Origin of the sequence: Sphingobium sp. SJ10-10, assembly GCF_036038995.2 — a bacterium.
Lineage (GTDB): Bacteria > Pseudomonadota > Alphaproteobacteria > Sphingomonadales > Sphingomonadaceae > Sphingobium.
Genome location: NZ_CP158135.1, coordinates 172235 through 228819 on the forward strand (window position 1 = coordinate 172235; position 56585 = coordinate 228819).

A 56585-nucleotide genomic window follows, 5' to 3' on the forward strand; every position below is an offset into this window, starting at 1 on the left:
CGGCAAAAGCTGGACATATATGCGCCGCGTCACGCTGCAGCGGAAGCGAGGCTGCCGATCATCCTGTTCTTCTATGGTGGCTCCTGGGCCAGTGGCACGCGAAATGGCTACGCCTTTGTCGGCCGAGCATTGGCTGCACAGGGGTTTCTGGTCATCATCCCCGACTATCGGGTCGGTCCCGCCAATCTCTATCCCGACTTTGTAAAGGATGGTGCCAGCGTCATTCGATGGATTGTTGCTCATGGAAGGGAACATGGCGGCGAACCGACCAATATTGTGGTCAGCGGTCATTCGGCGGGCGCCTACATTGCTGCAATGCTAGCGGTCGACGACCGCTGGCTTGGCAAGGATAGAATCGCGATCAAGGGGCTAGTCGGGATCGCCGGCCCTTATGATTTTGCGCCATTCGACGTTCCTGCAAGCAAGGCAGCCTTCGGCGCATGGCCCAAACCTGCCGACACGCAGCCTGTACGCTGGGCAGGCGCAGGTGATCCTCCTACACTGCTTCTGATCGGCGGTTCAGATGTAACCGTGCGCGCGCGCAACAGCGAGGCCCTCGCCGCAAAGCTGCGAGCTGGCGGCGTCGCGGTCCAGGTCAAGCGCTATCCCGGCATCGGTCATATCGGCATGGTGACAGCAATGGCCCGTCCGTTTCGTTACCGCGCCAGCATTATCACTGACACGGTAAAGTTTGCGCAGCGGGTCACTGGCGTTAACTGATCTCGGCTCCAGCCCGTCGCAAAACGCGAAGGGACCAGTCATCCGTTATCGGATCGCGAGTTTAAAACCATCGAGGATGTCAACGAAACCTCTCGCCTTCATCAGCGGGGCGTCCCCATGCTGGCAAGGGCGGTTATGGCTCGATCCGTTGCGGAGCTCGCGTTCTGGCGTGATCGCCGCAACGGATCGAGCCATGAGTTCGGCTTCATCGAGCGGAAGCTCGTCGACCAAACCATCTCGTCGGTCGCGCAGCACGGCTTCGAGAAAGCAAACCTTCAACGATGAGCCCAGATACCGAACGCCAAACCGGTTCGCTTCAGCCCTGCGAGCAAGTGCCGGTCTGATTAGCAAGCGCGTCGGCAATCATAGCGGCCAGGGTTTCTTCCGCACGACGACGCGCGCTGGTGTCCTTCGATTCCAGATCATGCCGCAACCATTGCGGAGCGCGCTCAATAACGCGTAGAATCATGGCGGTCATATTCTCATCCATCGCTGGCGGCATATGAAGGCTGACAGCCTCCTGCGCAACGCAGCAATCACCTGTCCGCGCGTGTCGGGCTATCGCTTTCGATCAGGCGGTGAGCGACCGGAAGATTGTCTCTCCGGCGAATTGTCGCGCTTCTGCACCCGGGCGCGCTGTACGCGTTCCAACGCATCCTTCAGCACCCGGTCCGGCACAGTCTCGATGGTCGTTCGATCTTTCAGGAACGACCGAAGTTCTTTCGCGAGGGCCTGATCACGCGGATCTTGAGACCGCTCGAACTTTTCCGCAGCCTGCTCGTACTTCTGCCTCGTCGCGACCCACCGCTCCTTCGCGCGCACGACGAATTCCGGCGACGTCGCCTTTCCAGCGGCGATGGCTAAGGCCTCGCGAGCCTGTCGCATGTCAGCCTCGGTCGGTTGCCGCGACACACCCTGCCTGATCTTTTCACGCATCTGGGCAAGAGCCATGCTGGTCCCCGCCCTCCCCTGCCCCCGCGTCCAACGCGGCGTCGCTTCGCATTCGACACCGCGGCTGCGCAGCGCCTCCGCAAAGACTTCGCGAAATCTGAAGAGATCCTCCCTTCGCGGGTCGAAGCGCCGACCATCCAGCCCTTCGGCCTGCACCGTCAGATGCACATGCGGCCGGGGCGTGTCGGTGTGCAGCGCCATCAGATAATCATGATTGTCGCCAACCATCCGATCGGCGGTCTCCCGCGCCGCCTGCCTTACTGTCTCGGCATCGGTGCCCTCCGGCATGGAAAAGACCATCGCCACCGCCGACACCGTCGCCCGCTCCCGCCAGTAGAGCGGCTCGGACCATTCCTGCGCAATCTGCTGAAGCTCGCCCTTGTCGGCAATCACCTCGCCATCGCGCGTCTCCACAGCGACCTCGCCGTGCCGCCCGATATAGGCGAGATGAGCACCCAGATGCTCGGCGCCCTTCTTGCGTCCGGTGACCTTCACCAGCACCTCCGGTGCCCTTCGGACAACCCGCGCCAGGACCGCACGAGCGTCCGCCCGCGTCGCAGCCGCGCCGCCGCCAGCCCGATACGGACCGGTCTGATCGAAAAGATGCTTCGCATAAGCCAGGTTCGGATCGCCGAAGACGCGCGGACGAAATACCGGCTTCAGCACGCCCCACAGTTCATCCTCGCGCTCGCCAAAGGGCATCAGTCAGCCACCTTCCAGTAGCTGAGGTCATTGCGCAGCGCTTCATCAAGCACCGCCACCTGCGCACTGATTTCCTGCCGCATCTCGACGATGGTGCGCAGCTCACTTTCAAGCTGCAGGCCGTTGTCGGCCATCATCGCTGCGTTGCCCGCCTTCATAGCCTGGTTGATATTGCGGCCGATCCGCTGCAACTGCATCCGCACCGGGCCAAGGCTTGTCCGCAACCCGTCGTCGACATTACCCTTGAGACCGAGGTGTCGGCGCATCAGCGCCTTCACCCACCCTGCCCTGTCGGTTCCACGCTGGGCGGCACGGACGCTGAGCACCGCCATCTCCGTATCCGTCACGCGGAAGGTAATGCGATTGGTCGCCCGTTCCGTGCGCGCCTCGACAGTGGGAGCCTCACCAGCCTGGCGCATCGCTTGATCCAACAAGGACCGCAGGAGGGCACTGCGCCCTCCCCTGCCCTGGGCAAGTGCGTCGAACGCGTCGAGCGTCGCCCGATCGATGCGGACTGTCATGCTGGCTTTGGTGTCAGTGGAGGTTGTCACAATGGCGATCCTCTTCCTGTGCTGCTAAGCTACTGTAATACAACGAACACCACAACCCCTATCCTGCCCTCAATCAATCTCCACAAAATCACGCTCCAATCTGTGGCGCGTGCCACAGCCTTCTGTCAGTCGGGGAGACTTGGAAAACGCGGAAGAGAATGCAGGCTCTGGCGCTGGGTTAAAATCGAATGGTGCGTGCCTGGTCTTCACCTTCAAAACACACCACCGCTTCGATCAGGCGAGCGCGCTTTCCATCGATGTCGATGAACCGCGCGTCTTCATTCTGCTTCCGATCCGGGCGAATGGACGGTGCATCTTGTGATAGCTTCTGAGCCTTTGCCACATGGGTCGGTACGGCCGAAACGGGCGCCGGGGAAACGCGCTCCTGCGTTTCCGGGAGCGTTCGCGCTGCCGTGTCGCGGCGAGCGAAGGCTTCGCAATCGGCGACCGTCAGGGAGCCGACCGGCGCCCGATCCAGGAACAGCCTTACCCCCGCCTCGTCATTGGCTGCGGCGTTCATCAAAGCCACCGCACCGCGGATGGGCAGATCGTCCAGGCGAGCTGCGATAAAATCCGGCGCTGACGCCAGGCTGTGCAGCCGGGAAAGGCGCGCACGATCGCGACCAGTGCCGCGGGCTAGGTCAGCGATACTTCTGCCGCCCGCCACCTGATCGGCAACAAAAGCGATCATGTCGCGCACCGACAATTCTTCGCGCTGATCATTCTCTATGAACTGATCCATGCGCAATTGATCGGGGTCGGACACTTCCCGCACGATCGCGCGTACCGGGCGACCCAGTTGAAGGCAGGCACGCCAGCGGCGCTCTCCAAACTGGATCATATAGCGACCGTCATCATCAGCCGGTGCAACAATGATCGGTTGTAGCTGGCCGCGCGCCGCGATGGTCTCGGCCAGGCCATCAATCTCCGCCTGGTCAATCGCGCGGCGCACATTGTTGGGGTCGGCATAGATTTGCTGAGGATCGAGCGACATCACCCTCTCCTGGCTCCCGACCTCGTCCTTAGCTGCGAAGATGTCGAAGTTGCCAAAGTCCATCAGCTTTTGATCCTCTCCATCGCCTCTTCAAGAAAGGCACGCATCGGGGGAAGGGAGGTGCGAACATCCTTGTCGAACCGCCAAACCGGAACCCCGGCCTGAACCGCCTGACTATAATGCGCCCGGTCAGGAAGATGGGTCGCAAACAGATTGCGCCCGATCTTGGCTTTGAGTTCATCCAGCATCGCGAGCTGATTACGATCGTTGGCCTTCACCCGGTTGGCGACCAGCCCCGCAATCCGGATCGGGGTTCGGCGTCCCTTCTGATTGACGGTCTGGATCGAATTGGAAAGCTGTTTGGTGGAGTCTGGCCCGAACGGCCCCAGCTCCACCGGCACGATCAGATCATCGCAGACCATCAGCGCAGCGAAGTTGATCCAGCTCCAGGCGGGCGGCGTATCGATGACGCAATAATCATAAGCCTCCGACAGCGCGGGGAAATTGGCGCGGAATGCGGCAAGGGCTTTCCCATAGTCGGCATCATACTCGCCGGTCATACGGTTGGAGTAGATCGCACGTCCCTCCCCGACCGGCGTCTGGAAGCCATTCTCGAAAAGCTGCTTGCACGATCCCAGCTGCGCAAAATCGCGCAGCGCTGTTGAGGCATTACATTGCCGATCGAGGTCGAGCACCAGAACACGATGGCCAGCATCGGCAAGGTGCCAGGCGAGATGGCAGGCGATGGTGGTCTTGCCCGCCCCGCCCTTCTCGATGTTCACGGCGATCGTTTTCATCGCCGGTCATCCCACCAGGAGCGCCGGGCAAACCACCAGGTCTCCTCATCCTCATTAGGGGTGCGCCGCCCTGCCCCACCGTCACGCTTCCCGAAAAATCCGAGCACGAAGATGACAAGGAAGACGAGGCCCGCTTCTGCAATGCCGCTCATATCCTACCTCCACCATTTCCCAATTGGTCCTACTCGCGATCGCTTGACCCAAGCAGACGGCGGGCAGCGGTCCATCGAACCGCTGCCCGCCTGATTAAAGGCAATTGCCACGATCAGATGGGGCCGCTCCCAAGCGGCCCCACGCTTTCTAGCTGCTGGCCAGTTCGGCGTCGTTCGCCTTGGCCAGGATAGCAAAGCCGTCTGCGATGAGTTCGACCGTGTACCGCTTGCCTTCGGGGGCGTCGTAGGAATTTTGGCGGACCCGGCCCGCGATGTGAACCATGTCACCCTTCTCGGCCTTGGCGGCGCGTTCGATCAGCCGACCGAAGAGCGTCACCTCATTCCAGTGGGTGTCGGTGATCCACTCGCCATTATCCTGGCGGTTGTAGTTTGCGGCGACAGAGACCTTGGTGACCTTGTCGAGCTCCGCAATCTTTCCGATGCGGCCGATGATGCGAAATTCAGCGATGTTCTGCACTGGTTTAACCTCCACTCGATCAGGCTAATTCCTGATGGGGGTGACGAGGCAGCGGGGTTGACGGGATCAAGAGAAAAAACGGAGGGTCCACAACGTGGAAGCCGTAACCCCACGGGTGGTTATTCTCTTGATCTCATAGGCAGCACCGCAGCCCAGCTCCATGAAACAGGAATTTTCTGGTCGTGCAACAGAGGTTCAACCGGCTTAACCCGTTGAAAAGGCTTTTCATCTCGTCATACGGAAAGAGCGAGCGTTTGCACAGTCTCCACTCGACTTAGCCCCCCTCTCCTATAAGCAGTCAGGCATGAGGGGACGGATGCCACTGAGGAAGAGAATAGCTTCGCTCAGGCATGAATCGATACCAGCTCACGGCTAACGCAGACAGTGTGGAATATGCACGGCCTCCGACCAACCCGCCCCGACATGCCGACCGATGGCAAAACTTGTTCAACGATTTTTTACATTTGTGCCTCGCTTGGCCTATGGCCGTGCCAAACTGTAAGCAGTTGAGAACCGGGGTGTTGGGAGGCCAGATGAGATCAAATGACTTGTACCACGCCGGCGTTGCCGACGTTCGCGTTCCACCCGTCTCGTACCTCGCGACAAAATGCGATCCCAAGGCGGCGATTAATTCTACCGGCGTTATTTCAGTCATCGGTCTGTTCCAGGTCAGCAGAATGGCTGAGGCGCTGACCGCGCTCGCCGTCGAGCATGTAAAATTCGACAGTCCGACTGAATTGCGCATTGAATCCGGTTTCTGTCTCGCTCAGCCATGGGACTTTGACACGATGGTGAGCGCAGTCCGTCAGCGACGTGATGATGGCACGCTTGGTCCCGTCGAAGCTGAGAGGATCATCATGGCGGATATGCCAACCCTTTATCGGATCAGGATGGGTGAACATTCCGTATTTGCGGCCCGGCAAGCCGAAGACCCCTATCTCAAAGCCAAGATCGTGGGGGAGTTGCGATCGGTTTCACCCTCGAAGCCTTGGGCTGGGCCTGACTATAGTAAGATTGGCATGTTGGCGCCCGACATTGTGCAGATCCTGCAAACCTTGCGCGTCAGAATCATTGCGGCAAATTTGCTGACCGTTGCGGGTAACGACAACGAGCAATGACGTGGGATCAAGAAGGTCAGTGGCTCCTAAAGCGGCTTGGCTGCCAGAGGGTTTGCCTTTCCCTTTGCCTCCTGCTCCTTCCTTTACCACTGACGCTGCGAATGGGCGCTGCACTTGAGCGCTGCCTTTAAAATCAAAATTATCAAAGGCCCAAGCGGAGCGCGGGAGCTTCAAAGATTCCTTGATTCTAAGATTCAGAGGAAATTAACTGATATAAATCAATATGTTAATGTGCCTCCATATGAGAAAGCGGGGGCTTATACGTGAGTTCTGGGGGGCGTCTATGCGAGGCATAGGGGGCATGAAGCTGAGCGATCGGGGGATTATGTGAGTTCTCGGGGGCCCATGCGAACGGACCAAAGAACGACCAGGAAACCGCTGATTCCGCGTCAAAAACGGCGTCTTGCGGAATTAATATCGGTTTCACGGATCCTTCTATGTGAGTTTTCGGGGGCTTTGGAGGCGGTGACCGGTCTTTGTATGAGGAATTGGGGGGGGCGACCCTCCGCGCCAAATGGTTCCGGGAAGGAAAATTCGCTTGTGTTATATGAGTGATTGGGGGTGTATCTGAAAAGATAGTAAAATCAACCATATACGTCCATGTTTATGTGAGCTGTGGGGGGTGTGGCAGCGGTGAGCTGAATATGAACGTCTTCCCGCATCCGCTCTCGCAAGATCTTTATATGAGTTTTTGGGGGGCTACGCTGCGACTCAGCTTGGCAGCGCGAGTCGCCGTCCTAGGCCGTATTTATCTTTATGTGAGCGATCGGGGGTGCGTTTATATGAGTAACCGGGGGGATATTCTCATTATGAGAAACAAGTGATATGCAACTCACATGAAGCTCGATTCGGACACCGTTGAAATCGAGGTTACTTCCGACCTGGAGGGCCTAGGCAGGACGCTTCGGGTCGCTGATGCGATTCGCCGTCGCGACTTAGACTTTGTAAGCAAGCCGGGGGAATTAGTCGAATCGGAGTTCGAAACCGGCTCGCTAAGTGCCGCCGGAAGAAAGGCTTTTGCGCTTATGTTGCGCAAGGCTGGACCAGAAGCCGGCGAGGACAACAAGACGTTCACAATTACGAAGAAGGAGCTGCGGGGCTCTCACAAAGGTAATGAACGAATTCAGCCGGTGATGGACGAACTGCTGCGTGTCATCGTCCGAATTCGAACGACCACGAAGAAGGGAAAACCGGCAATCATGTCGCAGTCCCTCCTCTCCAGTTGTGTAGAGGAAATATCCGAAGATGGCATGAGCGTGGTCGAGTATGAGTTCTCGGAGAGCTTCAAGCGCGTCATCCAACGCTCCGATTACTATGCCAGGGTTAACCTCGGTGTGATGCTTGCATTGCAGTCACGCTATTCGCTCACTCTCTACGATCTCGGTTGTTTGATCATCAATCGCCAGAACCGCGTAGTCAAAATGAACGTTGAGGAATTGCGTCGCAGGCTTGGTGTGCCGGAAGGGAGTTTCAAGAACTTTGCCGAATTTCGACGCGATGTTCTCGCTAAGTCCAAATCTGAAATTGATCAGTTGGCCGACTTTACCGTTGAATGGGAAGAGGTCCGCGGATCCGGTCGGGGACGGCCGGTCGAGGCAGTCAAGCTGACGTTCAGCCCTAAAAATCCTGACGAGCAGGAAGAGACCGCGAAAGAACTGGATCGCCCGAAGATCGGGAGGCGCGCGCGAAGAGACGGGGCGGTTGAGGAGATAACGGCTGTCACTGTGTCAAAGCTGACCGGAAGTAGGCCCTTCCCAACCGGATCATTGCATTTCTGTGGAGATCAGCACCTACTGACGATCGTAGCCGACTTTGGTGGCGGTTGGGACAAAGACTTAATTGCCAGGGCGTTCCGTGACAAAATGGGGGATCGCCTCCTGACCCTTACAGGCTCTGCGCTCTACAAGGCATGGGAAGGCTTCTGCAAAGGCTTCGTTGGTATGCGCGGGAAGGCGTAAACCCGATCACCCTCCCCCGGTTCCTCATATAAACGACGACCGTGGCTAGACTGGGCCCCTCCCCTCACTTTCGGCCAACTCGATAAGCGCCATGATCCCGTCAGGGAGACTCAAATTGCGGTCATCACACCAACGCACGAGGCGATCGCGTTCGGGTGGTGAGAGACGCATGCTAATATGAAGCGACCGAGCGGGTCCTCGCTGAGGCTTTCGCTTCGGAGTGACCGCCATGTCAGCGGCAACCTGAGGAAAATAGTTAGACGGGAGCGATGAGCCGGCGGGATCGCGTTGGACCGGCGCCAGAGGCGGAGGCGTGGGTTTTGGCGTTGCGGCGATGAGGCTCTTAAGCCGGTCTGCGGTTGCATCAGGCTGTTCAAGGCGCTGCCTTGTTGAGCTGATGATATCGCCCATACTGCTTGCCGAAGGCTTCTCGTCAGGCACTGATCGCCTCCTTGTTTTGAATTTCGCTGAGGATATCGGCCAGGACGCTTTGCGCGATACGGCGGGCCTTGTCCGTTTTTGCGAGGTTCGATTCTTGGACTTCCGCAAGTGTCATCCGGTAGTTCGACATTGCTCGGAAGGCATCGAGCGTAAACATCTGTTCGCCAAACGTAGGAAGCGCGCTTCTGATCTGGTTATCAATTTCCCATTCCGCTTTGGAACGGGCAACCTGCCCGGTTTGCGTGATGAGAACGCGATAAGGAACGCCGCGGCACATCTTCTCAAGCATGTCACTCGTTTCGACAGTGCGCTCGAGGTCGAGCCGCGATGACCGCGTAGGGATGACAACGAAGTCGGAATCCATGGCGGCATAGGCAGTCTTGAAGTTTGACGTGCCCTCGGAGTCGACGACAACCAACTGGGCAGTGTCACGAGCTCGGGCTATCGCGGCCCCAATGTCGGCATCACGAAGCTGCGAAGCATCTTCGACCGTGATGCGGGAGTCCCCTCCCCTGCCCCCGGCATTTCGATCTCGGTGCCAGTTTAGAAGGCTATTCTGTCTGTCGGCGTCCAACATAAAAACGGACCCGCCGAGCGCCTCGAATTCGGATGCCAACGCAAGGGCAAGCGTCGTCTTGCCCGCTCCGCCTTTGCTTTGCGCGATGGTGATGACTGGCACAAATTGCTCCCTGTGTATCGGTGGCGCCGCACGGTTGTAGCGTACGATAGTCCGCGCGGCACAATTAGTTAGCGCCTTCCTTAGCGCCAGTTGCCGCGCGGTGCAATCCGATAGCACACCTATCAGCGCGTGCAACATTGCGGTCGCGAGAGAAAGCGCGGCTCCAAGCGCTGTGGATGGCATATGACAATGCGACTGCGGGTGCAGACGCGCTGCTCAACCCACATTCGCATCACACAGCGCTGTCGGTAGCGAGGTAAAACGCGCACCTGAACTCGCTTGCGCAATCATAAGCGCGTCAGAACGCGATGCCGTCCGCAAATGCGCGGCACACAGCGCGGCACACAGCGCACTATAGAATGCGGCACATATGACAAAGTAAGATATTACAGTTACTTAGAACGACGCTGGCCTCGGCATATCCATGCGACCCAGAACAATTCAGCAGCTCAGCACTTGCGAAGTACGACACGAAAAGCACAAAATAACGCATCGGTGCACAGTGAGAGACGCAATCAGGCGGGTACGTCCAGTCACCCAATAAATGTGAGCCGGCGACGGGAGTACGTCGCGTGGTGATATGTTAGAGGGCAGGGGGCCTAGAACATCACTGCCGCTGACATTCCTTGAGACTAAAGTGAATGGGCAGAAAATGGATCCACGGCTCAGTTAACTATTGCGACTCAGCCGTAGGAACCGAGGGAGCCACACCGTCGTCTCATCGCCACAAGGCACCCTAAGTATAAGCGTGGCGGACTGGTTCGAAGGACGGAAGGGGAGGGGAGGGGGCAACAATTGAGATCGAAACGTCAATAAGCCTCTTCGTGCGATCGGCAGCGCAACCGACCGAAAGATCGCTTCGATCAAGCCAGCGGGTCTTGCAGCTTGGTCACTGGTAGCGAATGTCGACCTCCTATGAACTAAAAAAGATAGCCTTCCCAAGCGCCTTGAACATATTTCCGCAGAATTCCCATACTTAACCCATCACCAAGGCGACGTGTGATCCCGAATGCTGCCGAAAGCGCTGTCCACTAAGTTCCCGACTATGGTTCCAGTTCACCGGGTCGCATCGAGGGGAAATGATCAGCCGTCGCAACATCTAGAACCGCTGCTCCGCTCCGCTGTTCAACGCCGGAAAATCCATCCTCCTCCGTCCAAAAATCAGCAGCAAAGGGATCAGCCGCCGGCCGGCGCCGCCGACCCGGGGCAGGTCGACCTGGGACAGGTTGACTGACCGGGATGGCGTAGCTGCGATAGCTCGCCTGCCCAGTGCGCTCGAGCAGCAGTCCTTCGCTGACTGCGATCGACAGCAATTTGATCGCGCCCGCTGAGGTCAGCTTCAGCGCCTGGGCGACCTGCGCGCTGCTGATCGCCGGCCGGGCCATCGCGAACAGGATGACTTCCTTCAAGCGCCCGAGCCGTCGGCGCGAGGCCAAATGGGGGGCAACCCGCCCGGCATAGGCGCGCAGCCGGGTCTCGGTCTCCAGATGCGCATCCGCGCCGACGCGTACCGCGTCGAGCCAGAGCCGGTCGAGATCGCCCCCGCGCGCGATTTTCCAAAGGCCGCCGGCGTGCCGTAGGCCGAGCGCGGTCAACCCGCCGCTCGAGCCCGGCCAGCGTCCGGCGCCCCAGCGATCGCCGATCAGCAGGCTGGCCACGCGATCGCCGCGGCCGAGCGGCGCGTGCTGCCGCCAAAGGTCCGCCATCCGCGCCGCCTGCAGCAATGGCGGGGTGGGGGGCAGGGGTGCCTTTTGCCAGCGCGTGATCGCGGCGAGGCGTTCGGTGGGATCGCGATCGGCCGCCGTCAGCAGCGAGTCGCCCCCCGTGGACCGGGGCTGATCGGCCCCCAGCCAGGCGAGCAGCGCGGCGGGATCGTGGGCGAGGGCGGTGAGCGCGATGGGCTGGCCGATCGCCTGCTTCCAGTGGGTGAGGTCATAGGGGGTCGTCGCCACGCGCCCGCGCGCATCAACTGTGAGTGCGTCCTCGGGAAGGTCCAGCGAGTCCAGGGCGGCGAGCGCCTGGCGCTCGGCCAGCGCGATCCGCGTCTGGAGGGGGCCGCGCACCGGGCTGAGCGTCACCCGGTCGGCGAGGCGGGCGAGGGCGGCCTGGGCTTCGGCATAGGCGAGCAGCAGGTCGGGCGGGGCAGGGGAGACGGCCATTTCAGCCGCTTTATGCCAAAATTCGCCATGTCTGAAAAGCTGCATTTCTGGAGCTTTTGTAAGCGAAAATTCAACAATAATGACCTTTAAGCGAGTGATCTTTGGTTGCCTCCCCCTTATGGATATGTGATAATTGCAGTTATCACAGAAGCGGAATTGACGCCCCTTTATAACGTGCGGTACAAGCGCCGCTGAGGAGCGTGGCGCGTCATGAGCACCGAAACCGCCTTGGAAGGGTTTGAAACCGCTGTAGCGGTGCGTGAGGCGGTTCTACCGATGGTCACGGCGCCGGCCGACCTTGCCTGGACGATCGTGCAGATGCGCGCCGGCGAGCGCATCACCGTCAACGAGGCGCTGATCGCCGCTTATCAGGCCGCCTCGTCGCCGCACAGCATCCGCGCGCTCAAATCGGACATTGAGGCGTTCGACCGCTGGTGCCGGCGTCACAACCGGATCGCGCTGCCGGCAACACCGGAGGTCGTGGCCGATTACCTCGACGCGCGGGCAGGGAAGGGGAGCCGGCCGGCGTCGCTATCCCGCTACAAGGCGTCGATCGCCAAGATCCACCAGCTGCTCGACCTGAAGGATCCGACGCCGGCCCCGCTGGTGAAGCTGCGGCTGCAGGCGGTGCGCCGCGAGAAGGGGGCGGCGCAGAAGCAGGCGCGGCCGCTGCGGTTCAAGGGGCCGGTGCGCGACGTCGAACGCGACAAGGCGCGGGGGCTCAATATCCGCGCGTTGCTCGAGAGCTGCGGAAGCGATCTGCCGGGGCTGCGCGATCGGGCGCTGTTGTCCGCGGCCTATGACACCGGGCTGCGCGCGTCCGAGCTAGTGGCGGTGGCTGTCGAGCATATTGAAGAGGCGATCGATCCCGAGGCGCGGCTGCTGCAGATCCTGCGTAGCAAGGGTGATCAGGACGGGGAGGGGGCCACCGCCTACCTCAGCCCGCGCACCGTTCGGGCGATCGCGGCCTGGACCGAGGCGGCCGAGATAGTGGCCGGGCCGCTGTTCCGGCGGGTACAGGTGCGGCGTTACAAGGCGCGCGCCGCCGTGCGCGGTCGGCCGATCGACAGCATCTCGGGCCGAGAGACCTGGGATTTGCGCAAGACGCTCTCCAAGCCCGCAGTGAGGGCGCGGGTCGAATATGACGTCGGCAACGTCGCGCTGCACCCGGGGTCGATCGGGACGATCTTTCGGTCGATGATCCAGCGGGCGTTCGATCGCGGAGCACTCCCTGATCTCACGGCCGAGGATCTGGCGCGGCTGCTGGAGGGAATCAGCGCCCATTCGACGCGGATCGGGCTTAATCAGGATCTGTTCGCCAGCGGCGAGGATCTTGCCGGCATCATGGACGCGTTACGATGGAAGTCGCCCCGTATGCCGCTCGCCTACAATCGCAACCTCGCGGCGGAGCAGGGAGCGGCAGGGCGCCTCATGGCGAAGATCGAGTAGAGGCCGTGCTCATCGACTATGACTCCCCTGTCTCCTGGCCGCTCGAGGTCACAACCTTTCTCGAGGCAAATCGCGCTGTCTTGGACGATCGGCTCACCGATCCCTCCGTCGTCGAGGCGGCAATACCAATCGCCGATTTCACGGATAATCTGGGATTAGAAATCCATGTCGCGGCCCAGCACTGTGCGTGGCGCGCCAAGCGGCCCTATGTTGGTGTGGCGCATGACCGCTCAAGCCTTTGGCCGCCTCGAGCGTTCGGAGAATCGTAAGCTTCAACGATGCGGACGTCGCCGATCTCACCGGATACCAGGACTATTGCGACCCGCTAACACTTGGCTGAGCTGAGCCGTCAGGATTCAATTCTTCCTGATATATTCGTCAGTGACACTTTACCAGTCTGGACTGGTAAAGTGTCACTGACGAAAAATGTGAGAGCGCGAATCGAGAGGGATTCACATTGTCGCCCGCGCTGCTAGATTCGCTCTATGTTCCACCAGCCAGATCTTTTCGATGCTATCGAGCCATCGCACAGCGAGCATGGCCAAGACTCACTCGACCTGCCGGCCGTTATCGAGCGGATTGCAGGGATATCTCCGCGTCCGCGATACACCTTCATGGTGCTCAACCTTATCGCACAAGCGGCTGGAAGTAATAGCGGCAGCGCGGGGCCATATGTAACCAATGGAGGTCAGCGTACGTTGCTGCGCGACTGGTTGTGTGACTCGCTGGTTCCGATGGCGCAGAGAGACCCGCGCCGGCGCGCAATCGTTGCAGAAGTGCGGTCTTCGTTGGCATCACGCAACATGCTCCCTGCTGATCCAACTGAGGCCGATCGGATCGTCGAACGTGAAGTGAGAACGCGCGTTCGCCGTTCAGGACGAACCAATGTCAGTCGCGCGGTCTCGGATCTCGTCCGGGCAGGCCTCCTTCGGCGCCATTATCAGGGCTACCGGGTTGATCACCACAATCGCGGCGCTCAACGCGAGGCAGTATACACCATTACTGAGGCAGCGGCGCTGGCGCTGCGTGCAATTTGAAAGCGACCGTATGTCGATCGGAAGATTGCGGGAAATTGTTCAAATAGCTGTCCCCCGCCTGTTTGCTCAGATCCACGGAGGGCGCATCGCATGTGAAAGCGAAGCCACGCTGCAGCTCCACTTGGGCAGGATCATCGCGACCGTAGCGGACTTGGCGATCGTCGCCCCGCGAGAGACGTTTGCGATTGAGCTCGAAAAACCCCTGACGGGCGGCCGGACTAAACGCGGACGAATGGACATCTGGTTCAAGCTCACGTCCGACACTGACGTGGAGTGGCGGTGCGCGATAGAGCTAAAATTTTTCAAGCGGGCTAACCAGCGCGAGCCGAACAACCGATACGACGTATTCAAGGATATCGCTCGCCTCGAACAATGCTCGGACACCGGCGACCGGAAAATCCGGACGACCTGGGGGGACGGTGCAGGCCGCCATTACGGGAATGCTGCCCGGGCCGTTTGGCTATGCGGAGCGGTGGGACGATAAAAACGACACCTATCTGGGTCTGGCGATCGAGCGCGCCGCCAACGCCGCCGTTGTGATCGATAGCGATAGTGTCATCATCAAGCCTGACGTGGCCGAAGCGCATCGTCCGGGGCCGGTGCAGCCTGGCCCGCCCCCCGTTGCAGGTGCTCCCGGCAGTCCAGAAGGGTAAGCGCTGTTCTCAGCCCACGTTGATCCAGGGCATGAGCTCATGAACGCGATTGGCGGGATGGCCGTTGGCGAGCGCGCTGAGGGTCTGGGTCAGCCAGTCATGAGGATTGATGCCGCCCAGCTTGCAGTTTTCGATGAGCGTGGCGATGACCGCCCAGTTGTCGCCGCCTTCGTCGGAGCCGGCGAAGAGCGCGTTCTTTCGGTTCAAAGCCAAGGGGCGGATTGATCTCTCGACGGTGTTGGTGTCGAGTTCGATGCGGCCGTCGTCGATGAAGCGGACGAGGCCAGCCCAGCGGGTGGTCGCATAGCGAATGGCTTCAGCCAGCTTGCTCTTGGCGCTGATCTGCCGGAGCCGGCCATCGAGATAGAGCTTGAGATCCTCGATGATGATGCGGCTGCGTTCGGAGCGCTGAAGGCGGCGGTGTTCAGCGGTCGAGCCGCGCACCTCGTCTTCGATGGCATAGAGCATGGCGATCCGACGCAATATCTCGGCCGCGACCGGCGAACTGGCGGCTAGATCATAGAATTTGCGCCGAACATGGCTCTTATGTCGATCTCGACATAAGGCGCATTATCCAGAGCATGGTTTTATCTGGGGCGTTTTGGGATATAATCCGGGCTTGCCGGAGATTTCGGCGCACTGGGCTCCAGATAAAAGCAGCGACCTCGCAGTCGGGGGCCGCCGCGCGGGGGGCGACGTTGCAGATACCATTGCGTACCAGGTCGACGATCGAGGACTATGTCGCCACGCAGGAGTGGCGGCGCGCGCGACTGTTGCGCTGCCCGCTCCATCCGAGCGGCGGCTGTGCATTTCGGCGGCACGGTAGCTATGCGCGCCTGACCAGTCCGGGTGTACGGATCGCTCGCTGCTACTGCCCACAGGGGCACATAACATTCAGCCTGCTCCCGGATTTTCTCGCCGCTCGCCTGCCCGGTTCGCTTGCCGCGATCGATCGCATCGTTGGGATAGCCGCGTCGGAACGAAGCATGGAAGCCGCCGCAGACGCAGCGCGCGGCCCGGATATTTCCCTTCCAGGCGCGGTGCGCTGGCTTCGCCGCCGCGTTGTCGCGGTGCGCAGATCCGTTGCCGCCGTCAAATTGATGGCGCCCCGGCTGGCGAGGCCGGGCTTGCCGGTGAGCGACGTTCCGGCCCTTGCGACGCTCCGCCTAGCCCTTTCCCCGGAGCTGTTGCACTGTATTCCGGCCCCCTTGGGACTCCGACCCATCCAGAGGATAGGCAGTGTCGGCGATGCCGATGGCTCTTGCCAACACGATGCGGGGCGTGATCACGTTTTCAGCGTCAGCTACGCTTTGCCGATCGAGGTAAAGCCATGCCCGTACATGTCGATCATATCGCCGCAGCCGACCCTGCCGCGCCCACCCCCGACGATATCCGCCGCATCTGGAGCGCCGAGCGGCGCCTTGGGGCAGGAACAACGATTGTTTATCTGATCCGCATCCAGCAGTTTCGTACCTATTGCGCCTTGCACGGCCTGGTCGAGCGAGAAGAGTTGACCCTTGAACGCGTTGGCCGCTTCAAAGACTGGTATGCGGAGCGACGGGGGCTAGACCCGCTTTCTCTCAGACTTTCCAGCAGCGCCCTGCTGTCGCTCAGCCGTGTCTATCATTGCTTGGGGCTTGCCCCACCTGACTGGCGACCGCCTCGTCCAGGGAAGGCTTTGCTGCCGCCGTTGCTCGCGCAGTATGCCGCCTATCTGACCCAGCATCGCGGTAATCCAGAGGTGACGGTTCACAAAAAGCTGGGCCACATCGGTAAGCTTCAGGATTACTTGATTCAGGCCGGCAAGGACTGGCACTCGATGCAGATAACCGATGTCGATGCATTTCTGGTTGGCCGCGCCGCGCGATATTCCCGATCGCATGTGAGCGATCTTGCTTGCACGGTACGCTGCTTTTCCCGTTTCCTGCACTGGAGTGGACAGAGTCCGGTCGATATCAGCGAGGCCGTGATCGCGCCCGTGCAACGACGGCACGAGCGACCGAGACGCGCCCTTTCCTGGGACAATGTGAAGCGGCTCCTGATGGCCGTGGACAGATCAAGTCCGCAGGGCCTTCGCGACTACGCGATCCTGCTGATGATGAGCACCTATGGCTTTGGCGCCGGCGAGATCATCCGCTTGCAGTTTCGGGATATCGACTGGGATAATAGCACACTGTCAGTCCTTCGCCCAAAGACGGGCGTTGCATTCACGCTGCCGCTGTTGCCACCCGTCGCCAAGGCGCTGGCAGAGTATCTACGCCACGGCCGGCCCGCTGATACACCCACCCGCCATCTTTTCGTGCAGATGAAGATGCCGCTGGAGCCATTCGCGGCTTCGAGCGCGATACGCCACATCGTGATGAAGCATGCGAAGATCGCGGGGATCGATGCACCATTTCTGGGCAGCCATGTATTGCGACATTCTCACGCGGCGCGCCAGATAGACCTGGGTGCGCGGCCCCAAGTGATATCGGATCTCCTTGGTCACCGGGATCCAGAGTCGGTCTCGGCCTATGTGCGGATCGCCACCGCGTCCCTGCGCGAGATCGCATTGCCGGTGCCGACATGACCACCGTCATCGTCCTGGAAGAGTTAAGGAACGACGCCGCGAGCTTCCTGGCGTTCAAGCGCGCCATGGGCCATCCCTATCGACGCGGCGAGTTTGAGATCGAACGCTTCCTTCGCTTCGTCGAAGACCAGTGGGGCGACGATGTCGATATTTCGCTGGCCGAAGCGATTAGCCGCTGGTGTGGGCGTTTGCCCGACCGCAAGGCCGTCACGCTCGGCAACGAGTTCGGGGTCATTCGTCAACTTTGCCTGCATCGCCGTCGTCGCGATCCCACCAGCTATGTGCCCGAGCACGCCTTTGCGCCGGTGAAGGAGTCGACGTTCTTTCCTTACATTTTCAGCCGCGACGAGATCCGCTGCATTCTCGCCGCCGCGTCAGCGCACCAAGGCCGCTTCATATGGGCATCTATGCTGCGAAGGCTGATTCTCGTGCTTTACTGCACCGGCCTCAGGCTCGGCGAGGCGGTGCGTCTGACCATGGATGATGTCGATCTCGACCGTGGGACCTTGCTCATACGCAACAGCAAGCGGCGTACGCGTATCGTCCCCATGCGCGACGATCTTGTCGCAGAGCTTGGCCTCTATGTCGATGATCGATGCCGGGTGCTTCACGATCGTGGTCAAGGGGATTGCGAAGCTCTGTTCGTTCGCCTCAACGGCGCGCCACTCCATACCCACGCGGCGTCCGACGCTATTCGCAAGCTCCTGCGCCGCCTCGATATTAAGCCTGCGCAGGGGCGCGTCGGAGCGCGCCCATATGAGTTTCGGCATGCGTTCGCGGTTCACCGCCTGACAGCATGGGCGGAGGAAGGTGCTGACATTCACGCCAAGCTCCCCTGGCTTTCGGCCTATCTCGGGCACCAGAACGTCATTGGCACCGAGGTCTATCTGAAGGCGACGCCGCAACTCCTGGAACTCGCGAGCACGCGCTTCGAACAACATATGCGACACGCCAGGCAGCCACGATGAGTAAGGCAGGACCTCAGATGCTGTTCGCTTTGGTGGAGTCGTTCTTCTCCAACTATCTGCCGCGTCAGCGCGGCGCGAGCCCACATACGACGCGCGCCTATCGCGACACGCTCAAGCTGCTGTTTCAGTTCGTTGCCCAGCGGCGCGGCCGCGAGGTCGCCGCGCTTGTGCTGGAGGATCTCGACGCCGACACCGTCGCTGGGTTCCTCGATCATCTCGAGGGCGGAAGATCCAACTCCACCGCGACGCGCAACTGCCGCCGTGCCGCGCTTCGCAGCTTCTTCAAGCACCTCTTGCGCAACGATCTCGACAATGCGCTCCGTTACACGCAGGTGTTGGCGCTGCCGTCGAAGCGGGCGAGGCAGAAGCCCGCAACCTACCTCGAAGCAACCGACGTGCGGGCCATCATCGCCCATCCCGATCGGCGGACCCGCAGTGGCTGGCGCGATTACACGCTGCTGCTTTTCCTCTATAATTGCGGCGCCAGAGTGAGCGAAGCAACCGGCCTGCTGTGGCAGGACCTTCAACTGACGCCACCGCACCAGGCCCGATTGCGTGGGAAGGGCCGCAAGGAGCGGCTCGTTCCGTTATGGCGCGAGACGGCCGACGCGTTGCGGCGCCTGCAAAACCTGTCGGGCGCTGCGGGCCAGCAGCATGTTTTCATGAACCGCCACGGCCAACCGCTGACCCGCGATGGAGTCGCGTACATCCTTACCAAGCATGCCTCGCCAGTCGTCCAGGATCGACCCAGGCTGGCGCGTGACCGCATCACTCCTCACGTTTTCCGCCACAGCTGCGCCGTCGCGCTCCTGCAGTCGGGCACCGACGTGACCGTGATCCGCGATTATCTCGGTCATTCCAGCATCGCGACCACGAACCGGTATATCTCGACGAACCTGAAGATGAAGCGCGATGCGCTACAGAACTTTTGGAAGCACGCCGGTATCGAACCCGCAAAGGCCACGCCTTGGAAGCCAAAGCCGGATCTGCTTTCGTACCTGCGGTCCCTATGATTTTATCACGAGATCCACACTGACCTTTCCCGCCGATCCCGGACGTCAGAATCGCGTCGCCCCAGATAAAACCATGCTCTGGATAATGGGACCAGCAGAATGCGAGGCTGAGTCGCTGTCCGCGGCGTTTGGCGAGAGCTATATAGCCGCCATAGCCATCGACCTGCAGGATGCCTGCAAAGTCTCCAAGGTGGATGTCGGGCCGCTCGGCCTTGCGGTCTGCCGCATAGACATAGGCGACCATCGGCGGACCTGCGCCACCCCATGGTCGATCATCGCGGGCATAGACCCATAGCTGGCCGGTCTTCGTTCTGCCGCGTCCTGGGTCAAGCACCGGCGCGGTAGTCTCGTCTGCGAACAGGCGCTCGGATCGCCGCAACTCCTCAAGGGTCCGGTCGCGCAGCGGCCGCAGATACCATGCTGCCCGGCCCACCCAGTCCGCCAGGGTGGAGCGATCGAGCCTGATATCCTGCCGGGCATAGATCTGAGCCTGCCGGTATAGCGGAACATGATCGGCATACTTCGACACCAGCACCTGGGCGATCAACGCTTCGGTCGGGATCCCGCCTTCGACTATCCGCGCCGGAGCAGGCGTCTGGACGATCGCGCCTTCGCACGAGCGACAGCCATAGCGCGGGCGGCGTGTCGCCAGCACGCGGAAGGTGGTGGGCACGACGTCCAGGCGCTCAGCGACGTCTTCGCCGATCTGGTGGAGCGGTCCCCTGCAGCAAGGGCAGGCCTTGTCGTCGATATCGACAATCTGTTCGATCCGCTCGAGGTGCGCGGGCAATGAGCCGCGGTTGGTTTTGCGGGGCTGATCGCTGCGGGAACGCGGCGCAATAGCTTCTCTGGCCGCGCGGGCATGCCCAAGCGCCGTCTCGACATCTTCCAGTCCCAACTGGAGCTGATCGGCATCGAGCTGTTCGGACCGGCTGCCGAAACGATGCCGCATGAAGGCCTTGATGATCGACTGAAGGCGCTCGATCTCGGCGTCCGCTTCGCCCTTGGCGACGTTCAGCTCCGCCAGTCGGACCTCAGATGCGGCCCGCTCGTCCGCCAGCATCCGGGACTGCTCCAGGACGAGCGCACGAAGCGCGTCAATGTCGTCGGGGAGGTCCGCTTGCGTGAGCATGGCGACAGTGAATCAGGAGCGAAAAGCCCCGTCAACCGGCAATCTGCGGAGCCTGCGGTCGACGGCCGCCATGGACTCGGCGCCAGTCCAATCCCTCCAGAAGCGCACCAAGTTGAGCGGCGGAAAGGCGCATCACGCCGTCCTGGATACCGGGCCACTTGAAGCCGCCTTGCTCCAGACGCTTCGCCATCAGGCACAGGCCGGTTCCGTCCCACCAGATCAGCTTGATCCGGTCGGCACGCTTGGCCCGGAAGACGTAGATCACGCCGGAAAATGCATCACCGCCATATTGCGCGCTCACCAACGCAGCCAAGGCATCCGGCCCTTTGCGAAAGTCCACAGGGCGGGTCGCCACCATCACGCGGGCACCAACTCCTGGTCCGATCATCGCGTCGCCCTGAGCGCTTCGATGACCGCCGCGATAATGCCAGCATCCGCGCCGCGACCGATCTTCACCGCTACGCCGTCAATCTCCAGCTCGACCGCGCTGTCCCTGCCAGGCCGGTGCTTGCACGGACGCTTTGCCGGAACTGGCTCGATCGACGGTGGCTCTTCAATGATCGCCGGAACAAACGCAGGCGCCATCGTGGGGGACACTGGCAGCGTCACGCCGCGAGCCTCCATCTGCTTGCGCAGTTGCCGCCGCCAGGTGAACAACTGCGATGGGCTAAGGCCGTGCCGACGAGCAACGGCGCAGACCGTCTCCTGCTTGGAATAACTCTCCGCGATGATCGCAGCCTTCACTTCGGGCGGCCAGTCCCGCCGCTGTCCTGCGCCGGTGAAAACCTCGAACCGCTGAACCTTGCTGGTGCCAGCTTCGTCACATGGCATCGTCATAGCACCAGCATCCTCCATCCTGATCAGGAGGCGCAGACTCGGGACTACCCTTTACGGCCGCAAGGTGGGGCCGCGGCACCGCTTACCGTCGTGCTCGGCAATCGTGCAATGCACTGGTCCGAACCATGGAGCGCCGTCCGTCAGGTTTCGGTCGCACGCCTGCCTTATAGCGCTTCAACGATTTTTATCGTCATGTTGACCATCGATTCCGTGGATGGCGAGCGGACGATCATGATCAGCGAGAAACATGAGAACTGGCAGCAGGTCCTTGATGCATTGCCTCGCACACTACCGGGCATCGAGGCTTTCGAGATCTGGAGCCGACGACCGGACATCGGTTCGCGGGCGGTCATCGTCTACAAACATGAGAGGTAGCGCATGACGCATTGGTCCCGCGCAGCCCGAATTCGAGGGTTGCTCCGCTGATGAGACGCCTACCGCGACCGAAAAACGTTTCACTGCGGGTCGGACGCGCATGGGCGCCGAGTCCACCATCGCCGCTACCCGCGCGGATTCTGAGACCTGAGCCACAGGTCAGTCCGAAGCCATAGAAACGCTGTCGCGCAACACAATAACTGATCGCCGAAATAGGTCTCCACGAACAGCGGCACGACGAACAGGCGTCAATCCCTGGCGCTGTCAGAAGCAATGCGTCCGTAGCAGCGCACAAAATCGGATCATGGCGCACGAGGTGAACCGAGCGGCAAATAATCTGCCAACATCATACAAAATAGGAGTGTCGATTAATCGACCGCGATACACGGCCGAACCTGCCTTTGAGACACGACAAACGGTCGAGATTGGCCGCGGCGCCTAGTATTGAACAATAATCGTTATGGCTGACCCAACCAATGTTTTGGTTGATTCAATATTCTCGATGAGCCAAATTTCTGAAAAGACGGTGAAAGGATGCGGCCTATGGCACAGCGCCACGCCCAGGCAGGTGAGATCGTGGACTTGCGGCCATTCGGCAAAGATTTTCCGAGCCAGCAAACGACCGCAATCGTCAAGACAAAGAGCTTCGAGGCGATCCGTCTCGTCATCCCTTCCGGCAGGGAAATACCAGCGCACGAAGTCACCGGGGACATCACGCTCCATTGTCTGGAAGGCCGGATCACGCTTGGTATCGCTGACACCGAATGCGAGCTTTCCGCCGGCGACTGGATTTACCTGGATGGCGGCGCAAGCCACCGGCTGAGAGGCATTGAGGACGCATCCTTGTTGCTGACGATCCTGTTCGCACAGTGAACCGAGCCAACTGAGCACACGGGACGGAGGGCATGCCAGCGATGACAAGAACGGAGCCTGTCGAAAATCTGTCGCATTGGTGGCGCCGGGCCGTGATTCTCACCATGGTACTGGGCTTTGGCGTGCTCGGCCTGCTGATGGTGAAGACCTATACGAACGCCCCGCCTGTCCCCGAACATGTCGTGGACTCACGCGGACAAGTCGTTTTCACTGGAGCTGATATCCGCGCCGGCCAGCAGGTATTCCTCAAATACGGCCTGATGAACAATGGCTCCATCTGGGGGCATGGTGGCTATCTTGGACCGGATTTCAGCGCATCCTATCTTCATGCCTGGGCACTCGCCGTCGCGGAGGAACGCGCCGAGACCCGCTTCGGCAAAGCCTATGTAGCACTAACCCTGGCCGATCGTGCCGCCATCGATGGTGAGGTGGCGCTGCAACTGCGCGTCAACCGTTACGATCCAGCAACGGCCACCCTCACCCTGCTCCCTGCCGGCGTCACCGCCTTCGATCAGCAGCAGAGCCGCTGGGCCAGCTATTTCGAGCATCCGGAACGCAACGGCGGTCTGGCTCCCAGCCTCATCACCGACAAGAGCGAGCTTCGCCAGTTGACCGCTTTCTTCGGCTGGGCGGCCTGGGGCTCAGTCGCCGAGCGGCCAGGAACCGGTCACTCCTATACCAACAATTTCCCCTATGATCCGCTTGCGGGCAATCGCCCGACCGGCGCGGCGCTGATCTGGAGCGCGCTCAGCTTTATCGCCTTGCTCGGCGGCACGGCGCTGGCGCTGCTTGCCTTCGGCCGGTTCGACTATCTGGGCTGGCACGGAACACCTGCGTCCATGCAAAACTGGGTCATCAGCGACGCACAGCGCGCCACGGTCAAATATATGGGCGTGGCCGCCCTTCTTCTGCTCGGCCAAGTCTTCTTCGGCGCGGCGATCGCGCATTACCGGGCGGATCCAGGGGATTTCTACGGTTTTGACCTCGCCTCCTGGTTTCCCAGCAACCTGATGCGGACCTGGCACCTGCAATCGGCGCTGTTCTGGATCGCCACCAGCTTCGTTGCGGGTGCGCTGTTCGTCGCGGAACTGCTCGGTGGAAAGACGCCGCCGCGGCAGCGTCTCGCCATTCACGTGCTGTTCGTCGCCTTCGCGATCGTCATCGTGGGCAGCATGCTGGGCGAATGGGCGGGAATCCTGCAATGGCTGCCGCTTTCGTGGTTCTGGTTCGGCAACCAGGGTTGGGAGTATCTCGAACTCGGCCGGTTCTGGCAATTGCTGCTGATCGTTGGGCTGTGCATCTGGTTCGTTCTCTTGTGGCGGGCGGTGGCGCCCGCGCTGCGCGACCCCGAGCACAAGTCGCTCGCCCGCTTCTTCCTGCTGGCCGGCTTCGCCATTCCGATGTTCTACCTGCCGGCGCTGTTCTTCGGGTCCGAAACCAATTTCACGATCGTCGATGCCTGGCGCTTCTGGATCATTCATCTGTGGGTTGAGGGCTTTTTTGAATTCTTCGTCACCGTCATCGTCGCGATCCTGTTTTACAAGATGGGGCTCGTGCATCGTCTGACGGCGCTGCGGACCATTTATCTCGACGCCATTCTCTATTTCGGTGGCGGCCTGATCGGCACTGGCCACCATTGGTACTGGACCGGCCAGACCGAAGCCAACATGGCGCTCTCGGCCGTCTTCTCGGCGCTTGAAGTGGTGCCCTTGACGATGATCACGCTCGATGCCTGGTCATTCGTCCGCACGACGAAAGGACAGGATTCCGTCGTTGAACGCCATCGCTGGACCTTCATGTTCATCATGGCGGTCGGTTTCTGGAATTTTCTTGGCGCCGGCGTGTTCGGCTTTCTCATCAACACGCCGATCGTGAGTTACTATGAAGTGGGGACGATCCTGACGCCCAACCATGGCCATGCCGCACTGATGGGCGTGTTTGGCATGCTCGGCATCGCCCTCATGGTGTTCGTCCTGCGCGAAGCGATCGAGGAAGAGGTTTGGTCCAAAATCTCAAGATTGATCGCCATTGCCTTCTGGGGATTGAATATCGGCCTCGCGCTGATGATCCTGCTCAGCCTATTGCCGGGCGGCCTGCTTCAATTGCATGCCGTGATCGAGAATGGTTATTGGTATGCGCGTGAACTGAACTTTACGGGCGCACCGCTGCCGCGTCTGCTGGAATGGCTGCGCATGCCGGGCGATCTTATCTTCATGTTCGCCGGCGTCCTGCCCCTGATCGTGGCGGTCGGCTGGGGCTATGCCAGCCTTCGACGGCGGCCCGGGCATGATCCGCAAATCCGATTGTCACCTGTTGAACGTTGAGAAAATTGGAAGACAGGAATTTTTCTCAAAGTATGTCGTGCATGAGGATCAGTCCATCGCCCAATGTCATTGCCTTACGGAAGGCACCCTACTGGAAAGCACAATGCTCCAAATCTGTGACGGCGCCCTTTGCACCTTTGTCGGTCTGAGACGCGCTCTTTCAGATATCGTAGAGCCTGTTTGGAAATGCGCCGACCGTTCGCGATAAACGAGTAGCCGAAGAGCGTTGAACACGACCCGCAGCGATTAGAGCCCGGCAGCTTTGTCGCGCATGAGCGCGGGTTGCCGATTGCCGGCATGCCGGTCGAATAGGGTTGCGTTGGCGACACGCGATTTTCGGGGACCGCCGTTTGGGTTCCAAAAACCCGACAGTTCGCGGACATTAGGCCATTGCATAGCGCCGATCACGGTTGTCGAGCGGCGTTCGCAATGCGATAGGAGTAGCGGGTGCCGCGCTCGTTGAGAGTGCATGGCAGGTTAATACGCTGGTCGGGCCGCCAACGATGAGCAATTGCACCCGGAGTAAACCTTGGCCCTCAAGAATTTCGTCAGCCCTAGCGCGTTGCGCCAATTCCTAACCCATCAATCCTCCGCCGGTCTCATCCTGCTGGCGACTGCCCTGCTCACGCTGCTCGTCGCCAACTCGTCGTTACACAGTGGCTACGAGCAAATCCTGCGTAGTCATCTCGGCCCGCTATCGGTCAAGCATTGGGTCAATGACGGCCTTATGGCGATTTTCTTCCTGCTGGTCGGGCTCGAGATAAAGCGCGAGATGCTAGACGGGCAGCTTTCGACCTGGTCGCGGCGCATCCTACCCGGCATCGCAGCCGCTGGCGGCATGACGGTGCCCGCTCTGATCTTCCTCGGATTCAATAGCGGGGCGACCGCTCGCGGGTGGGCGATCCCGGCAGCGACCGACATCGCCTTCGCACTCGGCGTGCTGTCGCTGCTCAGTAAAAGGGTGCCGGCATCACTCCGGATATTCCTCTCCGCGCTGGCAATCCTCGACGATCTCGCCGCCGTGATGATCATCGCTGTGTTCTACACCGCCGAACTAAACCTCTCCTATCTGCTGGGTGCCGCGACCATCACTTGCGCACTCTACGCGATGAACCGCTTCCGTGTGGTGCGGCTGACACCTTATCTTCTCCTCGGTCTGGTGCTGTGGTTCTTCGTGCTGCGCTCGGGCATTCATGCGACAATCGCGGGCATCGTCCTGGCGCTGATTATCCCGTTGCGGACCAGCCCGGGCACCCTTGAAGACGAAATCCATAGCCCGCTCCACCGGCTAGAGCACCTGTTGCATCGGCCGGTCAGCTTCCTGATCCTGCCGATCTTCGGGTTCGCCAACGCTGGAGTGCCAATCCTAGGGCTTCCTGCTGCAGCGTTTGCAGCGCCGGTGACCCTCGGCGTTGGCTTAGGTTTGTTAGGAGGCAAGACGGTTGGTGTGTTCGGCTTTGCGCTGTTGGCGATCCGGCTCAAACTTGCAAAGATGCCGTCGCACGCACGGCCGAGTCAGCTGTTGGGAATCGCCCTGCTCTGCGGCATCGGTTTCACGATGAGCTTCTTTATCACGCCCCTCGCCTATCCGGGTGACGCATTGCTTCAGACAGAGGCAAAGATCGGCGTTTTGCTCGGTTCTCTGTTCGCCGGGGTCGCCGGCTTTGCGGTGTTACTGGCTGGCCGTAGAGAACCTAAAGTGGTGCCCGGCCAACCCTGGTAATTTCGAAATTGCCGATCCGGATTAGGTCGTAGCCGTACCGAGAGGCGGCGTTGCAAGGCAGGCGGGGTACTCGGCCTCGCTGGCGCCTTCGCCGCCTCCCGCTGGTGACGATCATGCTGCGGCGCCTTCCATCCGAAATAGCACGCTCTTATCCTCCGTCGACTGCTTGATATCGTCGAGGAAGCCCTTCGCGGCGCTATCGCATCACGATCGGCTCCCCCGCACCGGGCGGGGGAGCCTGCGCCCCTCACCGTCAGTCGGCGAGCTCGGGCTTGGACGAAAGTTCCGCCGGGGGCTTCGCCATCATGTCCAGAGCCTTGGCCACGCCCGCGCCATAAGCCGGGTCGCAGCGCGTGCAGTTGTCTATATGGCGCTGCTTGATGAAATCCGGCGCATCACCCATCGCGCTGGCCGTGTTATCGAACAAGACCTGCTGCTGCGCCGGGCTCATCAGCTGGAAGAGCTTGCGCGGCTGGGTGAAATAATCATCGTCATCCTCGCGGAAATTCCAGAAGTCGGCGTTGCCGTCGATCTTCAGCGGCGGTTCGCGAAATTCGGGCTGATCGACCCACTGGCCAAAGCTGTTCGGCTGATAATGCGGCAGCCCGCCATAATTGCCGTCCATCCGGCCCTGCCCGTCGCGGTGGTTCGAATAGACCGGGCAACGCGGCGCGTTCACCGGAATCTGGTGGTGGTTCACTCCCAGCCGGTAACGCTGCGCGTCCGAATAGGCGAACAGGCGCGATTGCAGCATCTTGTCGGGCGACACGCCGATACCGGGCACCAGGTTCGACGGCGCGAACGCGCTCTGCTCGACATCCTGGAAGAAGTTCTCCGGGTTGCGGTTCAGTTCGAACTCCCCCACCTCGATCAGCGGGTAATCGGACTTGTACCACACCTTGGTCAGGTCGAACGGGTGGACGGGATAAGTCTCGGCCTCCAGCTCGGGCATGACCTGGATGTACATCTTCCACTTGGGAAAATCGCCGCGCTCGATCGCTTCGTAAAGGTCGCGCTGGTGGCTTTCGCGATCGCCGCCGACCAGCTTGCCCGCTTCGTCATCGGTCAGGTTTTCGATGCCCTGCTGGGTCTTGAAGTGGAACTTCACCCAATACCGCTCGCCCGCGTCGTTATAGAAGCTGTAAGTGTGCGAGCCGAAGCCGTGCATGTGGCGATAGGACTTGGGAATGCCGCGATCGGACATCACGATCGTCACCTGGTGCAGCGCTTCGGGCAACAGCGTCCAGAAGTCCCAGTTGTTCGTCGCCGAACGCATGTTGGTGCGCGGATCGCGCTTCACCGCCTTGTTGAGATCGGGGAACTTGCGCGAATCGCGCAGGAAGAAGACCGGCGTGTTGTTGCCGACCATGTCCCAGTTGCCTTCTTCGGTGTAAAACTTCAGCGCGAAGCCGCGAATGTCGCGCTCGGCATCGGCGGCGCCGCGTTCGCCCGCCACCGTGGTGAAGCGCGCGAACATGTCGGTCTTCTTGCCGACTTCGCTGAAGATCCTGGCGCGGGTGTAGCGGGTGATGTCTCCCGTCACAGTGAACGTGCCGAACGCGCCCGAGCCCTTGGCGTGCATGCGTCGTTCGGGAATGATCTCGCGGTTTAGATTCGCGAGCTTTTCGAGCAGCCAGACGTCCTGCATTAGCAGCGGCCCGCGGGGGCCCGCGGTCAGCGAATTCTGGTTATCCACGACCGGCGCGCCAAATGCTGTGGTCAGGTGGGTGACCGGACACTTACTGCGGTTGGGGGTATCTTCAGACATCATCCATCCTCTGTTTTGCTTTCGACCGAAGCGTTATAGCTGACCCGGACTCTGCAGCGAAGTCGATTAAATGCGCTTTTGTGATCGGTAATTCCGATCGAATAGTGTCGATCTGGTCATGGAGTCGGCCCGAGATCGCGATCAATTTCGGTACAGCCAATTCGCGCGTTGTGCATAGCAATGAAGGATCGTCTTCGGAGAGGCTCCGCTATGCTGCTTCTCGCGGCGCTATGGGTTGTCCAACCTGTTCCCTGCGGAGCTGGAGCGCAGGCCATGGTCGATCGCACGCCCGCCAATCTCAATATCGGGAGGCTGCGCTCTCGCGACGTTCTCTAGGGCATCGGCGCGGCCAAGGGCCGCTTGCGCTACGCGCTGTCCTGGACTGCCAATGGCAGGCGCGCCAGCCAGCCCGGACCCTCATTGGTGTTTCCGCCATGCGACGCAGATCGAGCGCAGCGCAATGGTAACTGCCGCCAACAATAGAGGTATGAACAATACCTCTTTAATGCTACGAGTACGCCACCTGCCGGAGGGAGGGACTCGGAGCGTGGTATCAGGGCTGACTGTAAACGAGCGCCAGTGGAGCATGGCGATACTCGTAATCCTGGCTTTCGTCGGACTGGCGATGGCTGCAGCCGGCGCGAGCCGCGCAGATCCCATGGAAACGCATGGTTTTCTCGTGATGGGCTTCAGCCTCGTCGTTCTTTGCTTCGTGCTCAAGGGCTTCTATGACCCTGAACCTGCCCCGACCCGTCTACAAAGCTACTACGACGACCCCAGTAAGGCGGGCATTGTTCTTGCCATGTGCTGGGCCGTGTTCGGCATGTTCATTGGCGATTGGGTCGCGTGGCTGTTGGCATTCCCCGATTTCACGTTTGATAGCGCCTGGTCAAGTTTCGGACGTTTGCGGCCTGCGCACACCACAGGGGTCATATTCGGGTTCGGCGGCAATGCTCTGATTGCGACGTCTTTTCACGTGATGCAGCGTACCTCGCGCGCGCGCATGCCCGATCAATTCAGCCCCTGGTTCGTGCTCATCGGGTACAACCTTTTCTGCCTGCTGGCCGTTTCCGGCTACTTCTTGGGCATTACCCAATCGAAGGAATATGCCGAGCCCGAATGGTATGCCGACATCTGGCTGGTCATCGTCTGGGTGACTTACCTCGTGCTCTATCTACGCACGCTCGCGAGGCGGAAGGAACCGCATATCTATGTCGCCAACTGGTACTATCTGGCGTTCATCCTCGTCGTGGCGATCCTCCATGTCGTGAACAATCTCGCGGTCCCGGCCTCGTTCGGCGGCGCCAAGAGCTATTCGCTGTTCTCGGGCGTCCAGGACGCGATGACCCAGTGGTGGTACGGCCACAATGCCGTCGCCTTCTTCCTGACCGCCGGCTTCCTGGGCATGATGTACTACTATCTGCCCAAGCGTGCCGAGCGGCCGATCTACTCGTATCGGATGTCGATCATCGGTTTTTGGGGTATCACCTTTTTCTACATGTGGGCGGGTTCGCACCATCTCCACTACACCGCCTTGCCGCAATGGGTGCAGACGCTGGGGATGACCTTTTCGGTCATGCTGCTGGTGCCGTCATGGATCGCGGCCGCGAATGCGCTTTTGACGCTCAACGGCGCCTGGGACAAAGTGCGCGACGACGCGACGCTGCGCTTCATGATGATGGCCGCGATCTTCTATGGGCTCTCGACATTCGAGGGTTCGTTCATGGCGATCCGCTCGGTCAATGCGCTATCGCACTACACCGACTGGACGATCGGACACGTCCACGCCGGCGCCATGGGCTGGGTCGCGCTTATTACGTTCGGCTCGATCTATGCAGTCGTCCCCTGGCTGTGGAAGCGCGAGCGCATGTATTCTCCCGCACTCGTCGAGGTCCATTTCTGGCTCGCGCTGTCTGGAACGCTCATTTACGTTTTCGCGATGTGGAACTCGGGCATCATCCAGGGCCTGATGTGGCGCACCTATAATGATAGTGGCACGCTTACATATTCATTCCTCGATAGCATGGTGGCCATGCATCCCTATTACGTGGCCAGAGCAATAGGTGGGCTGCTTTTCCTGATCGGCGCCCTCGTCGGCTGCTACAACATCTGGATGACAATCCGCCGCCCGTCCGGCGCGCCAGCGACGTCAGGCGACACTCCCCTGCCCGCCAGCCTCCAGCCTGCGGAATAAGCGCCGATGTTCGGAACCCATTACCGCATCGAACGCAAATCGGTCGTGCTGGCCGTCGCGATCATGATCGTCGCGAGCATTGGCGGGCTGATCGAGATCGCACCGCTCTTCACGATCGACGAGACGGTCGAGAGTGATCCCAAGATGCGCGTCTACACACCGCTCGAGCTCGCTGGCCGCAATATATATATTCGTGAAGGCTGCTACGCCTGTCATTCGCAAATGGTGCGCACGCTCCAGGACGAGGTGGAGCGCTATGGTCCCTATTCGCTCGCGGTCGAGTCCAAATACGATCATCCGATGCTTTGGGGGTCCAAGCGCACGGGCCCCGATCTCGCGCGGATCGGCGGGAAATATTCGGATCAATGGCATACCGCGCACCTCAACAATCCGCGCGATGTCGTGCCGCAGTCTATCATGCCGCGTTACAGCTGGCTGCGTGAGCGCGAGTTGCAAACCAAGTATCTGGGCGATGATCTGCGTGCGCTCCGGGACGTCGGAGTCCCCTATACCGATGACATGATCGCGAACGCGCCGGCGGACGCGGTGGCTCAAGCATCACCTGACGACGATACGGCGGCTCTTGTGAAGCGTTACGGCAGTGCAACCCAGATCCGCTCGTTCGATGGCGACAACGGCACGATTTCGGAGATGGATGCGCTGGTCGCCTATCTCCAGGTCCTGGGCAAGCTGAGCGATGCCGCGCAGCCGACGCCGGCAACCCCGAAGAAGTAGGCCCCGTATGGATATCGGACATCAAGCGCTGGTTGGTTTCTCCAAATCGTTCGGGTTGTTCTACCTGGTCGCGATGGCGGGCGTGGCTCTGCTCTACGCATGCTGGCCTGCGAACAAGGGTCGGTTCGACAAGGCCGCACGCGACATCATCGAAGACGAGGACAAGCCGTGGCGGTAAGCGAGCGCGATCCCCATAGCGGGCACATGACGACGGGCCATGAGTGGAACGGGATCAAGGAGCTCAACACACCGGTGCCAAAGGCGGTGTGGTTCTTCCTGATCGTTACCGCACTCTTCTCGCTCGGTTACTGGGTACTAATGCCCGCCTGGCCTCTGGGCAAGACCTACACACGAGGCCTGCTCGGGAGCGACCAGAAGGATATCGTCGCCACGCGCGTCGCTGAGGCCCGCGATGCACGCTCTGCCTGGACCAGGCAGGTTGCGGCGATGAATTATGATCAGATCAGGGCTGATCCTGCACTGATGACACTTGTGCGAGAGGACGGGCACCGTCTGTTCGGCGACAATTGTGCGGCCTGCCATGGCATGAACGCGAAGGGAAACGGGGGATTTCCTGATCTCACGGATCGTGACTGGCTGTGGGGCGGCACGCCGGACGCGATTGCGCACACGATCGCGGTGGGGGTCAATAGTCCTGCAAGCAAGGAGACCCGCGTCAGTCAGATGCTTTCATTCGGCAAGGACGGCATTCTCGACAACGACGCCGTACTGGCGGTTGCCGATTATGTGAAGACCTTGTCGGATCCTGCCTGGGCAAAAGGCAAGGCGGCATCGGTGACGAAGGGACGCGAAGTCTTCGCCACGAATTGCGTAGCCTGCCATGGGGATCAGGGCCGCGGCAATCCACAAGTCGGCGCACCCGATCTGACCGATCGGACGTGGCTCTTCGGCGGTGACATCGAAACGATCTACACGACAATCTACAATGGTAGGCAGGGCGAGATGCCGGCGTGGGAACATCGCCTCAGTCCAGTCGACCGCAAGATCCTGACCACTTATCTGCTCGACCAGGGCCGCAAGCCATGAGGCTTCCGCGTTCGCGCAAGTTCTACCTCGCACTGGCGGTCGCGGCGCTAGGCGTGGTCCTGCTCGCGAACGCTCATCTGGTCTATGTCGCTTCCACGTCGCAGCCCAGATGCGTTGACCATGCCAAGAGCGACGGGACGGTTAAGGCCGCAGGCGTGTTCGGTGCCGCCAAGTCGTCTTGCTGAGATGATCGGGAGAAGAAGATGACCACGATCCCGCCTGTCGTTCCGCCGCTTCCGACCGAACGGCGCTATGTCCGCGACCTGACGCCAGGAGACGTCTTCGTCTGGCTGCGGGATGGATGGCGCGATCTTGTCACCCATCCGGGGCCGAGCCTGCTTTATGGCCTGTTCGTCTTCCTGCTTTCAGCGGGAATCGTCGCGGGACTGGTGGGCCTGGCGTGGGATTTCGCACTGTTCCCGGCGATCGCGGGATTCCTGGTGTTCGCCCCAGCGCTGGCCATCGGGCTCTACGACAAGAGCCGTGCGCTCGAGCTCGGCGAGCCGGTTTCGCTGCGTCACATGCTACTGCCCCATGCACGCGCAGGCGGCCAGGTTCTCTTCACCGGCGCGCTGCTCTGCGGGATCATGCTGCTTTGGATGCGCGCGGCGGTCATCATCTACGCGCTGTTCTTCGGCATCCGCCCATTTCCGGGTCTCGATCATATCACGCTAATGCTGTTCACGACTACCAGCGGGATCGCGATGCTGGTCGTGGGATCGCTTGTCGGCGGGCTCTTTGCCGCATTCTCTTTCGCAATTTCGGCCTTTTCCATTCCCATGATGCTCGACAAGCGGGTCGATGCGCTAACGGCCATGGGCACGAGCTGGGCGCTCGTCTGGAACAACCTTGCGACCATGCTGGTCTGGGGTCTCCTGGTGCTGCTGCTCTTTATCCTGTCGGTCGCAACCGGGTTCGCCGGCCTGATTATCGTATTCCCGTGGTTAGGTCATGCCACATGGCATGCCTACCGTGCGGTGCGGTGAAGGCGTGACAATCGCGTCCGCCCTCCCTGGAATATCGGGCGAAGAACTTTTGCTGGCGAGCCGGCAGATCGATAGCGGATTGCGCCATACAGACCTGTCGGTCCCGGGTATCAGTTGTGGCGGGTGCATTCGTAAGATCGAGGATGCGCTGAGCCGTCTCCCCGGGGTGACGCGGGCCCGCGTCAATCTTTCGACCCGGCGCGTTACGGTGGATTGGCAAGAGAACGAGGGGCCGCCACCGCTTGGCGAAACGCTCTCTGGACTCGGCTACGAGGCCCATATTCACGAGCCGCAAACCGATGCGAAAGATCCACGTTTCGGGCATCTCGTCCGGGCTCTCGCGGTTGCCGGCTTCGCCTCGATGAACATCATGGGGCTTTCGGTCTCGGTCTGGTCCGGCGCTGCAGGCGAGACCCGGGACCTGTTCCACTGGCTGTCGGCCGCGATCGCGCTTCCGACGCTCGCCTATTCCGGCCAGGTGTTCTTTCAGTCGGCCTGGCAGGCTTTGCGAAACGGGCAGACCAATATGGATGTGCCGATCTCGATCGGCGTTCTCCTGGCGTTCGCAATGAGTCTCTACGATACGATCCATCGTCAGCCCTATGCGTATTTCGACGCGGCAGTGACGCTGCTGTTCTTTCTGCTGATCGGCCGAACCTTCGACTATATGATGCGCGAGAAAGCCCGCGCCGCCGTGAAGGGACTTCGTCGACTGACGAGTTATGGGGCGACGGTGGTCACGGCTGATGGGAGCCTGACCTATCTCGCCGCCGAAGATATCGGGCCCGGCATGACCATTCTTGTGCGGCCGGGCGATCGCATCCCGGTCGACGCAGTTGTGCTCGATGGACGTTCGGATATCGATGCTGCGATCGCGACCGGAGAAAGCCGGCCGGAACAGATCCTGCCGGGTAGCCGACTTCGTGCGGGGACGCTCAATCTGACAGGACCGCTGACGATCTGCGCCACGACCACGCCGCAGGAGAGTTTCCTGGCGGAGATGGTCCGGCTCATGGAGGCTGCCGAAGGTGGACGTGCCCAATTCCGGCGCATCGCGGACCGTGCGGCGCGGCTTTACGTTCCGATCGTGCATAGTGCCGCCGTGCTGAGCTTCCTCGGCTGGATGCTGGCTACCGGCGACTGGCACCGCTCGCTCACGATCGCGGTCGCGGTGCTGATCATCACATGTCCGTGCGCGCTCGGGCTCGCCGTACCGATGGTCCAGATTGTCGCTGCGCGAGCGCTTTTCGAGCGCGGGATACTGGTCAAGGATGGCGCCGCCATGGAGCGGCTTGCCGAGATCGATACGGTCATCTTCGACAAGACCGGGACATTGACGCTGGGCCAGCCTCGTTTGCGCCAAGACCCCGGCACTCAGTCCAGCTATCTGACCATTGCCTCGCAAATGGGCAAGAATTCAAATCACCCCTATGCCAAGGCCCTCGCGGCGGCGGCTTCGCCTATGGCGATAGCCTTCGACAGCATCGTCGAGCATGCAGGGCTTGGCCTTGAAGCCCGGATCGGGGAGGACGTGTGGCGACTTGGCCGAGCCGAGTGGGCCCTCGGCAGGAACGGCCCCGGCGACGTGGCAGGGACCGTGCTCGGCTGCAATGGGGTCCTCGCAGAAGCGTTTACTTTTACCGATACGCTGCGGCCGGGGACGGCGACTGCGCTCGCGGAGTTGCGCGCTCGCGGCTACGATGTCGAGATCATGTCGGGAGACACCCCGGAGGCGGTCGCTATGGTTGCGGCCGATCTCGTCATCTCACAGGCCCGCGCTGCGTTGCTGCCTGCAGAGAAGACAACCTATCTGGATGGGCTGGCACGAGCGGGCCGCAAGGTATTGATGGTCGGCGACGGACTGAACGATGCGCCAGCCCTCGTCGCAGCGCATGTCTCCATGGCTCCAGGAAATGCCGCGGACGTCGGGCGCCAGGCGGCAGATTTCGTTTTTCTTCATTCCGATCTCGGGAGTGTCCCTTACGCCATCGAAACCGCGCGTGCGGCCGACCGTCTGATCCGGCAGAATTTTGCATTCGCGGCTCTGTACAATCTGGTCGCGCTGCCGATCGCGATAGCAGGGTACGTGACACCTCTGCTGGCTGCGCTGGCGATGTCAGGGTCTTCGATTTTCGTCGTTGCCAATGCTCTGCGACTGCGCGCCGGAGCTGTGGGACGGTTTGGCGCGGGTCGCCCGAAATGAATGTCCTGTGGTACCTGATTCCGATCTCGCTGACGTTGGGGGGTATCGGACTCGGCCTGTTCTTCTGGGCCTTCAAAAGTGGACAATATGAGGATGTCGCAGGTGCCGCAGAGCGCATCCTGAACGATGAGGACCGCCCTCTTTGATCAGAGGCGCGGGCAAGGAGGTTCCATGCCATCGTCGCTATCCCTATCGAACCTCGGCCGCGCCCCGCACCGGCTGATGTTCTTCGTCGGCGGGCTCAACCTATTGCTGGCGATGGCGTAAGCGGTGCCGCGGCCCCACCTTGCGGCCGTAAAGGGTAGTCCCGAGTCTGCGCCTCCTGATCAGGATGGAGGATGCTGGTGCTATGACGATGCCATGTGACGAAGCTGGCACCAGCAAGGTTCAGCGGTTCGAGGTTTTCACCGGCGCAGGACAGCGGCGGGACTGGCCGCCCGAAGTGAAGGCTGCGATCATCGCGGAGAGTTATTCCAAGCAGGAGACGGTCTGCGCCGTTGCTCGTCGGCACGGCCTTAGCCCATCGCAGTTGTTCACCTGGCGGCGGCAACTGCGCAAGCAGATGGAGGCTCGCGGCGTGACGCTGCCAGTGTCCCCCACGATGGCGCCTGCGTTTGTTCCGGCGATCATTGAAGAGCCACCGTCGATCGAGCCAGTTCCGGCAAAGCGTCCGTGCAAGCACCGGCCTGGCAGGGACAGCGCGGTCGAGCTGGAGATTGACGGCGTAGCGGTGAAGATCGGTCGCGGCGCGGATGCTGGCATTATCGCGGCGGTCATCGAAGCGCTCAGGGCGACGCGATGATCGGACCAGGAGTTGGTGCCCGCGTGATGGTGGCGACCCGCCCTGTGGACTTTCGCAAAGGGCCGGATGCCTTGGCTGCGTTGGTGAGCGCGCAATATGGCGGTGATGCATTTTCCGGCGTGATCTACGTCTTCCGGGCCAAGCGTGCCGACCGGATCAAGCTGATCTGGTGGGACGGAACCGGCCTGTGCCTGATGGCGAAGCGTCTGGAGCAAGGCGGCTTCAAGTGGCCCGGTATCCAGGACGGCGTGATGCGCCTTTCCGCCGCTCAACTTGGTGCGCTTCTGGAGGGATTGGACTGGCGCCGAGTCCATGGCGGCCGTCGACCGCAGGCTCCGCAGATTGCCGGTTGACGGGGCTTTTCGCTCCTGATTCACTGTCGCCATGCTCACGCAAGCGGACCTCCCCGACGACATTGACGCGCTTCGTGCGCTCGTCCTGGAGCAGTCCCGGATGCTGGCGGACGAGCGGGCCGCATCTGAGGTCCGACTGGCGGAGCTGAACGTCGCCAAGGGCGAAGCGGACGCCGAGATCGAGCGCCTTCAGTCGATCATCAAGGCCTTCATGCGGCATCGTTTCGGCAGCCGGTCCGAACAGCTCGATGCCGATCAGCTCCAGTTGGGACTGGAAGATGTCGAGACGGCGCTTGGGCATGCCCGCGCGGCCAGAGAAGCTATTGCGCCGCGTTCCCGCAGCGATCAGCCCCGCAAAACCAACCGCGGCTCATTGCCCGCGCACCTCGAGCGGATCGAACAGATTGTCGATATCGACGACAAGGCCTGCCCTTGCTGCAGGGGACCGCTCCACCAGATCGGCGAAGACGTCGCTGAGCGCCTGGACGTCGTGCCCACCACCTTCCGCGTGCTGGCGACACGCCGCCCGCGCTATGGCTGTCGCTCGTGCGAAGGCGCGATCGTCCAGACGCCTGCTCCGGCGCGGATAGTCGAAGGCGGGATCCCGACCGAAGCGTTGATCGCCCAGGTGCTGGTGTCGAAGTATGCCGATCATGTTCCGCTATACCGGCAGGCTCAGATCTATGCCCGGCAGGATATCAGGCTCGATCGCTCCACCCTGGCGGACTGGGTGGGCCGGGCAGCATGGTATCTGCGGCCGCTGCGCGACCGGACCCTTGAGGAGTTGCGGCGATCCGAGCGCCTGTTCGCAGACGAGACTACCGCGCCGGTGCTTGACCCAGGACGCGGCAGAACGAAGACCGGCCAGCTATGGGTCTATGCCCGCGATGATCGACCATGGGGTGGCGCAGGTCCGCCGATGGTCGCCTATGTCTATGCGGCAGACCGCAAGGCCGAGCGGCCCGACATCCACCTTGGAGACTTTGCAGGCATCCTGCAGGTCGATGGCTATGGCGGCTATATAGCTCTCGCCAAACGCCGCGGACAGCGACTCAGCCTCGCATTCTGCTGGTCCCATTATCCAGAGCATGGTTTTATCTGGGGCGACGCGATTCTGACGTCCGGGATCGGCGGGAAAGGTCAGTGTGGATCTCGTGATAAAATCATAGGGACCGCAGGTACGAAAGCAGATCCGGCTTTGGCTTCCAAGGCGTGGCCTTTGCGGGTTCGATACCGGCGTGCTTCCAAAAGTTCTGTAGCGCATCGCGCTTCATCTTCAGGTTCGTCGAGATATACCGGTTCGTGGTCGCGATGCTGGAATGACCGAGATAATCGCGGATCACGGTCACGTCGGTGCCCGACTGCAGGAGCGCGACGGCGCAGCTGTGGCGGAAAACGTGAGGAGTGATGCGGTCACGCGCCAGCCTGGGTCGATCCTGGACGACTGGCGAGGCATGCTTGGTAAGGATGTACGCGACTCCATCGCGGGTCAGCGGTTGGCCGTGGCGGTTCATGAAAACATGCTGCTGGCCCGCAGCGCCCGACAGGTTTTGCAGGCGCCGCAACGCGTCGGCCGTCTCGCGCCATAACGGAACGAGCCGCTCCTTGCGGCCCTTCCCACGCAATCGGGCCTGGTGCGGTGGCGTCAGTTGAAGGTCCTGCCACAGCAGGCCGGTTGCTTCGCTCACTCTGGCGCCGCAATTATAGAGGAAAAGCAGCAGCGTGTAATCGCGCCAGCCACTGCGGGTCCGCCGATCGGGATGGGCGATGATGGCCCGCACGTCGGTTGCTTCGAGGTAGGTTGCGGGCTTCTGCCTCGCCCGCTTCGACGGCAGCGCCAACACCTGCGTGTAACGGAGCGCATTGTCGAGATCGTTGCGCAAGAGGTGCTTGAAGAAGCTGCGAAGCGCGGCACGGCGGCAGTTGCGCGTCGCGGTGGAGTTGGATCTTCCGCCCTCGAGATGATCGAGGAACCCAGCGACGGTGTCGGCGTCGAGATCCTCCAGCACAAGCGCGGCGACCTCGCGGCCGCGCCGCTGGGCAACGAACTGAAACAGCAGCTTGAGCGTGTCGCGATAGGCGCGCGTCGTATGTGGGCTCGCGCCGCGCTGACGCGGCAGATAGTTGGAGAAGAACGACTCCACCAAAGCGAACAGCATCTGAGGTCCTGCCTTACTCATCGTGGCTGCCTGGCGTGTCGCATATGTTGTTCGAAGCGCGTGCTCGCGAGTTCCAGGAGTTGCGGCGTCGCCTTCAGATAGACCTCGGTGCCAATGACGTTCTGGTGCCCGAGATAGGCCGAAAGCCAGGGGAGCTTGGCGTGAATGTCAGCACCTTCCTCCGCCCATGCTGTCAGGCGGTGAACCGCGAACGCATGCCGAAACTCATATGGGCGCGCTCCGACGCGCCCCTGCGCAGGCTTAATATCGAGGCGGCGCAGGAGCTTGCGAATAGCGTCGGACGCCGCGTGGGTATGGAGTGGCGCGCCGTTGAGGCGAACGAACAGAGCTTCGCAATCCCCTTGACCACGATCGTGAAGCACCCGGCATCGATCATCGACATAGAGGCCAAGCTCTGCGACAAGATCGTCGCGCATGGGGACGATACGCGTACGCCGCTTGCTGTTGCGTATGAGCAAGGTCCCACGGTCGAGATCGACATCATCCATGGTCAGACGCACCGCCTCGCCGAGCCTGAGGCCGGTGCAGTAAAGCACGAGAATCAGCCTTCGCAGCATAGATGCCCATATGAAGCGGCCTTGGTGCGCTGACGCGGCGGCGAGAATGCAGCGGATCTCGTCGCGGCTGAAAATGTAAGGAAAGAACGTCGACTCCTTCACCGGCGCAAAGGCGTGCTCGGGCACATAGCTGGTGGGATCGCGACGACGGCGATGCAGGCAAAGTTGACGAATGACCCCGAACTCGTTGCCGAGCGTGACGGCCTTGCGGTCGGGCAAACGCCCACACCAGCGGCTAATCGCTTCGGCCAGCGAAATATCGACATCGTCGCCCCACTGGTCTTCGACGAAGCGAAGGAAGCGTTCGATCTCAAACTCGCCGCGTCGATAGGGATGGCCCATGGCGCGCTTGAACGCCAGGAAGCTCGCGGCGTCGTTCCTTAACTCTTCCAGGACGATGACGGTGGTCATGTCGGCACCGGCAATGCGATCTCGCGCAGGGACGCGGTGGCGATCCGCACATAGGCCGAGACCGACTCTGGATCCCGGTGACCAAGGAGATCCGATATCACTTGGGGCCGCGCACCCAGGTCTATCTGGCGCGCCGCGTGAGAATGTCGCAATACATGGCTGCCCAGAAATGGTGCATCGATCCCCGCGATCTTCGCATGCTTCATCACGATGTGGCGTATCGCGCTCGAAGCCGCGAATGGCTCCAGCGGCATCTTCATCTGCACGAAAAGATGGCGGGTGGGTGTATCAGCGGGCCGGCCGTGGCGTAGATACTCTGCCAGCGCCTTGGCGACGGGTGGCAACAGCGGCAGCGTGAATGCAACGCCCGTCTTTGGGCGAAGGACTGACAGTGTGCTATTATCCCAGTCGATATCCCGAAACTGCAAGCGGATGATCTCGCCGGCGCCAAAGCCATAGGTGCTCATCATCAGCAGGATCGCGTAGTCGCGAAGGCCCTGCGGACTTGATCTGTCCACGGCCATCAGGAGCCGCTTCACATTGTCCCAGGAAAGGGCGCGTCTCGGTCGCTCGTGCCGTCGTTGCACGGGCGCGATCACGGCCTCGCTGATATCGACCGGACTCTGTCCACTCCAGTGCAGGAAACGGGAAAAGCAGCGTACCGTGCAAGCAAGATCGCTCACATGCGATCGGGAATATCGCGCGGCGCGGCCAACCAGAAATGCATCGACATCGGTTATCTGCATCGAGTGCCAGTCCTTGCCGGCCTGAATCAAGTAATCCTGAAGCTTACCGATGTGGCCCAGCTTTTTGTGAACCGTCACCTCTGGATTACCGCGATGCTGGGTCAGATAGGCGGCATACTGCGCGAGCAACGGCGGCAGCAAAGCCTTCCCTGGACGAGGCGGTCGCCAGTCAGGTGGGGCAAGCCCCAAGCAATGATAGACACGGCTGAGCGACAGCAGGGCGCTGCTGGAAAGTCTGAGAGAAAGCGGGTCTAGCCCCCGTCGCTCCGCATACCAGTCTTTGAAGCGGCCAACGCGTTCAAGGGTCAACTCTTCTCGCTCGACCAGGCCGTGCAAGGCGCAATAGGTACGAAACTGCTGGATGCGGATCAGATAAACAATCGTTGTTCCTGCCCCAAGGCGCCGCTCGGCGCTCCAGATGCGGCGGATATCGTCGGGGGTGGGCGCGGCAGGGTCGGCTGCGGCGATATGATCGACATGTACGGGCATGGCTTTACCTCGATCGGCAAAGCGTAGCTGACGCTGAAAACGTGATCACGCCCCGCATCGTGTTGGCAAGAGCCATCGGCATCGCCGACACTGCCTATCCTCTGGATGGGTCGGAGTCCCAAGGGGGCCGGAATACAGTGCAACAGCTCCGGGGAAAGGGCTAGGCGGAGCGTCGCAAGGGCCGGAACGTCGCTCACCGGCAAGCCCGGCCTCGCCAGCCGGGGCGCCATCAATTTGACGGCGGCAACGGATCTGCGCACCGCGACAACGCGGCGGCGAAGCCAGCGCACCGCGCCTGGAAGGGAAATATCCGGGCCGCGCGCTGCGTCTGCGGCGGCTTCCATGCTTCGTTCCGACGCGGCTATCCCAACGATGCGATCGATCGCGGCAAGCGAACCGGGCAGGCGAGCGGCGAGAAAATCCGGGAGCAGGCTGAATGTTATGTGCCCCTGTGGGCAGTAGCAGCGAGCGATCCGTACACCCGGACTGGTCAGGCGCGCATAGCTACCGTGCCGCCGAAATGCACAGCCGCCGCTCGGATGGAGCGGGCAGCGCAACAGTCGCGCGCGCCGCCACTCCTGCGTGGCGACATAGTCCTCGATCGTCGACCTGGTACGCAATGGTATCTGCAACGTCGCCCCCCGCGCGGCGGCCCCCGACTGCGAGGTCGCTGCTTTTATCTGGAGCCCAGTGCGCCGAAATCTCCGGCAAGCCCGGATTATATCCCAAAACGCCCCAGATAAAACCATGCTCTGGATAATGCGCCTTATGTCGAGATCGACATAAGAGCCATGTTCGGCGCAAATTCTATGATCTAGCCGCCAGTTCGCCGGTCGCGGCCGAGATATTGCGTCGGATCGCCATGCTCTATGCCATCGAAGACGAGGTGCGCGGCTCGACCGCTGAACACCGCCGCCTTCAGCGCTCCGAACGCAGCCGCATCATCATCGAGGATCTCAAGCTCTATCTCGATGGCCGGCTCCGGCAGATCAGCGCCAAGAGCAAGCTGGCTGAAGCCATTCGCTATGCGACCACCCGCTGGGCTGGCCTCGTCCGCTTCATCGACGACGGCCGCATCGAACTCGACACCAACACCGTCGAGAGATCAATCCGCCCCTTGGCTTTGAACCGAAAGAACGCGCTCTTCGCCGGCTCCGACGAAGGCGGCGACAACTGGGCGGTCATCGCCACGCTCATCGAAAACTGCAAGCTGGGCGGCATCAATCCTCATGACTGGCTGACCCAGACCCTCAGCGCGCTCGCCAACGGCCATCCCGCCAATCGCGTTCATGAGCTCATGCCCTGGATCAACGTGGGCTGAGAACAGCGCTTACGCACGACGGTGTCATGAGCAACATCAATGATTTCGATTGGCATTCTCTCAGGCTTGGCCATTCCCATCTTTAATCCTTTAGCGAAGGGAATAGTCGTTCCCTAAGCGCGGCTGCATCGGCCTGCCGTTCCTCGACGGTCTTGTCATCGATGGCATCGATCGCGCTTTGTAGATGGACCGCAACGGTGCCGCGTTCGTTAACCTGGTCAAGAAGAGCCAACGCCTTCTTCATCAGCGACAAGGCCTTCTCCGTGTCCCTTTGCTTTTGCATATTGCCTGCCGTCTACCTTCGCGCTTGTAGCTATAATCGTAGCAGGCTGGCATCAACATGTCTGAATTAGATCCATATTGCCTGCATAACCAAGAATGGAGTGCGCACAGATCGCTCATCCGGGTCGCAATCAGCTAGTCGTTCACCAGATTGTAGGCGATTCCGATCCGGCGCGGCGCGCTCGCGCGTTTTCCCAATGTACGCTCGATGAATTTTCGCGCCGCTACCTCGTTGGAGAAGGAAACAGTGATGCTCGAATGCGTGCGGCCGATGCGTCCCCAACGGAGCGCGACGATGACATGCCCAAATAGATCCTGTGACGCGTGTATATGATACGCCCGTGCTATGTTGCGCTCGGCATCGACCGCCTCAAGGGCACAGCACCAATCGACGAGTTGGGTTGGCGGCTCGAACATGGGAGGAACGTGCCAATGGGATTGCGGCCCGTCCAATTGATAAGCTGAATCAGTTTTGCCGCACTGATTCAGATTTTGAAGCTAGCATGAGGCATTCTCATGTTCGCCGACGATGTCGCTTCGCTCAGAGGAGACCATGACTGCCGGCTGCAGCACCCATGATCGTCGCGACCGAGAGGAGAAGGACGATCCGGTGCAGTCTCTCCATCCGCACGAAATCGCGGGTGGGATGGACCGCGCCAGCGGTGCGATGATGGTGCGCCAGAGGCTCGATGACGAAGAGCATGAGCGCGAAAATCGCCCATAGACATACCATGGCGTGCATCCACCAGAAGCGGGGATCGATGAAGCGACCCCACATCTGGCTACGATAGACCATCCACAGACCGCTCGCCCCGGCGATCAGAACCCAGATCCGGGCTTGAGGGGCGAAATGCTCCTCAAAGCGCCGGAACACTGCCAATCTCTCGGCGGGTGGATAGCCGCGACGGATGGACGGCATCACCACAAGCGTGACGAACGCGACCCCTCCGATCCAAACAACGATCGAGAGGACGTGCAGTGCGCGTGCCAGTGCGTCGCCCATCGCGCTAGCGTCAGGCCGCCAGTAATTCGTCGGCAGGACCGAAGAACTCATAGTGGATGCGATCGGATGGCACACCCGCCAGCGACAGGGTCGAGACCGCGTGGCGCAGAAACGGTCGAGGCCCGCAAATATAATAATGGGCGTCGGCAACCGACGTGTTGGCGACCAGCCACTCGTCGGAAATGATTCCGGCGACGTCATAGTCGCGGCCCGCAACCTCGTCGGCGAGCGGTGTCTGGTGGAAGTCGATCACCTGGATCGCCTTGGCGCCGGTCGCTAGCGTGCGCACATGATCCCGCATCGCGTGCGTCAGCTTGTCGTGGGTGCCGTGGATATACTGAACAGGGATGCCGGCATCCTCGTTGGCGAGGGCTTCGAGCATAGCGACCATCGGCGTGAGGCCGACACCTCCCGAGAGCAGCACGACGGGTCGTTCGTCATGATCGTCGAGAAAGAATTCGCCAGCCGGGGCGGCCACCTTCAGGACTGTGCCCACTTTGACGTCCCGGTGGATCCATCCTGAAGCCAGACCAAGCTCTTCGCGCTTGACCGAAATGCGATAGGTCTCGCCGTTGGGCGCAGCCGAAATCGAGTAGTTCCGCTTGACCGGCGGGTGGCCGGGGATCTCCAGCCAGAATGTCAAATATTGCCCGGGCTTATAGCCCATCACCGGTTGGCCATCGACCGGACGCAGTATGTACGAGTTGATCACGCTGCTCTCGCGAACCACAGCGTCGACGCGGAAGTCGCGCCAGCCATTCCAGCCTCCGCTCGCGCCCTTCTGTTCGCCATAGATGCGGCCTTCGCGCGCGATGAGGATATTGGCGAGGAACCAATAGGCCTCGCCCCAGGCCGCCAGGATTTCGTCGGTCGCAGCATCGCCGAGCACCGCCTTGATGGCCCCGAGGAGCGCCTCTGCGACATGCGGATAGTGCTCGGGCAGGATCTGGAGACCGACATGCTTTTGTGCGATCCTCTCGACAGCCGGTGCCAGCGCGCCAAGATTTTCGATGTTGCTAGCGTAAGCGAGGATCGCACCCGTCAACGCCCGCGGCTGCGACCCAGCATCGCCATGGTGCGACTGGTTGAACAGATCGCGGATCTCTGGGTTCTGAAACATGCGGGCATACATCTCATTGACGATATCCAGGCCATGGGCTTCCAGTGCGGGAACGGTCGCCTTGACGAGCGCGATCGTCTGTTCGCTGAGAGGTTGCGACATCATATTCTCCTGACTTTGAGGTTAAAAAACGGTGGTGCAATCCGAGGATCGACGATCAGACGTCTGGGCGATGATCGTAGAAATCGACCTGCATCTTCATCTGCCCGAGCGGGGTTACGAAATGCGGCTGTTGCGGAAGGACGAGCCCTGGCCTGTCCGGCGTCAGCACGATTTCCGAAGACGGATCGACATAGGTGAGCGTGAGCGCTCCTTCGATGACCCGGATCAGGCCCCACACGCCCGCCTTGGTGTCGTGACGCGCGCGCAAGGCCGCCGGGAGCGTGTGCTCATCAAAGATCGGTGTGGATCGATAGGGACGGCTTTCACTCACGAAACTGCACCTCTGTGGTTTTGATCGATCGCGCGGCCGGCCCGGCTTTGGGGCGCGGGGCCGAGCTTGAAGAATATTGCGAGCTGGAGGCTCTCCGCGATGCGTGCTGCCTTTAATTGGAGCGCGACCGCGGCTGCAGGTTCCATCAGTTCGTCAGTGGTCTGCTTCCAAAGATCCAGCCAGCGATCGAAGAGGGCCGGGGTAATCCGATCTTTGTGCTTAAGATGTGCCGGGACAGGTTGGCCCTTATAGCGTCCGGTCGTCAGCATCACCGATGACCAGAAATGGGCCAGCTTCTCTAGATGTTCGGGCCAATCATGCACTGCGTCATTGAAGATCGGTCCCAACTCGGCGTCTGCCCGGACGCGAGCGTAAAAGGCGTTCACCAAATGCGAGAGACTGCTCTCATTGATCGCTGAGGGACCGTTCACGACTCATCCTTCAATCATGCATTGTGGATACATCTATGATGAACGTTTGAAAGATGCAACAGAAATGCATATAAAATTACCGGGTCGGAGAAGGCCCGACAGGAACGAGCATGAAGCTGACGCTGTTCACTGATTATTCGATGCGCGTGCTGCTCTATCTCGCGGCGCGACCGGATCGCCTGTGCTCGATTGCGGAAGTCGCCCGGGCTTATGGGATTTCACAGAACCACCTGATGAAGGTGGTCAACGATTTGGCTCGTTCGGGCTACATCGATAGCGTCAGGGGGCGCAGTGGTGGTATTCGTCTCGGTAAGCGCCCCGCCGAGATCAACATCGGCTCGCTCGTCCGACATACGGAAGGAGGCTTTGATCTGGTCGACTGTGACGGATGCATCGTCGCGCCGGCGTGCCGGTTGACCGGCATCCTCAAAGAGGCACTTCGCGCATTCCTTTCGGTGCTCGACCGCTATACATTGGTCGATCTCGTTGTCAGTCCTCGCGATTTTGATCAGATCTTCGGCAAGCTCGAAGAGAAATCCTGATCTTTCTCTGCCAAGCTGGGGTTTGTCTGTCCGAGGCTGTTGCCGCGATAGCCGACAATGACGCTGCTATCGCGGCGCTCAGTGCCGCTGTCGAGCGCGGGGTGACTCTAGTCGGCAAGATCGTCGAATCGACGATGACCGCAGGTACCGACGACCAATAATTTTGGAGTTAAATCGCAAAACTATTCATTTGCCTGAGCGGGTCATTTTGCCCACGCTCAAACTCCAGTCGAGGAGAATCTGGTCCGGGGCCTGCCCGATAGGAGAGGACGCCTTACGCATGGGGCAGGTACCGAAGAAACGAGCGCCGGGCAGCCCGTTTTCATGGTCCGGGGTTTTATGGACGCTTGCGATGGCGGCCGGCGCCGCGGGCCTCGTTGCCCTGCAGAAGTCCCGCATTTTGAGCGAGGAGATGCTCATTCTGCTGGTCTTCGTCGCGGTGCCGGTGGCGGCATTCTGTCTCTCTGGCAAGGGGCAGGATCGCTCCGACGACCAGCCTGCCCCCAGGGACAAACGGTGCCAATAAGACGCGGCCGCGCACCGAGGGCCTTGATAGAGACGCGGTCGCGCCCGCGAACTTTCCAACAGAATATTTGCGCCTTACCATCAATATTTTGATCTACGAGAAGAGCAAAAAGCTCGGGTAATAGGGCCGCACCATAGGGAGGTGATGACCACGGTCTTAGACTGATCGTGACAATTACCCATTGTCACGGTTGATGAGTATGCCGAGTTCGCTTGCAGGCGGAATACGCCTGCCTTTACCCAATATCCATGTTGATCCGCAGAGGCTGCTCTTTTCGATGAGCAGCTTGATCGCTGCATCGATTACCTTGGCTATCGCATTTTCGGCCAGCCTCCCGCGCCCCTGGTGGGCGCTGCTGACGGTCTATGTGACAGCGCAACCAATGGCGGGCGCTTTCCGGCCGAAGGTGTTGTATCGGCTCGGCGGGATCCTGATCGGCGCGGGCATGACGATCCTGTTGGTGCCGAATCTCCAGAATTCTCCCGAATTGCTCGTGCTTTGCCTCGCATCCTGGGCGGGCCTGTGCATCTATCTTGCGGTACTCGACCGGACACCGCGCGCCTTCTTGTTCCAGATGGCGGCGTTTAGCGCGGCCGTCATCAGCTTTCCCTATCTCGACGATCCCGCGAACATCTTCGACACCACCATTGCCCGGGTCCAGGAGATGACCGTCGCGATCCTGTCGGTGACGGCCGTTCATGCCCTGTTGCAGCCGTGGAGCGCGACGCCGGTCATCCGGGCGCGGGCGCTATCCTTCTTGACGCATGCGCGGCGCTGGACCGTCGAGGCACTGGGCAGTGAGCACACCAGGCTTGAATATGAGCATCGGCGGATGCTGGCAGCTGACGTCACCGAACTGGGCATGATCGCCATTCATCTCCCGTTTGACCAGCGCTGGGCGCCGGCGACCCGGCGCCGAGTCATGGCCTTGCAGCAGCACCTCGCCAATGTGCTGCCCTTCGCATCGGCTGCCGCCAACCGCCTGGATCAATTGCGCGCAATGGCACCCCTGCGACCCGACCTGACGGCGTTGGTGGGCGAGGTGTCGGACTGGCTGGCGGATGAGGACGCCAGACCGGAACGTGCGGGACAACTCGTCAGGCAGTGCGAGACGTTCGCGCAGGAGATGGAGGCGAAGGCCGACTGGGCGTCGTTGCTCACCGCGAGCGCGTGCATCCGCATGGCGGATTTTCTTACGGCGCTCGCGGCCAGTCGCCGACTGGTGAACCGCATTGGCTCGCCGGGTCGCCCGAAATTCAAGAATGAGGTTGTCGAGCGTTTCGCGCTGGCGCGCGATCACGGTGTCGCTGCCCTGGCAGGTCTCGCGACGACGGTTGCGATCATGCTCTATTGCGCGGTCTGGATCCTGCTGGCCTGGCCTAACGGATCGGCGACTGCCGCCTTTGCCGCATTGATCACCTGCTCCTTTGCAGCACAGGATGATCCGGCTCCGGTGATCGGGCGCTATCTTACAGCCACCCTCAAGACGTTCCCGCTCGCGGCGCTGTACCTCTTTGTCGTCCTCCCGCGGGTGGACGGTTATGAGATGCTGATCATCACGCTCGCGCCGGCGCTGTTGTGGATGGGCTATATTCAGGCCGATCCCAAGCGGTCGCCGGAGGCGCTGCCGATGTTCTCCTGCTTCATCGTGGCCATGGGTTTTCTCGCGCGATTCCAGGCCGATTTCGCAGCGTTCATCAACACCGGGCTGGCGCAGATCGGCGGGATCGTCGCGACGCTCGCGGTCACTAAATTGTTTCGCTCGGCCAATGTGTTGTGGACGGCGCGGCGCATTCTGCGGAGCAATTGGGGCGAACTGTCTCGCCTGGCGGACATTCGCACGCCATTCGTGCCGCAGCGTTGGACGGCCATGGCGGTCGACCGTTTGGGACAGGTGGCCGCACGGATGGCCATCGCGTCACCGAGCGAAGCCCTGCATGCGGCCGATGGGCTTTCCGACCTGCGCATTGGCCGCAATATCATCCCGTTGCGGCGATCCTTGCCCCACGTCCCCCATGACGTTCGCCATGGCCTAGGCGCTGTCTTGTCGGGGCTGAGCGCCTTCTATGCGACCCGCTGGCGGAACGGTGCTCCCGATGCTCCGCCGCCTGCCTTGCTCGCCGCGATGGATTCCGCCCTGCACGCGTTAGTCGCACTCCCGGGCGACGAACATCGGCGGCAGGCGGTGCGGGCACTGGTCGGCATGCGCTGCAATCTGTTCCCATCCGCCGGGAAGCCGAGCGGAGCGATGCCATGATCGAAGAGATCAATATTCTCGGCGTCTATATTCCCGCCGCGCTGTTATGGGGGGTGCTAGCGGCTGTCCTGATCTATCTGGTCCGCGCGCCTCTCCAGCGTCTGCCTGTCTACCGCGCGCTGTGGCATCCCAGCCTGCTCGAGCTCGCCTGCTTCGTTCTCTTGTGGTGGGGGCTGAGCGTCCTTGCCGACATGTTCCTCTATTCCTGGCTCATCTCTTGATCATGCTGCATAAACAAAATCTCGTGCGTTCTATCACGACACTCCTCGTCATCCTGGCTACGCTTGGCGGGATCTATGCGTTGTGGTTGCGCTATCAGGTCGCGCCCGTCACCCGCGACGGCAAGGTCCGGGCTGATATGGTGCCGATCGCGGCCGACGTCAGCGGGCTCGTTACCGAAGTCCGCGTCCACGACAATCAGGTCGTGAAGAAGGGCGATGTGCTCTTCACGATCGATCAGCCTCGATATCGGCTCGCGCTGGAGCAGGCCGAGGCGAATGTCGCGAGCCAAAAGGTCGCCCTGGCGCAGGCCATCCGGGAGGACCGGCGTAACCGCGCCATGCCCGAGGTGATCGCGACCGAAGTGATCGAGCAGGGGCGGGCGCGGGTCGAGACGTTACGCGCAAGCATCGGCCAGGCCGTTGCCGCGCGGGATCTGGCCCAGTTCAACCTTGAGCGGACATTGGTCAGGGCGCCTGTCGGTGGTACGGCGTCAAATATGACGCTGCAGCCGGGCGTCTATCTGACGGCGGGCAAGCCCGCCTTCGCGCTCGTTTACGATGCCTCCCTCCGCGTCGAAGGGTATTTCGAGGAAACCAAGTTGCCCGACATTCGGGTCGGCGATCGCGCGAGTGTCTATCTGATGGGCATCGCCGATGAGGTCGAGGGCCATGTGCAGAGTATCGCGGGCGGTGTCGAGGATCGCGAACGGGCCGGTGCCGATGGGCAGCTCGCCAATGTGAACCCGTCCTTCACCTGGGTTCGTCTCGCGCAGCGCATTCCCGTCCGGATCGCGATCGACAAGATTCCCAGGAACGTCCGGATGATCCCGGGACAGACGGTCACGGTGATCGTGCATCCCCGCAAGGATGGGCGCGAGATCCACAGGAGCTTGCCGTGGTGAAGCGCGCACTTTCGTTTCTCTCGATTACGCTGCTCACGGGCTGTGCGGTGGTGGGACCGGATTATCATGTGCCCGAGGGTGCGATGATCAGCCAATCGGGTGCGCAAGGGGATTTCCTGTCGGGTAAGGCCGTTGCGAACGCCGAACCGCTGCCTGAGCGGTGGTGGACGCTCTATAATGATCCCGCGCTCGACGCGCTCGTCGTTCAGGCGCTCGAGGCGAACACCGATTTGCGGGTTGCCGAAGCCAATCTCCAGCGCAGCCTCGCTCTTCTCGATGCGCGCGGCGCAAGCCGCGAATTGCAAGGCAGCGCCAGCGCGGACACGAGCTATGCGCAGCGATCCGCAGAGGCGGAATTGCAGCATGTTCAACCGCCGACGCGCCAGATTTACAATGCCGGTATCGGTGTCAGCTATGATCTTGATCTCTTCGGCGGTCTGAGGCGCGGGATCGAGGCGGCGAGCGCCGATAGCGAGGCGGCGGCAGCGGCCCGCGACCTCGTGCGGGTCAACGTCGCCGCCGAAGCGACGCGGGCCTATGCTGAGATTTGCAACAGCGGATCCCAGATCGATCTGCTCAACAGCGTCGTCGCGCTTCAGGCAAAGAGCGTCGCTTTGACCCGCATCCTCATCAGCCATGGCCGCGTCGCCCCTTATGAGCTCGATCGGCGGCAAGCGGCGTTGGATTTGACCAGATCCCGCCTTCCGCGTCTCGCCGCCCGGCAGCGCAACGCGCTGTTCCGGATGACGGCGCTGTTGGGACGCACGCCGAACGAGGCTGATCTCGCGCTTCTAAACTGCCATCATGCGCTGCAAATGACCCAGATCCTGCCCGTAGGAGACGGTCAGGGGCTGTTGCGGCGGCGCCCTGACATCCGAATAGCCGAACGTCGCCTGGCCGCCTCGACGGCGCGGATCGGCGTGGCGACGGCCGATCTCTATCCGGACATCAAATTGGGAGCGTCGATCGGGTCGACTGGGGCAACGGCTGATTTTCTCTCGCCCGTGACCAACCGTTTCGGGTTGGGACCGTTGATCAGCTGGACGATCAACCGTCATGCGGTGCGTGGCAACATCGAGGCGGCAAAAGCGCAAAGCCGGGCTGATCTGGCGGCATTTGATGGCGTGGTCATCAAAGCGCTGCGCGAGATTGAATCATCGCTCACATCTTATGCCGCGGGTATCGATCAATTGGAAAATCTCGAGCGGTCGCGCGATGAAGCGGCCCGGGCGGCGCAGCGTACCGCGCAGCTGCGGCGGGGCGGTAAGATTGATGAGCTTCCTGCGCTCGAAGCCGAACGCGATTTTATCGCGGCGCAGCAAGCCGTGGCCGAGGCGAAAGCCGCCATGAACGAGGATCAGATTGCGCTCTTTCTGGCGCTGGGTGGCGGGTGGGCGGCACCGGCTTCCCACTGATCCGGCTCGGAACGCGCTTACCCATGCATCGGGTGGAAGGGTATCTTGATCCGGTGGCCGATAGTCTGGCGAATAGGACCGATTCTGGACGCTGCCTCAGGGAGCATAGACGGCTATTTATCCCACTGATTGTGCGCTTTGGCGTCTTGCGACCATGGCGTGCGTGCGTGAGGCCCATGATGCGCTATAGGCCTGCGCGAAGCCCCGCTCCCTTGCGCGGCTGACCACTCCCGGCGACATTCAATTGTCGCCGGGAGACCATTCACGAGCGCTCACGATACTGCGATATCAATTGGGATTCGGGCAGTTAAATGCAAGATTTCTGTTGGATAAGCCGCAAATAATGAAGTTGTGTAGGCGCTTTCAGCTCTTACCTTGGTCTTGAAATTTGGAGCGATCCGGTCGGCGTTTCCATCGCATCGACGATCGGGGGGCTCACTGCATGCGTGTTCGCACACGAACGCGGGACCAATATTAGGCGCACTGGCTTCTCAGCAAGACAGACGACTTGGATGTCAACTGCGCCATCAGGAGCAGTCGACATGGTGGAATGTCTCCATGACCCCGGGACTATCGCGGCGCTCAAACGCGCCGCCGCAGATGCCGCGATCGCGCGGGTCGAGGATGGTATGCTCGTGGGCCTAGGCACGGGAACGACGGTCTCCTTCCTTATCGCCGGTTTGGGGAGGCGCGTCACGGCCGGCTTGCGAATAGAGATTGTCGCCACATCGCATGCCACAGTGCGTCAGGCCGCCGCAGCGGGCTTGCCGATCCGACCCTTCAATAGCCTCGCGAGTGTCGATCTCGCAATCGACGGCGCCGACGAACTCGATGTGCAGTTGCGTGCGATCAAGGGCCATGGTGGTGCAATGCTGCGCGAGAAGATCGTCGCGGCGGCGGCTGCGCACATGGTCGCCATCATCGATGCGAGCAAGGAAGTCGTGACCCTCGGACGCGGTGTTCTCCCGGTTGAGACGTTGCCGTTCGCGGCCACCTTCGTCGCGCATCGGGTCGAGGCGTTGGGCGCAAGTGTCAGCATGCGGATGGCGGGCAATGTTCCGTACCGCACCGACCAGAATAATATCGTGCTCGATTGCGGTTTCGGCGCGCTCGCCGATCCTGAAGGTCTGGCGTCAGCCTTGTCTGCGATCCCCGGTGTGCTGGGTCACGGTCTTTTCCTCGATGAGATCGATGCCGCCTTTGTCGGCCGACGAGACGGTGTCGCGCACCTGATCCGCGCCGCGCAGGGTGTGATCCTATGACATGGAACGGGTCAACAGTTCGCGGGGGGCCGCCCCCGCCGGATTGTTCGGGCTCCGGTTCCGCGATTGGCGCTTTGGAGAGAGGATATGACGACTGAGCTCCAAGAGTACGCCGTTCGCACCCTTGACGCGCTGGCCATCAATACGGTGCGAACACTCGCGATCGACGCTGTCGAGAAAGCGTCGTCGGGTCATCCGGGAACCCCGATGGCCATGGCACCGCTGGCCTATACGCTGTGGAGCCGTTTCCTTCGCTATGATCCCGATCGGCCGGACTGGCCAAACCGCGATCGCTTCGTGCTTTCGGATGGTCATGCGTCGCTGCTGCTCTACGCATTTATCCACCTCGCCGGGATAGTGGAGATCGATGCGCAAGGCAGGCCGACCGGACAGCCGGCGGTCAGCCTCGATGACATCAGGCAGTTTCGGCAATTATCCTCCAAGACGCCCGGTCATCCGGAATATGGGGTGACGACGGGCGTGGAAGTGACCACCGGCCCGCTCGGACAGGGGTGCGGCAATTCCGTCGGCATGGCGATCGCCGAACGCTGGCTGGCGGCCCATTTCAATCGCGACGACGCCACGCTGTTCGACCATGACGTCTATGTGCTGTGCAGCGATGGCGACATGATGGAGGGCGTGGCGAGCGAAGCGGCATCGCTCGCCGGCCATCTCAAGTTGTCGCACCTGTGCTGGATCTACGACAGCAACCGCATCACCATCGAAGGCGATACCCACCTTGCCTTCAGCGAGGATGTGACGACACGGTTTCGAGCCTATGGCTGGAATGTCCTGCACGTCGATGACGCGAATGACACCGACACGATCGCGCGGGCACTGGCGGCGTTCCGGGAAAGCAAGGACGCACCGACGCTTATCGTCGTCGATAGCATCATAGGCTGGGGTTCGCCGATCGCCGGCACGGCTAAGGCACATAGCGATCCGCTCGGGTCGGACGCAGTCCGGCAAACCAAGCGGGCCTATGGTTGGCCCGAGGACGCGCAGTTCCTCGTTCCGCCTGGGGTCGCGGATCATGTCCGCGCCAGCCTCGCCGACCGTTCACGACCGCGGCGCGAAGCCTGGGAGGAGATGCAGCGTCAGTATCACAAGCAGTATCCTGAACTGGCCCAACAGCTTGAGGCGATGCTGCGCGGCACCTTGCCTGAAGGCTGGGAGAGCGACGTGCCGCAATTCGCGGCTGACGCTACTGGGATCGCGACGCGCGACGCCGGGGGAAAGGCGCTTAACGTGATCGCGCAGCATGTGCCGGCGCTGGTGGGGGGCGCGGCTGACCTGGCGCCTTCGACCAAGACCCGGCTCACCTTTGATGGCGCGGGCGATCTCGGCGCAGAGAGCCAGGGCGGGCGGAATATGCATTTCGGCGTCCGCGAGCATGCGATGGGCGCGATCGCCAACGGCATGGCGCTCTCGAATCTCCGGCCATTCACAGCGACCTTCCTCGTATTCAGCGATTATATGCGTCCGCCCATCCGCCTTGCGGCGATGATGGAACTGCCCACGATCTTCGTCTTCAGTCACGATTCGATCGGGGTTGGTGAGGACGGGCCGACGCATCAACCGATCGAGCATCTGGCCGCGCTCCGCGCCGTTCCCGGTCTCAATGTCATCCGCCCTGCGGACGCCAATGAGACCGTGGAAGCCTGGCGGGTCGCCATGGGACAGAGCCAAGCGCCGAGCTGCCTCATATTGTCGCGGCAGAAGCTGCCGATCATCGACCGGGACCGTTATGCGGCCGCCGATGGCCTTGCCCATGGCGCCTATGTGCTGGCGGACATAGATGGGGGCGATCCGGAACTGTTGCTGCTTGCCACCGGCAGCGAGGTCGCGCTGGCGCTTGGCGCGCATGAACGCCTTATGGCGCAAGGTGTCCGTTCGCGCGTTGTCTCGATGCCCTGCTGGGCCTTGTTCGAGAAGCAGCCGCGTCGCTACCGCGATACCGTGTTGCCGCCGGCGGTGCGCGCCCGCGTCGCGGTGGAGCAGGCCTGTGCGCTGGGATGGGACCGCTATGTCGGTCCCGGCGGCGCAACCGTGACGATGGCCAGTTTCGGCGCATCGGCGCCGTACGCCAGGCTGCGGGAAAAATTCGGCTTCACCATCGATCATGTCGTCGCGGTGGCCCGGAGCGTGTTGTCCGCGGAGGAAAGATGATGACCAATCGGTTGCGCAGCCTCGAAGCGGAGGGTCAAGCGGTCTGGCTGGATTTTCTGGACCGGCGCTTGCTCGCCGGAGGCGGTCTCACGCGCTTGATCGAAGAGGACGGGGTGACCGGACTTACGTCCAATCCGTCCATCTTCGAAAAGGCGATCGGCCACGGCCGTGACTATGACGAGGAGATCGCCGCGGTTCTCGACGACGGCGGTGCGACGATCAGCCAGATCTACGAGCATCTCGCAATCACCGACATCCAGGCCGCCGCCGACGCCCTGCGGCCGGTTTACGACCGCCTGAACGGTGCCGACGGCTTTGCCAGCATCGAAGTTTCGCCGTTCCTCGCGCACTCGACACAAGGGACCATCGACGAGGCCCGCCGTCTCTGGGCCGCCATCGATCGGCCCAATCTGATGGTGAAGGTCCCGGGCACCCGCGAAGGGGTGCCGGCGATCCGGGCGCTCACTGCCGCAGGGATCAACGTCAATATCACCTTGCTGTTCGCGCGCGACATGTATGCCGCGGTGGCCGAGGCGTTCATCGCCGGCCTCGAGGACCGGGTCGCAAGGGGCGACGACATCACCGGTATATCCTCGGTAGCGAGCTTCTTCGTTAGCCGGATCGACACCAGGATCGACGCGACGATCGATGCGCGAAGGAAGGCGGGTGACGCCGAGGCCAACGCGCTTGCCGCATTGCGCGGCAAGGTCGCGATTGCCAACGCTCAGCTGGCCTACCAATATTATCTGGAGCTGATGGCGAGCACGCGCTGGCAGGGGCTCGCCAAAAAGGGCGCGCGGTCGCAACGGCTGCTCTGGGCATCGACTGGGACGAAGGACCCAAGTTTTAGCGACGTGCTCTATGTGGAGCGCCTGATCGGGCGTGATACGATCAACACAATGCCGCCCAATACGATCGCGGCCTTTCTCGATCATGGCGTGACAAGCCAATCGCTGACCACGGACATTGATGATGCGCGCGTGATCCTCGCGGAGGCCGACCGTTTGGGGCTCGATCTGGCGGGCGTCACCGCTGCCCTGGTCGTCGATGGCATAGATAAATTCTCCGATGCCGCCGACGCGCTTTTTGAAGCGATCGCCAGGGCGCGCAGCGAGATGCTCGATGGGACGATCAATCGGCTTGAAGCGAGTTTGCCCGAGCCTCTGCGCGGCTTGGTCGACACAACGCTCGAGAGGGCGGGCGCTGAACACTGGTCGCGGCGGCTATGGAGCGAAGATGCGACCCTGTGGACGGAGGCCGATGAAAACCGCTGGTTGGGCTGGCTGCGCGCTGGTCGCGGTGAGGCGGTGGATAGGGACGCGCTGGCTACCTTCGCCGCCGAGACGCGCCGCTACGACGACATAGTCCTACTGGGGATGGGTGGATCGAGCCTGGGAGCCGAAGTGATCAGCCGTGTGCTGGGCCGTGCCCCCGGTCATCCCAAGTTGCATGTGCTCGACACAACCGATCCCGGTCAGATCCAGACGGTCGCCGCCGCGATCGATCCGGCGAAAACCCTTTTCATCGTGTCCAGCAAATCCGGCACGACGATGGAGCCGGACCTGCTGCGCGGTTTC

53 protein-coding genes and 5 pseudogenes (2 of these 58 running past the window's edge) are annotated in these 56585 nt (G+C 61.3%); 35 read left to right on the top strand and 23 right to left on the bottom strand.

The features are described from left to right. Both VVT58_RS22765 and VVT58_RS22770 read left to right on the top strand, forming a co-directional pair. Positions 1-720 carry the 3' portion of an alpha/beta hydrolase gene (locus tag VVT58_RS22765; RefSeq protein ID WP_237230236.1) on the top strand. 105 nt of this gene lie to the left of the window's left edge, so the window shows 720 of its 825 coding nt (coding positions 106-825); the start codon falls outside the window, past its left edge; it ends in the stop codon at positions 718-720. A gap of 117 nt (positions 721-837) precedes the next feature. Next, positions 838-1005, top strand: a complete 168-nt coding sequence (locus VVT58_RS22770; protein ID WP_158511807.1) for a hypothetical protein — start codon at positions 838-840, stop codon at positions 1003-1005. 31 nt (positions 1006-1036) lie between these two features. On the opposite strand, the gene VVT58_RS22775 is transcribed toward VVT58_RS22770, so the two are convergent. From VVT58_RS22775 to VVT58_RS22805, 7 genes are all read right to left on the bottom strand, one after another. Further along, complete coding sequence (locus VVT58_RS22775; protein WP_327753075.1) at positions 1037-1210, bottom strand: DUF6771 family protein; 174 nt, start codon at positions 1208-1210, stop codon at positions 1037-1039. 68 nt (positions 1211-1278) lie between these two features. After that, positions 1279-2373: a relaxase/mobilization nuclease domain-containing protein gene (locus VVT58_RS22780; RefSeq protein WP_066564744.1), complete on the bottom strand. Its 1095-nt coding sequence runs from the start codon at positions 2371-2373 to the stop codon at positions 1279-1281. Then, positions 2373-2924, bottom strand: a complete 552-nt coding sequence (locus VVT58_RS22785) for a hypothetical protein (protein ID WP_082749257.1) — start codon at positions 2922-2924, stop codon at positions 2373-2375. Before VVT58_RS22785 ends, VVT58_RS22780 begins: the two co-directional genes overlap by 1 nt. 178 nt (positions 2925-3102) lie before the next feature. Further along, a complete protein-coding gene (locus VVT58_RS22790) occupies positions 3103-3918 on the bottom strand; it encodes a ParB/RepB/Spo0J family partition protein (protein ID WP_327753077.1) in 816 nt (271 codons plus the stop codon). A gap of 62 nt (positions 3919-3980) precedes the next feature. After that, on the bottom strand, positions 3981-4715 hold the full coding sequence (locus VVT58_RS22795) for a ParA family protein (protein ID WP_066564747.1): 735 nt from the start codon (positions 4713-4715) through the stop codon (positions 3981-3983). After that, positions 4712-4867, bottom strand: a complete 156-nt coding sequence (locus VVT58_RS22800) for a hypothetical protein (protein ID WP_158511808.1) — start codon at positions 4865-4867, stop codon at positions 4712-4714. Before VVT58_RS22800 ends, VVT58_RS22795 begins: the two co-directional genes overlap by 4 nt. A gap of 148 nt (positions 4868-5015) precedes the next feature. Continuing rightward, positions 5016-5345 (bottom strand): single-stranded DNA-binding protein, encoded by a 330-nt coding sequence (locus tag VVT58_RS22805; protein WP_066564749.1) that lies wholly within the window; start codon positions 5343-5345, stop codon positions 5016-5018. Positions 5346-5893: 548 nt separating this feature from the next. Between VVT58_RS22805 and VVT58_RS22810 the strand changes: the two genes are divergently transcribed. After that, the gene (locus VVT58_RS22810; protein ID WP_352000177.1) at positions 5894-6463 is read left to right on the top strand and encodes a hypothetical protein; all 570 of its coding nucleotides are present in this window, start codon (positions 5894-5896) and stop codon (positions 6461-6463) included. Between the two features lie 836 nt (positions 6464-7299). Then, positions 7300-8421, top strand: coding sequence for a replication initiation protein (locus VVT58_RS22815; protein WP_066564348.1), 1122 nt, complete (start codon positions 7300-7302; stop codon positions 8419-8421). A gap of 433 nt (positions 8422-8854) precedes the next feature. Here the strand turns inward: VVT58_RS22815 and VVT58_RS22820 are convergent, their stop codons facing one another. Both VVT58_RS22820 and VVT58_RS22825 read right to left on the bottom strand, forming a co-directional pair. After that, the gene (locus VVT58_RS22820) at positions 8855-9541 is read right to left on the bottom strand and encodes a ParA family protein (protein WP_066564752.1); all 687 of its coding nucleotides are present in this window, start codon (positions 9539-9541) and stop codon (positions 8855-8857) included. 1043 nt (positions 9542-10584) lie between these two features. Then, positions 10585-11745, bottom strand: a complete 1161-nt coding sequence (locus VVT58_RS22825; protein WP_327753078.1) for a hypothetical protein — start codon at positions 11743-11745, stop codon at positions 10585-10587. A 165-nt stretch (positions 11746-11910) separates the two neighbouring features. On the opposite strand from VVT58_RS22825, the gene VVT58_RS22830 reads away from it, so the two are divergent. The 3 genes and pseudogenes from VVT58_RS22830 to VVT58_RS22840 all read left to right on the top strand — a co-directional run. Then, on the top strand, positions 11911-13149 hold the full coding sequence (locus VVT58_RS22830) for a site-specific integrase (RefSeq protein ID WP_066564349.1): 1239 nt from the start codon (positions 11911-11913) through the stop codon (positions 13147-13149). Positions 13150-13634: 485 nt separating this feature from the next. Then, positions 13635-14186 carry a hypothetical protein gene (locus VVT58_RS22835; protein ID WP_082749231.1) on the top strand — a complete coding sequence of 184 codons (552 nt, stop codon included), beginning with the start codon at positions 13635-13637 and terminating at the stop codon, positions 14184-14186. A gap of 419 nt (positions 14187-14605) precedes the next feature. Then, positions 14606-14830, top strand: a pseudogene (locus tag VVT58_RS22840) (hypothetical protein); the annotation flags it as partial. 18 nt (positions 14831-14848) lie between these two features. Here VVT58_RS22840 and VVT58_RS22845 read toward each other — a convergent pair. Beyond that, positions 14849-15382 (bottom strand): annotated as a pseudogene (locus VVT58_RS22845) (transposase); the annotation flags it as partial. A gap of 787 nt (positions 15383-16169) precedes the next feature. Here VVT58_RS22845 and VVT58_RS22850 point away from each other — a divergent pair. The 3 genes from VVT58_RS22850 to VVT58_RS22860 are packed head-to-tail and all read left to right on the top strand — an operon-like array spanning position 16170 to position 19389. Further along, complete coding sequence (locus tag VVT58_RS22850) at positions 16170-17408, top strand: site-specific integrase (protein ID WP_327754311.1); 1239 nt, start codon at positions 16170-16172, stop codon at positions 17406-17408. Next, positions 17405-18376: a tyrosine-type recombinase/integrase gene (locus tag VVT58_RS22855; protein ID WP_066563387.1), complete on the top strand. Its 972-nt coding sequence runs from the start codon at positions 17405-17407 to the stop codon at positions 18374-18376. The genes VVT58_RS22850 and VVT58_RS22855 overlap by 4 nt, the downstream gene beginning before the upstream one ends. Further along, entirely contained in the window at positions 18373-19389 is a 1017-nt protein-coding gene (locus VVT58_RS22860) for a site-specific integrase (protein WP_066563385.1), read from the top strand. Before VVT58_RS22855 ends, VVT58_RS22860 begins: the two co-directional genes overlap by 4 nt. An 85-nt stretch (positions 19390-19474) precedes the next feature. Here the strand turns inward: VVT58_RS22860 and tnpC (VVT58_RS22865) are convergent. The 3 genes and pseudogenes from tnpC (VVT58_RS22865) to tnpA (VVT58_RS22875) form a co-directional block, all read right to left on the bottom strand. After that, a pseudogene (tnpC, locus tag VVT58_RS22865) lies at positions 19475-20452 on the bottom strand (IS66 family transposase); the annotation flags it as partial. Between the two features lie 100 nt (positions 20453-20552). Continuing rightward, entirely contained in the window at positions 20553-20909 is a 357-nt protein-coding gene (tnpB, locus tag VVT58_RS22870) for an IS66 family insertion sequence element accessory protein TnpB (RefSeq protein ID WP_037462191.1), read from the bottom strand. Next, entirely contained in the window at positions 20906-21358 is a 453-nt protein-coding gene (tnpA, locus tag VVT58_RS22875) for an IS66-like element accessory protein TnpA (RefSeq protein ID WP_352000123.1), read from the bottom strand. The genes tnpB (VVT58_RS22870) and tnpA (VVT58_RS22875) overlap by 4 nt, the downstream gene beginning before the upstream one ends. Positions 21359-21550: 192 nt before the next feature. Here tnpA (VVT58_RS22875) and VVT58_RS22880 point away from each other — a divergent pair, with 192 nt between their 5' ends. From VVT58_RS22880 to nhaA, 4 genes are all read left to right on the top strand, one after another. After that, on the top strand, positions 21551-21733 hold the full coding sequence (locus tag VVT58_RS22880; protein ID WP_352000179.1) for a hypothetical protein: 183 nt from the start codon (positions 21551-21553) through the stop codon (positions 21731-21733). Between the two features lie 543 nt (positions 21734-22276). Beyond that, a complete protein-coding gene (locus VVT58_RS22885) occupies positions 22277-22606 on the top strand; it encodes a cupin domain-containing protein (protein WP_066564400.1) in 330 nt (109 codons plus the stop codon). Between the two features lie 41 nt (positions 22607-22647). Further along, on the top strand, positions 22648-24930 hold the full coding sequence (locus VVT58_RS22890) for a nitric-oxide reductase large subunit (protein WP_066564396.1): 2283 nt from the start codon (positions 22648-22650) through the stop codon (positions 24928-24930). Between the two features lie 529 nt (positions 24931-25459). Next, positions 25460-26653 carry a Na+/H+ antiporter NhaA gene (gene nhaA / locus VVT58_RS22895; RefSeq protein WP_066564393.1) on the top strand — a complete coding sequence of 398 codons (1194 nt, stop codon included), beginning with the start codon at positions 25460-25462 and terminating at the stop codon, positions 26651-26653. Between the two features lie 253 nt (positions 26654-26906). Here nhaA and VVT58_RS22900 read toward each other — a convergent pair whose 3' ends face one another. Beyond that, complete coding sequence (locus VVT58_RS22900) at positions 26907-28421, bottom strand: catalase (protein WP_066564758.1); 1515 nt, start codon at positions 28419-28421, stop codon at positions 26907-26909. Positions 28422-29007: 586 nt separating this feature from the next. On the opposite strand from VVT58_RS22900, the gene ccoN reads away from it, so the two are divergent. The 11 genes and pseudogenes from ccoN to tnpC (VVT58_RS22955) all read left to right on the top strand — a co-directional run. After that, on the top strand, positions 29008-30615 hold the full coding sequence (ccoN, locus tag VVT58_RS22905; protein ID WP_082749232.1) for a cytochrome-c oxidase, cbb3-type subunit I: 1608 nt from the start codon (positions 29008-29010) through the stop codon (positions 30613-30615). A gap of 6 nt (positions 30616-30621) precedes the next feature. Beyond that, positions 30622-31350 (top strand): cytochrome-c oxidase, cbb3-type subunit II, encoded by a 729-nt coding sequence (ccoO, locus tag VVT58_RS22910; RefSeq protein WP_066564383.1) that lies wholly within the window; start codon positions 30622-30624, stop codon positions 31348-31350. A gap of 7 nt (positions 31351-31357) precedes the next feature. Next, positions 31358-31528, top strand: coding sequence for a cbb3-type cytochrome c oxidase subunit 3 (locus tag VVT58_RS22915; protein WP_066564381.1), 171 nt, complete (start codon positions 31358-31360; stop codon positions 31526-31528). Continuing rightward, positions 31519-32397, top strand: coding sequence for a cytochrome-c oxidase, cbb3-type subunit III (gene ccoP / locus VVT58_RS22920; RefSeq protein ID WP_066564379.1), 879 nt, complete (start codon positions 31519-31521; stop codon positions 32395-32397). The genes VVT58_RS22915 and ccoP overlap by 10 nt, the downstream gene beginning before the upstream one ends. Beyond that, positions 32394-32582: a hypothetical protein gene (locus VVT58_RS22925; RefSeq protein ID WP_066564376.1), complete on the top strand. Its 189-nt coding sequence runs from the start codon at positions 32394-32396 to the stop codon at positions 32580-32582. The genes ccoP and VVT58_RS22925 overlap by 4 nt, the downstream gene beginning before the upstream one ends. A gap of 18 nt (positions 32583-32600) precedes the next feature. Beyond that, positions 32601-33383, top strand: a complete 783-nt coding sequence (locus tag VVT58_RS22930; protein ID WP_066564374.1) for a DUF2189 domain-containing protein — start codon at positions 32601-32603, stop codon at positions 33381-33383. 4 nt (positions 33384-33387) lie between these two features. Continuing rightward, positions 33388-35586, top strand: a complete 2199-nt coding sequence (locus tag VVT58_RS22935) for a heavy metal translocating P-type ATPase (RefSeq protein WP_066564753.1) — start codon at positions 33388-33390, stop codon at positions 35584-35586. Beyond that, positions 35583-35732 carry a cbb3-type cytochrome oxidase assembly protein CcoS gene (gene ccoS / locus VVT58_RS22940; RefSeq protein WP_066564372.1) on the top strand — a complete coding sequence of 50 codons (150 nt, stop codon included), beginning with the start codon at positions 35583-35585 and terminating at the stop codon, positions 35730-35732. Before VVT58_RS22935 ends, ccoS begins: the two co-directional genes overlap by 4 nt. A 203-nt stretch (positions 35733-35935) precedes the next feature. Next, the gene (tnpA, locus tag VVT58_RS22945; RefSeq protein WP_352000123.1) at positions 35936-36388 is read left to right on the top strand and encodes an IS66-like element accessory protein TnpA; all 453 of its coding nucleotides are present in this window, start codon (positions 35936-35938) and stop codon (positions 36386-36388) included. Further along, entirely contained in the window at positions 36385-36741 is a 357-nt protein-coding gene (gene tnpB, locus VVT58_RS22950; protein ID WP_037462191.1) for an IS66 family insertion sequence element accessory protein TnpB, read from the top strand. Before tnpA (VVT58_RS22945) ends, tnpB (VVT58_RS22950) begins: the two co-directional genes overlap by 4 nt. Positions 36742-36841: 100 nt before the next feature. After that, positions 36842-37819: pseudogene (gene tnpC / locus VVT58_RS22955) on the top strand (IS66 family transposase); the annotation flags it as partial. Positions 37820-37904: 85 nt separating this feature from the next. On the opposite strand, the gene VVT58_RS22960 reads toward tnpC (VVT58_RS22955), so the two are convergent. Genes VVT58_RS22960 through VVT58_RS22970 form a run of 3 tightly spaced genes read right to left on the bottom strand, consistent with a single transcriptional unit; the run spans position 37905 to position 41124 of the window. Next, positions 37905-38921, bottom strand: a complete 1017-nt coding sequence (locus VVT58_RS22960) for a site-specific integrase (RefSeq protein WP_066563385.1) — start codon at positions 38919-38921, stop codon at positions 37905-37907. Then, a complete protein-coding gene (locus VVT58_RS22965) occupies positions 38918-39889 on the bottom strand; it encodes a tyrosine-type recombinase/integrase (RefSeq protein WP_066563387.1) in 972 nt (323 codons plus the stop codon). Before VVT58_RS22965 ends, VVT58_RS22960 begins: the two co-directional genes overlap by 4 nt. Then, positions 39886-41124 carry a site-specific integrase gene (locus tag VVT58_RS22970; protein ID WP_327754311.1) on the bottom strand — a complete coding sequence of 413 codons (1239 nt, stop codon included), beginning with the start codon at positions 41122-41124 and terminating at the stop codon, positions 39886-39888. The genes VVT58_RS22965 and VVT58_RS22970 overlap by 4 nt, the downstream gene beginning before the upstream one ends. Before the next feature lie 787 nt (positions 41125-41911). On the opposite strand from VVT58_RS22970, the pseudogene VVT58_RS22975 reads away from it, so the two are divergent. Then, positions 41912-42445, top strand: a pseudogene (locus VVT58_RS22975) (transposase); the annotation flags it as partial. Between the two features lie 82 nt (positions 42446-42527). Here VVT58_RS22975 and VVT58_RS22980 read toward each other — a convergent pair. The 6 genes from VVT58_RS22980 to VVT58_RS23005 all read right to left on the bottom strand — a co-directional run bounded on the left by VVT58_RS22980 (position 42528) and on the right by VVT58_RS23005 (position 45714). Further along, positions 42528-42698, bottom strand: coding sequence for a hypothetical protein (locus VVT58_RS22980; RefSeq protein ID WP_158511799.1), 171 nt, complete (start codon positions 42696-42698; stop codon positions 42528-42530). A 164-nt stretch (positions 42699-42862) separates the two neighbouring features. Next, positions 42863-43144 carry a WGR domain-containing protein gene (locus VVT58_RS22985; RefSeq protein ID WP_066564409.1) on the bottom strand — a complete coding sequence of 94 codons (282 nt, stop codon included), beginning with the start codon at positions 43142-43144 and terminating at the stop codon, positions 42863-42865. A 124-nt stretch (positions 43145-43268) separates the two neighbouring features. Beyond that, a complete protein-coding gene (locus VVT58_RS22990) occupies positions 43269-43730 on the bottom strand; it encodes a hypothetical protein (RefSeq protein WP_066564411.1) in 462 nt (153 codons plus the stop codon). A gap of 10 nt (positions 43731-43740) precedes the next feature. Next, on the bottom strand, positions 43741-44952 hold the full coding sequence (hmpA, locus tag VVT58_RS22995) for an NO-inducible flavohemoprotein (protein ID WP_066564760.1): 1212 nt from the start codon (positions 44950-44952) through the stop codon (positions 43741-43743). 55 nt (positions 44953-45007) lie between these two features. Further along, positions 45008-45283 (bottom strand): DUF1971 domain-containing protein, encoded by a 276-nt coding sequence (locus VVT58_RS23000; RefSeq protein ID WP_066564414.1) that lies wholly within the window; start codon positions 45281-45283, stop codon positions 45008-45010. Next, complete coding sequence (locus VVT58_RS23005; RefSeq protein ID WP_066564417.1) at positions 45280-45714, bottom strand: group III truncated hemoglobin; 435 nt, start codon at positions 45712-45714, stop codon at positions 45280-45282. Before VVT58_RS23005 ends, VVT58_RS23000 begins: the two co-directional genes overlap by 4 nt. A gap of 110 nt (positions 45715-45824) precedes the next feature. Between VVT58_RS23005 and VVT58_RS23010 the strand changes: the two genes are divergently transcribed. The 9 genes from VVT58_RS23010 to VVT58_RS23050 form a co-directional block, all read left to right on the top strand. Continuing rightward, positions 45825-46256 (top strand): Rrf2 family transcriptional regulator, encoded by a 432-nt coding sequence (locus VVT58_RS23010; protein WP_066564420.1) that lies wholly within the window; start codon positions 45825-45827, stop codon positions 46254-46256. A 280-nt stretch (positions 46257-46536) separates the two neighbouring features. Then, positions 46537-46782 (top strand): hypothetical protein, encoded by a 246-nt coding sequence (locus VVT58_RS23015; RefSeq protein WP_066564762.1) that lies wholly within the window; start codon positions 46537-46539, stop codon positions 46780-46782. A gap of 277 nt (positions 46783-47059) precedes the next feature. Beyond that, positions 47060-49039, top strand: coding sequence for an FUSC family protein (locus tag VVT58_RS23020; protein WP_145907819.1), 1980 nt, complete (start codon positions 47060-47062; stop codon positions 49037-49039). After that, positions 49036-49260, top strand: coding sequence for a DUF1656 domain-containing protein (locus VVT58_RS23025; protein WP_066564426.1), 225 nt, complete (start codon positions 49036-49038; stop codon positions 49258-49260). The genes VVT58_RS23020 and VVT58_RS23025 overlap by 4 nt, the downstream gene beginning before the upstream one ends. Positions 49261-49262: 2 nt before the next feature. After that, positions 49263-50162 carry an efflux RND transporter periplasmic adaptor subunit gene (locus VVT58_RS23030; RefSeq protein WP_066564428.1) on the top strand — a complete coding sequence of 300 codons (900 nt, stop codon included), beginning with the start codon at positions 49263-49265 and terminating at the stop codon, positions 50160-50162. Beyond that, on the top strand, positions 50156-51577 hold the full coding sequence (locus VVT58_RS23035; RefSeq protein ID WP_066564430.1) for an efflux transporter outer membrane subunit: 1422 nt from the start codon (positions 50156-50158) through the stop codon (positions 51575-51577). Before VVT58_RS23030 ends, VVT58_RS23035 begins: the two co-directional genes overlap by 7 nt. Before the next feature lie 542 nt (positions 51578-52119). Further along, positions 52120-52839: a ribose-5-phosphate isomerase RpiA gene (gene rpiA / locus VVT58_RS23040; protein WP_066564432.1), complete on the top strand. Its 720-nt coding sequence runs from the start codon at positions 52120-52122 to the stop codon at positions 52837-52839. A gap of 87 nt (positions 52840-52926) precedes the next feature. After that, entirely contained in the window at positions 52927-55008 is a 2082-nt protein-coding gene (gene tkt, locus VVT58_RS23045) for a transketolase (protein WP_066564434.1), read from the top strand. Further along, positions 55008-56585 carry the 5' portion of a bifunctional transaldolase/phosoglucose isomerase gene (locus VVT58_RS23050; protein ID WP_066564764.1) on the top strand. It continues 1236 nt past the right edge of the window, so 1578 of the gene's 2814 nt are visible here — the first part of the coding sequence; the start codon lies at positions 55008-55010; the stop codon falls past the right edge of the window. Before tkt ends, VVT58_RS23050 begins: the two co-directional genes overlap by 1 nt.

What these genes read in the sequence shown, in the direction of transcription:
- VVT58_RS22770 (WP_158511807.1), top strand. Translation starts at nt 838, where the DNA reads ATGCTGGCAAGGGCGGTTATGGCTCGATCCGTTGCGGAGCTCGCGTTC.
- VVT58_RS22775 (WP_327753075.1), bottom strand. Translation starts at nt 1,210, where the DNA reads ATGGATGAGAATATGACCGCCATGATTCTACGCGTTATTGAGCGCGCT.
- VVT58_RS22780 (WP_066564744.1), bottom strand. Translation starts at nt 2,373, where the DNA reads ATGCCCTTTGGCGAGCGCGAGGATGAACTGTGGGGCGTGCTGAAGCCG.
- VVT58_RS22790 (WP_327753077.1), bottom strand. Translation starts at nt 3,918, where the DNA reads ATGTCGCTCGATCCTCAGCAAATCTATGCCGACCCCAACAATGTGCGC.
- VVT58_RS22795 (WP_066564747.1), bottom strand. Translation starts at nt 4,715, where the DNA reads ATGAAAACGATCGCCGTGAACATCGAGAAGGGCGGGGCGGGCAAGACC.
- VVT58_RS22800 (WP_158511808.1), bottom strand. Translation starts at nt 4,867, where the DNA reads ATGAGCGGCATTGCAGAAGCGGGCCTCGTCTTCCTTGTCATCTTCGTG.
- VVT58_RS22815 (WP_066564348.1), top strand. Translation starts at nt 7,300, where the DNA reads ATGAAGCTCGATTCGGACACCGTTGAAATCGAGGTTACTTCCGACCTG.
- VVT58_RS22825 (WP_327753078.1), bottom strand. Translation starts at nt 11,745, where the DNA reads ATGCAGCTTTTCAGACATGGCGAATTTTGGCATAAAGCGGCTGAAATG.
- VVT58_RS22830 (WP_066564349.1), top strand. Translation starts at nt 11,911, where the DNA reads ATGAGCACCGAAACCGCCTTGGAAGGGTTTGAAACCGCTGTAGCGGTG.
- VVT58_RS22835 (WP_082749231.1), top strand. Translation starts at nt 13,635, where the DNA reads ATGTTCCACCAGCCAGATCTTTTCGATGCTATCGAGCCATCGCACAGC.
- VVT58_RS22850 (WP_327754311.1), top strand. Translation starts at nt 16,170, where the DNA reads ATGCCCGTACATGTCGATCATATCGCCGCAGCCGACCCTGCCGCGCCC.
- VVT58_RS22855 (WP_066563387.1), top strand. Translation starts at nt 17,405, where the DNA reads ATGACCACCGTCATCGTCCTGGAAGAGTTAAGGAACGACGCCGCGAGC.
- VVT58_RS22860 (WP_066563385.1), top strand. Translation starts at nt 18,373, where the DNA reads ATGAGTAAGGCAGGACCTCAGATGCTGTTCGCTTTGGTGGAGTCGTTC.
- tnpB (WP_037462191.1), bottom strand. Translation starts at nt 20,909, where the DNA reads ATGATCGGACCAGGAGTTGGTGCCCGCGTGATGGTGGCGACCCGCCCT.
- tnpA (WP_352000123.1), bottom strand. Translation starts at nt 21,358, where the DNA reads ATGACGATGCCATGTGACGAAGCTGGCACCAGCAAGGTTCAGCGGTTC.
- VVT58_RS22880 (WP_352000179.1), top strand. Translation starts at nt 21,551, where the DNA reads ATGTTGACCATCGATTCCGTGGATGGCGAGCGGACGATCATGATCAGC.
- VVT58_RS22885 (WP_066564400.1), top strand. Translation starts at nt 22,277, where the DNA reads ATGGCACAGCGCCACGCCCAGGCAGGTGAGATCGTGGACTTGCGGCCA.
- VVT58_RS22890 (WP_066564396.1), top strand. Translation starts at nt 22,648, where the DNA reads ATGACAAGAACGGAGCCTGTCGAAAATCTGTCGCATTGGTGGCGCCGG.
- VVT58_RS22900 (WP_066564758.1), bottom strand. Translation starts at nt 28,421, where the DNA reads ATGTCTGAAGATACCCCCAACCGCAGTAAGTGTCCGGTCACCCACCTG.
- ccoN (WP_082749232.1), top strand. Translation starts at nt 29,008, where the DNA reads ATGGCGATACTCGTAATCCTGGCTTTCGTCGGACTGGCGATGGCTGCA.
- ccoO (WP_066564383.1), top strand. Translation starts at nt 30,622, where the DNA reads ATGTTCGGAACCCATTACCGCATCGAACGCAAATCGGTCGTGCTGGCC.
- VVT58_RS22915 (WP_066564381.1), top strand. Translation starts at nt 31,358, where the DNA reads ATGGATATCGGACATCAAGCGCTGGTTGGTTTCTCCAAATCGTTCGGG.
- VVT58_RS22925 (WP_066564376.1), top strand. Translation starts at nt 32,394, where the DNA reads ATGAGGCTTCCGCGTTCGCGCAAGTTCTACCTCGCACTGGCGGTCGCG.
- VVT58_RS22930 (WP_066564374.1), top strand. Translation starts at nt 32,601, where the DNA reads ATGACCACGATCCCGCCTGTCGTTCCGCCGCTTCCGACCGAACGGCGC.
- ccoS (WP_066564372.1), top strand. Translation starts at nt 35,583, where the DNA reads ATGAATGTCCTGTGGTACCTGATTCCGATCTCGCTGACGTTGGGGGGT.
- tnpA (WP_352000123.1), top strand. Translation starts at nt 35,936, where the DNA reads ATGACGATGCCATGTGACGAAGCTGGCACCAGCAAGGTTCAGCGGTTC.
- tnpB (WP_037462191.1), top strand. Translation starts at nt 36,385, where the DNA reads ATGATCGGACCAGGAGTTGGTGCCCGCGTGATGGTGGCGACCCGCCCT.
- VVT58_RS22960 (WP_066563385.1), bottom strand. Translation starts at nt 38,921, where the DNA reads ATGAGTAAGGCAGGACCTCAGATGCTGTTCGCTTTGGTGGAGTCGTTC.
- VVT58_RS22965 (WP_066563387.1), bottom strand. Translation starts at nt 39,889, where the DNA reads ATGACCACCGTCATCGTCCTGGAAGAGTTAAGGAACGACGCCGCGAGC.
- VVT58_RS22970 (WP_327754311.1), bottom strand. Translation starts at nt 41,124, where the DNA reads ATGCCCGTACATGTCGATCATATCGCCGCAGCCGACCCTGCCGCGCCC.
- VVT58_RS22985 (WP_066564409.1), bottom strand. Translation starts at nt 43,144, where the DNA reads ATGTTCGAGCCGCCAACCCAACTCGTCGATTGGTGCTGTGCCCTTGAG.
- VVT58_RS22990 (WP_066564411.1), bottom strand. Translation starts at nt 43,730, where the DNA reads ATGGGCGACGCACTGGCACGCGCACTGCACGTCCTCTCGATCGTTGTT.
- hmpA (WP_066564760.1), bottom strand. Translation starts at nt 44,952, where the DNA reads ATGTCGCAACCTCTCAGCGAACAGACGATCGCGCTCGTCAAGGCGACC.
- VVT58_RS23010 (WP_066564420.1), top strand. Translation starts at nt 45,825, where the DNA reads ATGAAGCTGACGCTGTTCACTGATTATTCGATGCGCGTGCTGCTCTAT.
- VVT58_RS23015 (WP_066564762.1), top strand. Translation starts at nt 46,537, where the DNA reads ATGGGGCAGGTACCGAAGAAACGAGCGCCGGGCAGCCCGTTTTCATGG.
- VVT58_RS23020 (WP_145907819.1), top strand. Translation starts at nt 47,060, where the DNA reads ATGAGCAGCTTGATCGCTGCATCGATTACCTTGGCTATCGCATTTTCG.
- VVT58_RS23025 (WP_066564426.1), top strand. Translation starts at nt 49,036, where the DNA reads ATGATCGAAGAGATCAATATTCTCGGCGTCTATATTCCCGCCGCGCTG.
- VVT58_RS23030 (WP_066564428.1), top strand. Translation starts at nt 49,263, where the DNA reads ATGCTGCATAAACAAAATCTCGTGCGTTCTATCACGACACTCCTCGTC.
- rpiA (WP_066564432.1), top strand. Translation starts at nt 52,120, where the DNA reads ATGGTGGAATGTCTCCATGACCCCGGGACTATCGCGGCGCTCAAACGC.
- tkt (WP_066564434.1), top strand. Translation starts at nt 52,927, where the DNA reads ATGACGACTGAGCTCCAAGAGTACGCCGTTCGCACCCTTGACGCGCTG.